The 55208-nt window shown below is 65.9% G+C and carries 60 protein-coding genes and 2 tRNA genes (1 of these 62 running past the window's edge); 38 read left to right on the top strand and 24 right to left on the bottom strand.

Features of this window, described 5'->3' with window-relative positions; genetic code table 11:
* The 3 genes from olsA to EG885_RS02250 all read right to left on the bottom strand — a co-directional run.
* Positions 1-149, bottom strand: the beginning of a protein-coding gene (olsA, locus tag EG885_RS02260) for a lyso-ornithine lipid O-acyltransferase (protein WP_242679467.1). The gene continues 688 nt to the left of window position 1, outside the view; only the first 149 of its 837 coding nucleotides appear in the window; its start codon is at positions 147-149; its stop codon lies off the left edge, out of view.
* Positions 150-156: 7 nt separating this feature from the next.
* Positions 157-942 (bottom strand): L-ornithine N(alpha)-acyltransferase, encoded by a 786-nt coding sequence (gene olsB / locus EG885_RS02255; RefSeq protein ID WP_462931709.1) that lies wholly within the window; start codon positions 940-942, stop codon positions 157-159.
* 141 nt (positions 943-1083) lie between these two features.
* Entirely contained in the window at positions 1084-1263 is a 180-nt protein-coding gene (locus tag EG885_RS02250) for a DUF3553 domain-containing protein (RefSeq protein WP_131572850.1), read from the bottom strand.
* A 39-nt stretch (positions 1264-1302) separates the two neighbouring features.
* Between EG885_RS02250 and EG885_RS02245 the strand changes: the two genes are divergently transcribed.
* Positions 1303-1962, top strand: coding sequence for a histidine phosphotransferase family protein (locus EG885_RS02245; protein ID WP_131572849.1), 660 nt, complete (start codon positions 1303-1305; stop codon positions 1960-1962).
* 17 nt (positions 1963-1979) lie between these two features.
* On the opposite strand, the gene EG885_RS02240 is transcribed toward EG885_RS02245, so the two are convergent.
* The 5 genes from EG885_RS02240 to EG885_RS02220 form a co-directional block, all read right to left on the bottom strand.
* Positions 1980-3236 carry a glutamate-5-semialdehyde dehydrogenase gene (locus EG885_RS02240; protein WP_379107187.1) on the bottom strand — a complete coding sequence of 419 codons (1257 nt, stop codon included), beginning with the start codon at positions 3234-3236 and terminating at the stop codon, positions 1980-1982.
* 101 nt (positions 3237-3337) lie between these two features.
* Positions 3338-3414, bottom strand: a tRNA-Asp gene (locus tag EG885_RS02235).
* Between the two features lie 28 nt (positions 3415-3442).
* Positions 3443-3519 (bottom strand) — tRNA-Asp (locus EG885_RS02230).
* A gap of 185 nt (positions 3520-3704) precedes the next feature.
* On the bottom strand, positions 3705-4244 hold the full coding sequence (locus EG885_RS02225; RefSeq protein WP_165571005.1) for a PRC-barrel domain-containing protein: 540 nt from the start codon (positions 4242-4244) through the stop codon (positions 3705-3707).
* 117 nt (positions 4245-4361) lie between these two features.
* Positions 4362-5456, bottom strand: a complete 1095-nt coding sequence (locus EG885_RS02220; RefSeq protein ID WP_131572846.1) for an anhydro-N-acetylmuramic acid kinase — start codon at positions 5454-5456, stop codon at positions 4362-4364.
* Between the two features lie 57 nt (positions 5457-5513).
* On the opposite strand from EG885_RS02220, the gene tyrS reads away from it, so the two are divergent.
* Positions 5514-6755 carry a tyrosine--tRNA ligase gene (gene tyrS / locus EG885_RS02215; RefSeq protein ID WP_131572845.1) on the top strand — a complete coding sequence of 414 codons (1242 nt, stop codon included), beginning with the start codon at positions 5514-5516 and terminating at the stop codon, positions 6753-6755.
* A gap of 359 nt (positions 6756-7114) precedes the next feature.
* On the opposite strand, the gene EG885_RS02210 is transcribed toward tyrS, so the two are convergent.
* From EG885_RS02210 to EG885_RS02190, 5 genes are all read right to left on the bottom strand, one after another.
* Positions 7115-8230 carry a DUF475 domain-containing protein gene (locus EG885_RS02210; protein ID WP_131572844.1) on the bottom strand — a complete coding sequence of 372 codons (1116 nt, stop codon included), beginning with the start codon at positions 8228-8230 and terminating at the stop codon, positions 7115-7117.
* Between the two features lie 1190 nt (positions 8231-9420).
* Positions 9421-10935: a tripartite tricarboxylate transporter permease gene (locus EG885_RS02205; RefSeq protein WP_131572843.1), complete on the bottom strand. Its 1515-nt coding sequence runs from the start codon at positions 10933-10935 to the stop codon at positions 9421-9423.
* Between the two features lies 1 nt (position 10936).
* Positions 10937-11416, bottom strand: a complete 480-nt coding sequence (locus EG885_RS02200; RefSeq protein WP_131572842.1) for a tripartite tricarboxylate transporter TctB family protein — start codon at positions 11414-11416, stop codon at positions 10937-10939.
* A gap of 57 nt (positions 11417-11473) precedes the next feature.
* Entirely contained in the window at positions 11474-12472 is a 999-nt protein-coding gene (locus tag EG885_RS02195; RefSeq protein WP_131572841.1) for a Bug family tripartite tricarboxylate transporter substrate binding protein, read from the bottom strand.
* A gap of 43 nt (positions 12473-12515) precedes the next feature.
* Positions 12516-13451 carry a dihydrodipicolinate synthase family protein gene (locus tag EG885_RS02190; RefSeq protein ID WP_131572840.1) on the bottom strand — a complete coding sequence of 312 codons (936 nt, stop codon included), beginning with the start codon at positions 13449-13451 and terminating at the stop codon, positions 12516-12518.
* A 114-nt stretch (positions 13452-13565) separates the two neighbouring features.
* Between EG885_RS02190 and EG885_RS02185 the strand changes: the two genes are divergently transcribed.
* Together EG885_RS02185 and EG885_RS02180 are read left to right on the top strand one after the other, a co-directional pair.
* Entirely contained in the window at positions 13566-14561 is a 996-nt protein-coding gene (locus EG885_RS02185) for a Gfo/Idh/MocA family protein (protein ID WP_131572839.1), read from the top strand.
* 17 nt (positions 14562-14578) lie between these two features.
* Positions 14579-15283, top strand: a complete 705-nt coding sequence (locus tag EG885_RS02180; RefSeq protein ID WP_131572838.1) for a FadR/GntR family transcriptional regulator — start codon at positions 14579-14581, stop codon at positions 15281-15283.
* 336 nt (positions 15284-15619) lie between these two features.
* Here EG885_RS02180 and EG885_RS02175 read toward each other — a convergent pair whose 3' ends face one another.
* A complete protein-coding gene (locus EG885_RS02175; protein ID WP_131572837.1) occupies positions 15620-15934 on the bottom strand; it encodes an ArsR/SmtB family transcription factor in 315 nt (104 codons plus the stop codon).
* 89 nt (positions 15935-16023) lie between these two features.
* On the opposite strand from EG885_RS02175, the gene EG885_RS02170 reads away from it, so the two are divergent.
* The 5 genes from EG885_RS02170 to EG885_RS02150 are packed head-to-tail and all read left to right on the top strand — an operon-like array spanning position 16024 to position 19974.
* Positions 16024-16482: a YeeE/YedE family protein gene (locus EG885_RS02170; protein WP_131572836.1), complete on the top strand. Its 459-nt coding sequence runs from the start codon at positions 16024-16026 to the stop codon at positions 16480-16482.
* Positions 16482-16922 (top strand): DUF6691 family protein, encoded by a 441-nt coding sequence (locus tag EG885_RS02165; RefSeq protein WP_131572835.1) that lies wholly within the window; start codon positions 16482-16484, stop codon positions 16920-16922. Before EG885_RS02170 ends, EG885_RS02165 begins: the two co-directional genes overlap by 1 nt.
* A complete protein-coding gene (locus EG885_RS02160) occupies positions 16919-17836 on the top strand; it encodes an MBL fold metallo-hydrolase (protein ID WP_131572834.1) in 918 nt (305 codons plus the stop codon). Before EG885_RS02165 ends, EG885_RS02160 begins: the two co-directional genes overlap by 4 nt.
* An 11-nt stretch (positions 17837-17847) precedes the next feature.
* On the top strand, positions 17848-18231 hold the full coding sequence (locus tag EG885_RS02155) for a rhodanese-like domain-containing protein (RefSeq protein WP_207392180.1): 384 nt from the start codon (positions 17848-17850) through the stop codon (positions 18229-18231).
* Positions 18232-18234: 3 nt separating this feature from the next.
* A complete protein-coding gene (locus tag EG885_RS02150; protein WP_131572833.1) occupies positions 18235-19974 on the top strand; it encodes a SulP family inorganic anion transporter in 1740 nt (579 codons plus the stop codon).
* Between the two features lie 344 nt (positions 19975-20318).
* On the opposite strand, the gene EG885_RS02145 is transcribed toward EG885_RS02150, so the two are convergent.
* Positions 20319-21050 (bottom strand): Crp/Fnr family transcriptional regulator, encoded by a 732-nt coding sequence (locus EG885_RS02145; RefSeq protein WP_131572832.1) that lies wholly within the window; start codon positions 21048-21050, stop codon positions 20319-20321.
* A gap of 195 nt (positions 21051-21245) precedes the next feature.
* Here EG885_RS02145 and EG885_RS02140 point away from each other — a divergent pair, with 195 nt between their 5' ends.
* The 10 genes from EG885_RS02140 (at position 21246) to EG885_RS02095 (ending at position 31071) form a co-directional block, all read left to right on the top strand.
* On the top strand, positions 21246-21482 hold the full coding sequence (locus tag EG885_RS02140; RefSeq protein WP_131572831.1) for a hypothetical protein: 237 nt from the start codon (positions 21246-21248) through the stop codon (positions 21480-21482).
* Between the two features lie 313 nt (positions 21483-21795).
* Positions 21796-22899, top strand: a complete 1104-nt coding sequence (locus EG885_RS02135; RefSeq protein ID WP_131572830.1) for an ABC transporter permease — start codon at positions 21796-21798, stop codon at positions 22897-22899.
* Positions 22896-23663 (top strand): ABC transporter ATP-binding protein, encoded by a 768-nt coding sequence (locus EG885_RS02130; protein ID WP_131572829.1) that lies wholly within the window; start codon positions 22896-22898, stop codon positions 23661-23663. Before EG885_RS02135 ends, EG885_RS02130 begins: the two co-directional genes overlap by 4 nt.
* Positions 23664-23667: 4 nt before the next feature.
* Entirely contained in the window at positions 23668-24915 is a 1248-nt protein-coding gene (locus EG885_RS02125) for an MlaD family protein (protein ID WP_131572828.1), read from the top strand.
* Positions 24916-24923: 8 nt separating this feature from the next.
* Positions 24924-25547, top strand: a complete 624-nt coding sequence (locus tag EG885_RS02120) for an ABC-type transport auxiliary lipoprotein family protein (protein ID WP_131572827.1) — start codon at positions 24924-24926, stop codon at positions 25545-25547.
* Between the two features lie 264 nt (positions 25548-25811).
* A complete protein-coding gene (locus EG885_RS02115; RefSeq protein WP_131572826.1) occupies positions 25812-27596 on the top strand; it encodes an acetate/propionate family kinase in 1785 nt (594 codons plus the stop codon).
* Positions 27597-27835: 239 nt separating this feature from the next.
* Positions 27836-28018, top strand: coding sequence for a hypothetical protein (locus EG885_RS02110; RefSeq protein ID WP_131572825.1), 183 nt, complete (start codon positions 27836-27838; stop codon positions 28016-28018).
* A 63-nt stretch (positions 28019-28081) separates the two neighbouring features.
* Entirely contained in the window at positions 28082-28396 is a 315-nt protein-coding gene (locus tag EG885_RS02105) for a hypothetical protein (RefSeq protein WP_131572824.1), read from the top strand.
* 182 nt (positions 28397-28578) lie between these two features.
* Positions 28579-29961, top strand: coding sequence for an NAD-dependent succinate-semialdehyde dehydrogenase (locus EG885_RS02100; RefSeq protein ID WP_131572823.1), 1383 nt, complete (start codon positions 28579-28581; stop codon positions 29959-29961).
* 69 nt (positions 29962-30030) lie between these two features.
* On the top strand, positions 30031-31071 hold the full coding sequence (locus tag EG885_RS02095) for a zinc-dependent alcohol dehydrogenase (RefSeq protein WP_131572822.1): 1041 nt from the start codon (positions 30031-30033) through the stop codon (positions 31069-31071).
* On the opposite strand, the gene EG885_RS02090 is transcribed toward EG885_RS02095, so the two are convergent.
* The 6 genes from EG885_RS02090 to EG885_RS02070 form a co-directional block, all read right to left on the bottom strand.
* On the bottom strand, positions 31064-31333 hold the full coding sequence (locus tag EG885_RS02090; protein WP_131572821.1) for a P-loop NTPase family protein: 270 nt from the start codon (positions 31331-31333) through the stop codon (positions 31064-31066). The two genes, EG885_RS02095 and EG885_RS02090, sit on opposite strands and share 8 nt — an antisense overlap.
* Before the next feature lie 53 nt (positions 31334-31386).
* Positions 31387-32280 carry a cation diffusion facilitator family transporter gene (locus EG885_RS02085; protein WP_131572820.1) on the bottom strand — a complete coding sequence of 298 codons (894 nt, stop codon included), beginning with the start codon at positions 32278-32280 and terminating at the stop codon, positions 31387-31389.
* A gap of 3 nt (positions 32281-32283) precedes the next feature.
* A complete protein-coding gene (locus tag EG885_RS22595) occupies positions 32284-32577 on the bottom strand; it encodes an OsmC family peroxiredoxin (RefSeq protein ID WP_165571004.1) in 294 nt (97 codons plus the stop codon).
* A 108-nt stretch (positions 32578-32685) separates the two neighbouring features.
* Positions 32686-32913, bottom strand: a complete 228-nt coding sequence (locus EG885_RS02080; RefSeq protein WP_131572819.1) for a thioredoxin family protein — start codon at positions 32911-32913, stop codon at positions 32686-32688.
* An 11-nt stretch (positions 32914-32924) separates the two neighbouring features.
* Positions 32925-33923 carry a permease gene (locus tag EG885_RS02075; RefSeq protein WP_131572818.1) on the bottom strand — a complete coding sequence of 333 codons (999 nt, stop codon included), beginning with the start codon at positions 33921-33923 and terminating at the stop codon, positions 32925-32927.
* 269 nt (positions 33924-34192) lie between these two features.
* Complete coding sequence (locus tag EG885_RS02070) at positions 34193-36097, bottom strand: heavy metal translocating P-type ATPase (protein ID WP_242679466.1); 1905 nt, start codon at positions 36095-36097, stop codon at positions 34193-34195.
* Between the two features lie 1168 nt (positions 36098-37265).
* On the opposite strand from EG885_RS02070, the gene EG885_RS02065 reads away from it, so the two are divergent.
* The 8 genes from EG885_RS02065 to EG885_RS02030 all read left to right on the top strand — a co-directional run bounded on the left by EG885_RS02065 (position 37266) and on the right by EG885_RS02030 (position 42587).
* Complete coding sequence (locus tag EG885_RS02065) at positions 37266-38024, top strand: bacteriorhodopsin-like (RefSeq protein ID WP_242679465.1); 759 nt, start codon at positions 37266-37268, stop codon at positions 38022-38024.
* Positions 38025-38047: 23 nt separating this feature from the next.
* Complete coding sequence (locus EG885_RS02060; RefSeq protein WP_165571003.1) at positions 38048-38941, top strand: Brp/Blh family beta-carotene 15,15'-dioxygenase; 894 nt, start codon at positions 38048-38050, stop codon at positions 38939-38941.
* Between the two features lie 205 nt (positions 38942-39146).
* Entirely contained in the window at positions 39147-39377 is a 231-nt protein-coding gene (locus EG885_RS02055) for a hypothetical protein (RefSeq protein ID WP_131572815.1), read from the top strand.
* A gap of 26 nt (positions 39378-39403) precedes the next feature.
* Positions 39404-40105 (top strand): VIT1/CCC1 transporter family protein, encoded by a 702-nt coding sequence (locus tag EG885_RS02050; protein WP_131572814.1) that lies wholly within the window; start codon positions 39404-39406, stop codon positions 40103-40105.
* Between the two features lie 195 nt (positions 40106-40300).
* Positions 40301-41011 carry a YoaK family protein gene (locus tag EG885_RS02045; RefSeq protein ID WP_165571002.1) on the top strand — a complete coding sequence of 237 codons (711 nt, stop codon included), beginning with the start codon at positions 40301-40303 and terminating at the stop codon, positions 41009-41011.
* Positions 41012-41073: 62 nt separating this feature from the next.
* The gene (locus tag EG885_RS02040) at positions 41074-41331 is read left to right on the top strand and encodes a PepSY domain-containing protein (RefSeq protein ID WP_131572812.1); all 258 of its coding nucleotides are present in this window, start codon (positions 41074-41076) and stop codon (positions 41329-41331) included.
* Positions 41324-41863, top strand: coding sequence for a cytochrome b/b6 domain-containing protein (locus tag EG885_RS02035; protein ID WP_131572811.1), 540 nt, complete (start codon positions 41324-41326; stop codon positions 41861-41863). The genes EG885_RS02040 and EG885_RS02035 overlap by 8 nt, the downstream gene beginning before the upstream one ends.
* Before the next feature lie 97 nt (positions 41864-41960).
* On the top strand, positions 41961-42587 hold the full coding sequence (locus EG885_RS02030; RefSeq protein WP_131572810.1) for a methyltransferase family protein: 627 nt from the start codon (positions 41961-41963) through the stop codon (positions 42585-42587).
* Between the two features lie 34 nt (positions 42588-42621).
* Here the strand turns inward: EG885_RS02030 and EG885_RS02025 are convergent, their stop codons facing one another.
* A complete protein-coding gene (locus EG885_RS02025; protein WP_131572809.1) occupies positions 42622-43860 on the bottom strand; it encodes a histidine kinase dimerization/phospho-acceptor domain-containing protein in 1239 nt (412 codons plus the stop codon).
* A complete protein-coding gene (locus tag EG885_RS02020; protein ID WP_131572808.1) occupies positions 43857-44510 on the bottom strand; it encodes a response regulator transcription factor in 654 nt (217 codons plus the stop codon). Before EG885_RS02020 ends, EG885_RS02025 begins: the two co-directional genes overlap by 4 nt.
* 160 nt (positions 44511-44670) lie before the next feature.
* On the opposite strand from EG885_RS02020, the gene EG885_RS02015 reads away from it, so the two are divergent.
* From EG885_RS02015 to EG885_RS01985, 7 genes are all read left to right on the top strand, one after another.
* Positions 44671-45288: a thermostable hemolysin gene (locus EG885_RS02015; protein ID WP_131572807.1), complete on the top strand. Its 618-nt coding sequence runs from the start codon at positions 44671-44673 to the stop codon at positions 45286-45288.
* Complete coding sequence (locus EG885_RS02010) at positions 45285-46652, top strand: class I adenylate-forming enzyme family protein (RefSeq protein ID WP_131572806.1); 1368 nt, start codon at positions 45285-45287, stop codon at positions 46650-46652. The genes EG885_RS02015 and EG885_RS02010 overlap by 4 nt, the downstream gene beginning before the upstream one ends.
* Entirely contained in the window at positions 46649-47431 is a 783-nt protein-coding gene (locus EG885_RS02005) for an SDR family NAD(P)-dependent oxidoreductase (RefSeq protein WP_131572805.1), read from the top strand. Before EG885_RS02010 ends, EG885_RS02005 begins: the two co-directional genes overlap by 4 nt.
* A 15-nt stretch (positions 47432-47446) precedes the next feature.
* Complete coding sequence (locus EG885_RS02000; RefSeq protein WP_131572804.1) at positions 47447-48310, top strand: TauD/TfdA family dioxygenase; 864 nt, start codon at positions 47447-47449, stop codon at positions 48308-48310.
* Between the two features lie 13 nt (positions 48311-48323).
* A complete protein-coding gene (locus tag EG885_RS01995) occupies positions 48324-48929 on the top strand; it encodes a DUF6134 family protein (protein ID WP_131572803.1) in 606 nt (201 codons plus the stop codon).
* A gap of 162 nt (positions 48930-49091) precedes the next feature.
* Positions 49092-50156 (top strand): type III polyketide synthase, encoded by a 1065-nt coding sequence (locus EG885_RS01990; protein WP_131572802.1) that lies wholly within the window; start codon positions 49092-49094, stop codon positions 50154-50156.
* On the top strand, positions 50149-50646 hold the full coding sequence (locus EG885_RS01985; protein ID WP_131572801.1) for an isoprenylcysteine carboxyl methyltransferase family protein: 498 nt from the start codon (positions 50149-50151) through the stop codon (positions 50644-50646). Before EG885_RS01990 ends, EG885_RS01985 begins: the two co-directional genes overlap by 8 nt.
* A 386-nt stretch (positions 50647-51032) precedes the next feature.
* On the opposite strand, the gene EG885_RS01980 is transcribed toward EG885_RS01985, so the two are convergent.
* Positions 51033-51272 carry an ATP-binding protein gene (locus tag EG885_RS01980; protein WP_131572800.1) on the bottom strand — a complete coding sequence of 80 codons (240 nt, stop codon included), beginning with the start codon at positions 51270-51272 and terminating at the stop codon, positions 51033-51035.
* A 229-nt stretch (positions 51273-51501) separates the two neighbouring features.
* Here EG885_RS01980 and ccoN point away from each other — a divergent pair, with 229 nt between their 5' ends.
* The 4 genes from ccoN to ccoP are packed head-to-tail and all read left to right on the top strand — an operon-like array spanning position 51502 to position 55097.
* Positions 51502-53106 carry a cytochrome-c oxidase, cbb3-type subunit I gene (gene ccoN, locus EG885_RS01975; protein WP_131572799.1) on the top strand — a complete coding sequence of 535 codons (1605 nt, stop codon included), beginning with the start codon at positions 51502-51504 and terminating at the stop codon, positions 53104-53106.
* 12 nt (positions 53107-53118) lie between these two features.
* Positions 53119-53844 carry a cytochrome-c oxidase, cbb3-type subunit II gene (gene ccoO / locus EG885_RS01970; RefSeq protein ID WP_131572798.1) on the top strand — a complete coding sequence of 242 codons (726 nt, stop codon included), beginning with the start codon at positions 53119-53121 and terminating at the stop codon, positions 53842-53844.
* A 12-nt stretch (positions 53845-53856) separates the two neighbouring features.
* Entirely contained in the window at positions 53857-54042 is a 186-nt protein-coding gene (locus EG885_RS01965; RefSeq protein ID WP_131572797.1) for a cbb3-type cytochrome c oxidase subunit 3, read from the top strand.
* Entirely contained in the window at positions 54039-55097 is a 1059-nt protein-coding gene (gene ccoP, locus EG885_RS01960) for a cytochrome-c oxidase, cbb3-type subunit III (RefSeq protein WP_131572796.1), read from the top strand. Before EG885_RS01965 ends, ccoP begins: the two co-directional genes overlap by 4 nt.
* Positions 55098-55208: the final 111 nt, after the last annotated feature.

The following is a 55208-nucleotide window of genomic DNA, read 5'->3' as shown; positions in this document are numbered from 1 at the left end:
ACCCCGCGCAGGGGCAGGATCAGGGTCACGCCCAGCAACAGGACCAGCACGGCAGGCAGCCCGCGCCGGATCACCCGCAGCCAGTCGGCCAGTCCCTGCGGTCCCGGCAGCGGCGGAGGGGCGCCCGCGCGCCATGTCGGGTCTAGCACCGCGCGCTCATGTCGGTTGCCAGCGGCTTTCATAGAACTGCCGGTGCTTGGCCGACATCGCTGCCGTGTCCATCAACAGGAACACATCCGTGGTGTTGAAGGCCCGGTCGATATAGGCGCCCTGTCCCACCTGCCCGCCAAGCCGCAGATAGGCCTTGATCAGCGCGGGCATGGCCACCATCGCCTCGCGCCGGTCCAGCCGGTCGGGGGCGATCAGGTCCATCGACTGAAATCCGGCCTCGCGGGCGCGGGGGCGCAGATCGTCGGGCGCCAGATGATGATGATGCAGCCATGACAAGGACGGCGCCAGCATCGCGATATCGGTGCCGTGAAAGCTGGCCACCCCGAACAGGATCTGGACGTCATGGTCCAGAACGTAATCGGCCAGCGCGTTCCACATCAGAAACATCGCCGCCCCGCCGCGCTGGTCGGGGTCCACGCAGGACCGCCCCAGTTCCAGCAAAGGCCGCCCGCTGGCCCGCAGCGGCGTCAGGTCATATTCGCTGTCGCAATAGAACCGCCCGAAGGTCGCCGCCACATCGCTGCGCAGCAGGCGATAGACGCCCACGACATGATCCAGCGCCGCCGGGTCGCGGCGCGTGTCGATCAGGCACAGATGATCGACGACCGGATCGAACTCGTCCCGCTCCAGCCGCGCCTCGTGATCGACCATCGGACCGGTGCCGCCCAGCTCTTCGACAAACACGCGATAGCGCAGGCGCTGCGCGGCCATCAGGTCGTGCGGGCCGGTCGCAAGGCGCGTCTGGTAAAAGGCGGGGTCGGCTCGGTTCACGGGGCCTCGGGGGGATGGGGGCGCGGTTGGGACTGTCTAGGAAAGCCTGCGCGCCATTGCAACCAGCCATGCCCGGACCGGCAGGTTCCGCTTGCGCAATGCAACCCAAGGTTGCATAATGACACAAGTGAAATCAGGAGTTTACATGCCGTTGAACCGCAGGATCTGCAGGCTGACCCGACGTCCGTCGATGACTTGTTTGCCCACCTCGGGGAATGTCACGGTGATGCGGTCGCCGATGCGGGACTGCACCTGCCCCTCGCCCCATTCCGGCGCGCCGGGATGGCGCACGATCATGCCGGGTTCCAGGATCTCGTTCACCGCATATCCTCCTGTGTTTGCGCGTCAGGGTAACCGCAGATGACGGCTGATACAACGCGGGCCGACACAACGCGGGCCGGTCCGGGCATGGCGCAGATCCCGCCCGGCGACCTGACCGGGCTTCTGGCAGCGCGGCTGTGCCATGATCTGGTCTCGCCCCTTGGCGCCATCGGCAACGGCGTCGAACTGCTGGAGATGTCGGCCGACTTTCCCGGCTTGTCCAAATCCCCCGAAATGCGCCTGATCGCCGAGGCGGTGGCTGCAGCGCGGTCGCGCATCCAAGGCTATCGTATGGCATTCGGCAGCGCCACCGGCGACCAGCGCGTCGGGCGCAGCGATCTGGCTCGCCTGCTGGACGGGGTTGCCACCCATGGCCGGTTGCAGATCACCCTGTCGGCCGAGGGCGATTTTCCCCGGACCGAGGTTCGGATGGTCCTGCTGGCGCTGATGTGTGTGGAAACCGCCCTGCCCTGGGGGGGCCGGGTCACCATCCAGCATCAGGCGCCGGGATGGGCCGTGGCGGCCACGTTCGATCGTTGCCGCCATGATCCCGACCTGTGGGGTTGGCTGGACGGCTGCCCCGCCCGCAACCCCGCCCCGGCCGAGGTGCATTTCGCCCTGCTGGCCGAGGCCGCGATGGCCCGCAACCGACCCCTGCAGCATCAGATCACCGGGACCGAGATCCGCATCGGTTTCTGACGCCTTGGGGCGCGGCCTCAGGGACGGATGGTGCCGTCCCCGGTGACCAGATATTTGAAGCTGGTCAGTTGTTCGGCCCCTACCGGACCACGGGCATGCATCTTTCCGGTGGCGATGCCGATTTCCGCGCCCATGCCGAATTCGCCCCCATCCGCGAACTGGGTCGAGGCGTTGCGCATCAGAATTGCGCTGTCCAGACCCGCAAAGAACCGTGCGGCGGTGGCATCATCCTCGGTCAGGATCGATTCCGTGTGCTGGCTGCCATAGTGGCGGATATGGGCGATCGCCTCATCCACCCCATCAACCAGCTTGGCGGCGATGATCATGTCCATGAATTCGCAGCCGAAATCATCACGACGGGCCGGGGTGGTGCCGGGGATCCGGGCCAGATCGCCATCGGCGCGCACCTCGACGCCCGCCTCCAGCAGGTCGCGGATCAACACATCGCCATGGGCCGCAAAGAACGCCCGGTCGATCAGCAGGCATTCCGCCGCACCGCAGACCCCGGTGCGCCGGGTCTTGGCGTTCAGGACCACGCGGCGGGCCTTGTCCAGATCGGCGGCGCCATCGGCATAGATGTGGCAGATCCCCTCAAGATGGGCAAAGACCGGCACCCGCGCCTCGGACTGGACCAGCGCGACCAGCCCTTTGCCACCGCGCGGGATGATCACGTCGATCAGCCCCTGGGCTGTGAGCATGGCGCTGACGGCGGCGCGGTCGCGGTTGGGAACCATCTGGATTGCGGTTTCGGGCAGCCCGGCGGCGCGCAGGCCCGCGACCATGCAGGCATGGATCGCCGCACTGGAATGCAGGCTTTCCGAGCCGCCGCGCAAAATCACCGCATTGCCCGATTTCAGGGCCAGGGCGCCTGCATCGGCGGTGACATTGGGGCGGCTTTCATAGATGACGCCGATCACCCCGATGGGCGTGCGCACGCGCTGGATATGCAGGCCCGAGGGGCGATCCCATTCCGCGATCACCTGACCGACGGGATCGGGCTGATCGGCAACCTCGCGCAGGGCCTGCGCGATGCCCTGCAGCCGTGCCTCGTCCAGACGCAGGCGGTCCAGCATCGCATCCGACAGACCCTTGGCACGGGCGAAATCCAGATCGCGGGCATTGGCGGCCAGAATCGCGGGCGTGTCACGGATGACGGCATCGGCGGCGGTGATCAGCGCCAGACGCTTGGCTGGTGCCGGGGCCTGCGCCAGTTCGACCGCAGCCGCGCGGGCCGCCGTGCCAAGAGCGTCGATCAAATCCCGGGCCTGAACCATGTCGGTCATCACATCCTCCGAAAGCGCAAATCGCGCCCGTCTTAGCGGCATTCCGCCATCAGGGGAATGCCTTGCCGTCATCGGATGAGAAAGGGAAGAAATGGCGCGGTTGACGGGGCTCGAACCCGCGACCCCCGGCGTGACAGGCCGGTACTCTAACCAACTGAGCTACAACCGCGCATTTCCTTCGGGCGAATGATGAGTTGTGGCGCGGTTGACGGGGCTCGAACCCGCGACCCCCGGCGTGACAGGCCGGTACTCTAACCAACTGAGCTACAACCGCCCAACTCATCCCCCGGACGATCGCCCGCCGGAGTAGGCCGGGGTTTACGCAGACCGCCGCGCGGCGTCAAGGGCGGCTGACACAAATTCGACGACAAAGCGCATGATCGTCGAAAACCCCGTTGTTTCATGCAAAAGGGGCGCCCGACGGGCGCCCCTTTCATGGTCTGGCTGGGCCAGATCAGATCAGTCCATGATCGTGTCGGTGTCGAACTCGGGCAGGGCCTCAAGCTCTTCCTGGCTGTAGTTGGTCGCCAGGACGGTGTCATCGCCGAACTGCGCCATGTTCAGGGCATCATTGTCCAGCAGGACGGTATGCGTGCCCATCCCCAGGAAGCCGCCGATATCGGCGATATAGCCCATGACCTGCCCGTCGGGCGACATCACGATATCCGAGACGGTCGCGATCTCGTTCCATTCGCCCGGGATCGCGTCGCCGGTGGCGTCGGTCCATTCGGTGGTCGAGGGTTCGTTGGTGGTATAGATCGCGCGGCCCTGCAGCCAGTTTGCGGTCAGGCCCGGGTTTTCGGCCGACAGCGTCACTTCCATGTCGCTCATGTCGGCGGGTGCCGTTTCGGTGGCCATCGTGCCATCTGCCGGCATGGTTTCGGCTGGCATGGTTTCTGCGGGCATCGTCTCGGCGGGCATCGCGTCGGTGGCGGGCGGGGTCGTTGCGTCCTGCGCCATCATCGGGGTTGCAAAAGCCACGGCTGCGACAGTCATCATAAGGGTTTTCATTCTAGCTCTCCGCATCAATTCTTTGTTTCGACAGCGTCTTTCGCCATCATCATCCAAACAACGCGGCCCCCGGACAGACGTTCCTTAAACCTTTGTGTACTGCGATCACGGATGGCTGATGCGCCCGCCGCAGACCGGTTCCGGCACCCCCGTCGTCATCGGACCCGAGATCGGCAGCCCCTTCAACACCCGCACGGCCAGCCAGCCAAAGGCCTGCGCCTCCAGCATGTCGCCGTCCAGACCGATCGTCTCGACCGCCGCCACGGGCATGGGCAGGGCATCGGCCAGCGCCTGCATGATCGCGGTGTTGTGACGCCCGCCGCCGCAGACCAGCAGCTGCGCAGGCAGCGCGGGCAGCCAGCGCATCCCCGCCGCCACCGATCCGGCCAGCGCCGCGACCAGTGTCGCCGCCGCGTCGGCGTCCGACAAGCCCGCCAGCGCGCGGGACAGGTCCGCGAACTGGTCGCGATCCAGCGATTTGGGCGCCGGGCGGCGGAACCACGGATCGTCCAGAAACTGCGCCAGCACGCCCGCATCCGCCTGCCCGCTGGCCGCCAGCGCGCCGCCCTCGTCGCGTGACTGTCGGCGCCGGGCGCGCATCAGATCGTTCAGGGGCGCATTCGCCGGGCCGGTGTCGAAGGCCAGACAGGCGCCGGGCGCCTCGGGGGCCGTCGCGGTCGGATCGACCCAGCTGATATTGCCGACGCCGCCAAGGTTCAGGAAGGCCACCGGCGCGGGCGGCAGGGCGCCCTGCCCCACAGCCCATTCAGCGCAGGCCCAGTGAAAGAACGGCACCAGAGGCGCGCCCTCGCCGCCCCGGCGCACATCTTCCGACCGGAAATCCCATACCACCGGGCGTCCGGTCGCCCGCGCCACCGCCGCCCCATCGCCCGCCTGATGAGTGCCCCGTCCGCGCGGATCATGGGCCAGCGTCTGGCCGTGAAACCCGATCAGCTGCGCATCGGGGAAACGCTGCGCCAGATCAGCATGCGCGGCCTCGACCAGCTGCGCCAGATCGGGGATGGCGGGCGCATCGGGCCACAGCCCCAGACCGCCATGCAGCACCGCCGATTCGTTGTCCGAAAACGCCCGAAAGGCTGATGCGCCAAACCCGCCGATGCGGATACCGTCGGTGTCGATCATCGCCGCGTCCACCCCGTCCAGCGAGGTACCCGACATCATTCCCAAAGCCCGGATCATCGCTTTTCCTTTATGGCGCCCGCCTGTATATCGCGACCCATCAGAAGGATGAACCCCATGACCTATCAGCCCAAGTCCGACTTCCTGCACATCATGGCCGAACGCGGCTATCTGGCCGATTGCACGGATTATGCGGGCTTGGATCAGGCGCTGCTGGCGGGGCCGGTCACGGCCTATATCGGCTATGACGCGACGGCGGCCAGCCTGCATGTGGGCCATCTGCTGAACATCATGATGCTGCGCTGGTTCCAGAAGACCGGCAACCGTCCGCTGACCCTGATGGGCGGCGGCACCACCAAGGTGGGCGATCCGTCCTTTCGCAGCGACGAACGCCCGCTGCTGGACGATGCCGCGATTCAGGCCAATATCGACGCGATGGGGCAGGTCTTTGCCCGCTATCTGGATTACGGCCCCGGTCAGGCCACCATGCTGAACAATGCCGAATGGCTGGACGATCTGAACTATCTGACCTTTCTGCGCGATATCGGGCGGCATTTCAGCGTCAACCGGATGCTGTCCTTTGAATCGGTGAAATCCCGGCTGGATCGCGAACAATCGCTGAGTTTCCTCGAATTCAACTACATGATCCTGCAGGCCTATGATTTTCTGGAGCTGAACCGCCGCCACGGCTGTCAGCTGCAGATGGGCGGGTCGGATCAATGGGGCAATATCGTCAACGGGATCGACCTGACGCGGCGGGTCGATGACCGACAGGTCTGGGGGCTGACCTCGCCTCTGCTGACGACCAGCGACGGGCGCAAGATGGGCAAATCGGCGGGCGGGGCCACCTGGCTGTCGGCCGACATGCTGTCGCCCTACGAGTTCTGGCAGTTCTGGCGCAACTCGACCGACGCCGATGTGGGCCGGTTCCTGAAACTGTACACCGAATTGCCGGTCGATGAATGCAACCGCATGGGCGCGCTGCAAGGGGCCGAGATCAACGAGGCCAAGGTGCGGCTGGCCAATGAGGTGACCACCCTGCTGCACGGCGCGGATGCCGCCGCCAGCGCCGCGGCGACCGCGCGCGAGGTCTTTGAGGAAGGCGGCGCGGGTGGCGATCTGGAAATCGCCCGCCTGCCCGCCGCCATGGCCGATGGCATCACCATCGCGCAGGCGCTGGTCCAGTCGGGCATCGTCGCCAGCGGCAAAGAGGTCAAGCGCCTGATCGCCGAGGGCGGCCTGCGCGCCGACAATGCCGCCGTCACCGACCCGCAGATGGTGCTGGACCGGGCGGCGCTGGACCGGGGCATCAAGATCTCGGTCGGCAAGAAAAAGCACCGGATGCTGCAGCTCGACTGACTTGTCCGGAATGCATGGCTGCCCTGCAACCGCCCTGACCTTACGTCGGGGCGGTTTTATTTTGACCAATCAATCAATATCTGAAGCCCGTGGGAGGGAAATGACCCGAACCCGGAGAACTGAAATGTCGACTGCAAACACAAAACCACTGAGCATCGCCGAACGCAAACGAAGCATGGACGCGGATTCCGCGCTGGACCAGATGTATAGCTATTTCACCCGGGACGAGATGCCGCGCCCGGTCATCAGCGAATTGGACGCCCGCCGCGCCGCCTGATCGGCCCGGCCAGAACGCCACCGGATGAACACCACCGGATCAAGGGGCCCCGCAGGGCCCCTTTGCATGTCGGCCCGGCCCGTCAGGGCATGGCGACAGCGTCGATGTCCTGCAGCGCCTCTTTCCGGTTCCACAGGATCGACGACCACAGAGAGATCCCGATCAGGGTCGCGCCGCCAAGCCCGGTGATCACCTCGGGGATATGCACCAGCGCCTGAACGAACATCACCACCGACAGCGCCACGATCGCATAAAAAGCGCCATGTTCCAGAAACCGGTATTCCGACAGGGTGCTGTTTTCGACCAGCATGATGGTCATCGACCGCACATACATCGCCCCGATGCCCAGACCGATCGCGATCACGAACAGGTTCTGGCTGAGCGCGAAGGCTCCGATCACCCCGTCGAAGCTGAACGAGGCATCCAGCACCTCAAGATACAGGAACGCCCCAAGGCCACCCTTGGCCGCGCCGTGCAGGGTTTCCTGCGTGCTGTCCAGCAGACCGCCCAGAACCTCGACCAGCAGAAAGGTCATCAGCCCCCAGATGGCGGCGCTGAAAAAGGTGGCACGGTCGGCCCCCTCCAGCAGATGCGAAAAGCTCAGCACGATCAGCAGCACGACGGCGATCTCGATGCCGCGGATGCTGGCATATTTGGCCATGTTGCGTTCGACCCAACCGACCCAGTGCACATCCTTTTCCTGATCAAAGAAAAAGCTCAGCCCGACCATCATCAGGAAGGTGCCGCCAAAGGCCGCGATCGGCAGATGCGCCTCGTGCATGATGCGGGCATATTCCTCGGGCTGGCTGGCGGCCAGAACCAGCGCCTGCCACGGGCCGATCCCGGCGGCGATGACCACGATCAGCAGCGGAAAGACGATCCGCATCCCAAAGACCGCGATCAGGATGCCCCAGGTCAGAAAGCGCCGCTGCCATTCCGGGCGCATGTCTTTCAGCTTGTTGGCGTTCACGATGGCATTGTCGAACGACAATGAGATTTCCAGCACCGCCAGAACCGCGACGATGAACAGGATCGACAGCATCCCGCCAAGCGTCCCGGTCGTTTGCCAGCCCAGAACCGCGCCCAGAATCAGGCCCAGCACGGTAACGATGATCGCCCATTTCAGATAGGAAAGCACCGCGCGCTTGGGCGCCGTGCCGGAGGCGCCCGAAATCGGCGCAAAATTGTCCTGTGTCATGTCACGAAAGTCCAGGCGGTGGACCATAAAACAGGTGCCGACATCACGAAAGCGCCGCCACTTTCGTCAGAGGGGCCCGGACACCGCTCGACCGCGCCAAGGCGCAGGAAACCCTGCGGCGTCCGGCCCCGTTCGGCAAGCCCCCGCACACAGCCATCGGCGGATTTCCGGCCCGTGCCGTCTGGAGAACGGTCATGGCCGGACAGGCCGCAATGAGAGCCTGCGTGAACGGATCGCGTGATGAGCATTCGCATGAAATGGCCAAGACATATCTGCGCAGTCGCGAAATCACCCGACCGCTGACTGCTGCCCCACGCGTTGCGCCATGCCGGCGATGATCGCGCGAGTCGAGGTCAGCGCGGACATCGCCACCTATGAGTAAACCAGCGGGTCAGGTTTGTATCAATGTGCCACGGCTTTTCCCAGAGCAGGTCGAGATGATCGTCGCCCTGCGCGCCGACCCCGGCGGACCCGAGGCGATCCATCAACGGGGCGACGCGTTTCAGCACGTCGGCTTGTCGCCCTCCACATCAGGCAGCCGGGAAAGGCCTTTCCGTTGGGCTTGATCTTATGGCGCCGGAACGGCTTATCGCCGCAGGCACTGATGCAGTTCTGAACGCGTCAGTTGCAGCATGGATGGCTGCAGGGCATGCAGCCGTTCTGCGCCAGAAACGATCCCCCGGATCGTTTGCTGCATGCTTGAACTCCGACGGCAGCAGCATGTGCCGCCGGACCGCCATAACCATTGCCCCGTCGGCCTCGGTTAAAACGGTGGAATGCGGGTCCGTCAGCCCGGTTTTGGGATCCTCGACCGTCTGCCCCTGTCGCCAATGTGCGACGATCTTCGGACTGATCGCCAGATCCCGGCTCGGCGTCGCGAGCGACGCTTGCGATCATTCGGACAGGCCCCCGGACCAATGACGGGCCAGCCCTCATGATAGCAACCCTGACGGCCTGCGTTGGTCGTCTCGCTTCCGGAACGGACACAACCCGTGATGCGTCCTTGCATTCCCGAGAAAGAGTCGCAGCATCAACTGTACTATAGAAAATTGGGGGCGATGACATGACCCGCGCCCTCAATTCTCCAAGACCAACGCGGGGATGTCTGTCGGCGGATCAGCCGCGCCCGGTCCAGACATGCCTGGCAGTGATCAGACTTGCGCCATAGGGGTGGATCGACTTCGCTCCGATCAATCAGCATGGCGAGCGGGACGCCCCCGAACCATCCGGCGCAGGGCGCCAAGGATTGCCGCCCCCCAGATCAGCAGCACGCAGACGCCCAGCATCGCCGCGATCGGACGGTCGAAGAACGCACCCAGATCGCCGCCCGACTTGATCATTGAGGTCATGAACATCCGTTCGAACATGCCGCCCAGCACAAGGCCCAGAATGATCGGCGCGACGGGAAATCCGTTTTCCTCCAACAGCCAGCCCAGCAGGCCAAGCGCCAGCATGATGACGATGCCAAAGACCGAATTGGTCATCGCAAAGGCGCCCACGATGCAAAAGGCCAGAACGATGGGCAGCAGCACGCGTGACGGCACCCGCAGCGCCTGACGCGCAACCTTGACGGCCACCCAGCCAAGCGGGACCATCATCAGCGTTGTCAGGATAAAGATCATGAACACGGCATAGATCAGCTGCGGGTTCTGCAAGAACACCGTCGGGCCGGGGTTCATCCCCTTCATGTACAAAACGCCGATGACGATGGCGGTCACGCTGTCGCCCGGAATGCCGAAGACCAGCGCCGGGATCCACGCCCCGCCCACGGCGGCATTGTTGGCAGCCGAGGCATCGACCAGCCCCTCGACATGGCCGGTGCCGTATTTCGCGGGGGTTTTCGAGAAACGCTTGGACACGGCATAGGCCATCCATGCGGCGATATCGGCCCCTGCACCGGGCAGCGCCCCGATCAGCGTGCCCATCAGCGACCCGCGGACGATGTTTTTGGGATGACGGCGGATGACGCCGCCGACGCCCTTGAACAGCGCGCCCTCGCCCTGCGGCATGGTCACGGGCGGGGCCTTGTGGTTCAGGCGGATCACGCCGCGCATGACCTCGGCCAGCGCGAACAGACCGATCATCGCCGGGATGAACTCGACACCCGCCAGCAGGTTGACCTGCCCGAAGGTAAAGCGCGGCACGCCGGTCGTCGGGTCAAGGCCGACCGTGGCCATCGCCAGACCGATCAGCAGCGCCACCCCCGCCTTCAGCGGATCGGCCGAGGCGATGAAGATCGCGCAGGACAGCCCAAGGGCCGCCAGCCAGAAATATTCGTACGAGGTGAAGCGCAGCGCGAATTCGGCGAGCCAGGGGGCGGCGGCGATCAGCACGAACACCCCCACCAGCCCACCGATGCACGACACCAGCAGGTTGGTGCCAAGCGCCATGTTGATCTGACCCTTCATCGCCAGACGATAGCTGTCCTCGACATAGGCGGCGGATGCCGGGGTGCCGGGGATGCGCAGCAGTGCGCCGGGAATGTCGCCCGCAAAGATCGCCATGCCGCTGGCCGCGACGATGGCCGCCAGCGCCGGAATCGGGTCCATGAAGAAGGTCATCGGCACCAGCAGCGCCACCGCCATCGTCGCGGTCAGGCCGGGCATGGCGCCCACGAACATGCCAAAGGCGCCCGCCAGCAGGGCGGTGATCAGGACGCGCGGATCGAAGACCAGAAGGGCGGCCTGCCAAAGGATGTCGGCCATGCTATAAAATCCCATCCAGCAGACCGCGCGGCAGCGGCACGCGCAACAGCCCCGCAAACAGCCACCAGCAGGCAAGGCTGGTTCCCACCGCCAGCGTCAGCGCCACCCACAGGCGCAGGCGCAGCACGACAAACAGCACCGCCAGCCCCATGATCGCGACGGGCAGATAACCCAGCTGCGGCGCCAGCCAGATCTGCGCCAACACATTGCCCAGCACCGCCAGCCCCGCGGCCATGCCGGTGCCCTGACGCAGGTCGGGGATCAGCGCCACCCAGGGGCCCGCCGGGGCATGGCGCCGGACCAGCAGGTCGCGCGCGACCAGCAGCCCGCCCGCCGCAAGAAATCCCACGGCCAGAATCGAGGGCAGCAGCGCGGCCCCATAGGGCTGCCCGCCAAAGGACGGGAACTGCGCAGCCTGCCACAGCATGAACAGCCCCAGCCCCATCAGCAGCAGGCCCGATATGGCATCGGTGATCTTCATGGCCCCCTCCCCAGGTTGCGCATGGACGGCAGAGGGTTCTGCCGTCCGGTCTTTGGATCAGTCCTGAACCAGCCCGGCGGCGGCCATGGTGCCGGCCATCTGCGCATCGGCCTCGGCCATCATGGCGCCATGGGCGGCGGGGTCCAGATAGGCGATGGCAAAGCCCCGGCTGTCCATGAATTCGGTGAATTCGGGATCCACCGCGATCTCGGCCAAAGCTGCCGAGATCCTGTCGGCGATATCCTGCGGCAGATCGCGCGGCCCGGCGACGCCACGCCATGTGGCCAGCGCGAAATCGCCGCCGCCGGCCTCGGACAGGGTCGGCAGGTCGGGATGGCTGGCGGCGCGTTCGCTGCCCATCAGCGCCAGATTGACGGCGCGGCCCGCATCGACCATCGCCTTGGTCTCGGCCAGCGAGACGGTGACGATGTCGACCCCGCCCGCGATCAGATCCTGCATCGCCGGGGCCGATCCTTCGGACGGCACCCAGGTCACATGATCGGGCGCCAGTCCCAGTTCCTGCAGCCAGCCGACCAGCGCCAGATGCCAGATCCCCCCCTGCGAGGTGCCCGAGGCGGTGAAGGTGCCCGGTTCGGACGCGCGGATCGCCTCGGTCAGGGCGGCAATGTCGGCATAGCCGCTGGCGGTGCCCACCGTGACCGCCGGGCTGTCGGCATTCATCAGCCCAAGCGGCGTGTAATCGGCATGGGTCAGCGGCGTCAGGCCCATATGGTGCATCATCGCGATTTCCACCGTGACAAGGCCAAGGGTGTATCCATCGGCATCCGCCGTGGCGATGGCCGAATGGCCGATGACCCCGGCCCCGCCGGTGCGATTGACCACGGTGACCGGCTGACCCAGCCTGCGTTCCAGCAGCGCGCCGATCATGCGCGCGGTCGCATCCGTGCCGCCGCCTGCCCCCCAAGGCACGACCAGCGTGATCGGGCGGGTCGGGTAATCGGCAGCCCATGCCGCACCCGGCACAAGGCCAAGGGCGGATATGGCCGCTGCTCCCATCAGCAGGCCACGGCGGGTCGGGTTGGTGAAATCGGTCATCTTATCCTCCCAGATGATGACGCCCGGATCGCGGGCGGCGAAGTCAGGCGGCTTGCGCCGCCCGGAATTCCAGTTCGGCAGCCAGCAGGCCCCGCGCGGCGGCCTCGATGGCGTTGCGATGGGCCGGGTCGGCATGGGTCATCGGCAACAGGACCGGCCCCGTATCGGCCAGCCCCGACAGGGCCAGCGAATCATGCAGCACCCGGATTTCACCATGCGCGCCGCGCAAATCCTCCAGCGGCTGCATCGGGACCAGCAGACGCTGCGCGCTTTCCCCATCACCGCGACGCAACGCCGCCATCAGCGCCATGGACAGCGCCGGCGCGATGCAGACGCAGCCTGCGGTAAAGCCGGCCAACCCGTCGCGCAGCATATGCGCAATCGCCGGAGGCTCTCCGAACCCGGAAATCACCCGGTTCGCGCCGATGGCCGCCACGATGTCGCGCAGATAGGGGTCCGCCTCGCCCGCGCTGCGGGGCACGGCGTATTTGACGCCGAAGACCACGCCCTCGGCCAGCAGATCGCCCAGCAGGGCGGCGGGGATATAGCCGTCGGTCTTGATATAGACCAGCAGCTGCACCCCGCAGGCCGCGTGGAACCGGCGCAGCGCCTGCCCCATCCCCTCATGCGTCAGCGGCGCGCCCATCGGCACCAGCAGGGCGACCGGATAGCGCCGCGTCTTCAGCACCGCCGCCTGATCCATCATCTTGCCCGCATCGGGCCCGACCGAGGGCAGCAGCCATGTGTCGTCCGAGGCCATCGCCTGCAGCCGGTCCAGCCAGTCGGCATAGACCCCCATCGGCCAGTGCTGGGCCAGCGCATTGCCGCCATACAGCACCGTCGTCACCCCGCCCGCCCGCAGGTGATCCAGAACCGCCCGGTTCGCCGTATCCGAGAATGCCCCATCGGCGGTCAGCGCCAAAGGCGGAACAGCCATCACCGAGGCGGCCAGATCCTGGGGGGTAATGTCGTGGCGCATGGCATCTGTCCTTCTTCGCTTGGTCAGAAGCAGTAACTCTGACCGCAGAATGAGTCAATAGTTGTATTTTCTGTGCAAAGAAGCTAAGCCCCGGGCCAGAGACAGGAGGCAACCATGCAGCATCTGACCATCGCCATCGCGGGCGCAGGCGCGATCAGTGAATTTCATCTGAAGGGCTGGCAGGCGCAGGAAGGCGTGACCCTTGCTGCGATCTGCGATCCCGACCGCGCACGCGCACAGGCGCGGGCCGACCGCTTTGGCATTCCCCGCGTCTTCGACGACATGGGCGCCATGCTGGGGGCGGTCACCCCGGACGCGGTCGACATCATCACGCCGGTGGGCAGCCACGCGACCCTTGTCCGGCAGGCGGCGGATCTGGGCGTGCATGTGATGTGCCAGAAACCCATGACCCCCACGGTCGCCGAAGCCGAATCGCTGATCGCCGATGTGAGCGAGCGGGTGCGCTTCATGGTGCATGAAAATTACCGTTTTCGCCCCCATTACGCCGAACTGGCCCGTCGCGTGGCCGAAGGCCAGCTGGGGCGTCTGCGCCATGCGCGGCTGACGGTGCGGGCCTCCAGCCTGCTGGACTATCCGGGTCGGGTGCCGTTCCTGCTGGGCCGCCAGCCCTATCTGGCCGATTTCCCCCGCCTGCTGGTCTTCGAGGTGCTGATCCATCATCTGGACGCCCTGCGAGCCATTCTGGGCGAGATGACCGTGACCGCCGCCCGTCTGGACCGCATGAACCCCGCCCTGAAGGGCGAGGATGTGGCCCTGATCCAGCTGGAAAGCGCCGATGGGGCGCTGATCCAGATCGATGCCAATATCTCGGCCCCCGGCCATCCGCCCTTGCCCACCGACCGGCTGGAGCTGCTGGGCGAGGCCGACACCCTGATCTATGACCGCGACCGCATCACGCTGCTGTCACAGCCCGATGCGGTGTCGCTTCACGATCTGACGGCGAATTATCAGGCCTGCTTTACCGGCGCGGTCACCGATTTCGTCCACGGGCTGCGCAGCGGCCAACCGTTTCAGACCGACCGGCTGGACAACCTGCGGACCCTGCGGCTTATGGAACAGGTCTATCGCGCCGCTGGCGTGCCCGTCTGACCGACAGGAGAGTTCCCGTGTCCGAGCCCCCGCCCCCGTCGCTGGCCGATCAGGTCTATGACCGGCTGCTGACCCAGATCGTCGAAGAACAGTACCCGCTGCACAGCCGCCTGCCGCCCGAACAGATGCTGGCGGTCAGCTGCGGTGTGTCACGCCCGGTCCTGCGCGCGGCACTCGCGCGGCTGCGCGACGACGGGATCATCACCTCGCGCCGGGGGTCGGGCAATTATGTGGCCCGCCGTCCGACGCGGCAGGTCATGAGCTTTGTTCCCTTGGGGTCGATCACCGATATCCAGCGCTGTTACGAATTCCGGATCGATATCGAGGGCGCGGCGGCGGGCTGGGCCGCGCGACGGCGCGACGAGGCCGATCTTGCCGCGCTGGACGTCGCCTATCAGCGGATGGATCAGACCTATCAGGAAAGGGCGCTTGGGGTCGATGCCGATCAGATGCTGCATCTGGCGATCGCAAGGGCCACAAAGAACGCGTTTTTCCAGACGGTGCTGGAATCTCTGGCCCAGCAGATCGGCTTTGGCATGCGGCTGTCGCGGTCGCTAACCCTGCTGGCCGATCCCGATCGCCAGGCGCTGGTGCAAAGCGAACATTGGCGCGTGATCAAAGCCATTCGCGACCAAAAGCCCGACGCTGCTGCAGACGCGATGCGCGCCCATATCGCCGCCGCGCGAGACCGCATGTTCGAAGGCGCGGCCAAGCAATCCTGACTGTCAGGCGGCCAACGGTTCCACGTCCTGACGGATCATGACGTCGGCCTGATCGCGATCGGTGCTGATACCGGCTGCATGACGAAGCGGTTTTGCGATGATCGTCCCATGGGTCCAGACCCGGGCAATCCCTTGGGGACCGATGCGATGTCTCTGTTCTGACCCGCGCATCTAATCCAAGGCGCCCCTGCCCCGCGCAGGATCGGTCGCCTGTCTTCGGTCCGACGCATCGGTCTTGACAACGAGGCAATCGAAAGGCTGTTCGGCCTCTGTTCCGTTGACATTCAGGTCCGGATCACCGGATTGAGCGCCAGAAAACCGGCCCGCCCTGCTGCGTCAGATATCCTTGCAGAAAGCCTCGTAAAGGGCAGCCATCAGGACGGTGAGGTCGGGATCGCTGATCCGGTAATGGATCGTCTGGCTCTCGCGGCGGGTGTCGACCATGCCCGCCTCGCGCAGCTTGGCCAGATGCTGGCTCAGTGCCGACTGGCTCAGACCGACCGCCTGCTGAAGCGCCCCGACCGAACGCTCTCCCTTGGCCAGCTCGCACAGGATTAACAGGCGCTTGGCATTGGCGACCAGCGCCAGCCGCCCGGCAACGTAATCGGCCCGTTCCTGCAGAGCCTGCGAGGCCTGATCGTCCAAATTCATTATATTAGCCTTGACTGATTTAGTGACTATTAATATATAGCGATGCAGGAGCGGCGAGGCAAGTGTCGCCGCCAGTATGGAGAGCCGGAATGGAGATGGACATTGAAACCGCATTCACACCATGGGCCTCTCTGGGCGGCGGTGTGCTGATCGGGCTGAGCGCGGTGATGGTCATGGGGTTCTTCGGACGCATTGCCGGGATCGCCGGGATCACCCAAGGCGCCCTTGGTGGGATGGTGGCCCTGCGCGAAGCGCCCAGGGACCGGGACTGGCGGTGGGCCTTTCTGCTGGGATTGCTGGCGGCACCGGTGGTTATCATGGCGGCGGGCGGAGCCGTGACGCAGACGGTCCCGCAGAACCTGTTCGCGATGGCGATGGCCGGGCTTCTGGTCGGTACAGGCACCGCGCTTGGCTCGGGCTGCACCTCGGGCCATGGTGTCTGCGGATTGGCACGGCTGTCGAGCCGTTCACTGGTGGCGGTCGCGACCTTCATGACGGCAGGCGTCGTCACCGTCTTCCTGCTTCGCCATGGTCTGGGAGGGGTGTGATGCGCATTCTATGGGGCTTTCTCAGCGGGCTGGTCTTTGGGCTGGGGCTGGTGATTTCCGGCATGGCCGACCCGGCAAAGGTTCTGAACTTTCTCGATCTGGCAGGCAGCTGGGATCCGAGCCTGGCCTTGGTCATGGGCGGAGCCACTGTCACAGCGTTCATTGGTTACCGCCTTGTCTGGCGGCGCCCTTCGCCGGTTCTTGACCAGACCTTCGACATTCCCAAAAGCCGCAGCATCGACAGGCCGCTGGTCACCGGGGCGGCGCTTTTCGGAATTGGTTGGGGGATCGGCGGCTTTTGTCCCGGTCCGGCCTGGACCGCACTTCCCCTGCTTGCGCCCGGCACCCTGATCTTCCTGCCGGCCATGCTTGTCGGGTTGTGGGGCGGCGCCCGGATCAAGTCATCGGGACTTCTTGACACAAAAGGAGCAGCAACATGACCACCTCGAAACTGCAGCAGCCGGTCGTGCGCCATTCGCCGTCTCAGGGGGCAAACAGCCCCGATGTCTGGGGCATCTATGAGCCGGACACCGGGTCGATCCAGTATATCTGCGCAGACCCGGCCACGAAGAAGGCGGCACTGATCGATGTTGTCTGGAACTTGGACCCGAAGAACTATCGCTTTTCGACCAAGAGCATGGATCAGGTTCTGGATCTGGTGCGGCAGAACGGTCTGAGCGTCGCGTGGGTTCTGGACACGCATCCGCACGCCGATCACGTCATGGCCTCGGCCCTTTTGAAAGAGCGCACGGGTGCGCCCACTGCCATCGGCGAAAGGGCCCCGGACATTGCCCGCATCTGGGCGGGCCTCTACAACCTTCCCGATGCGTTCGACCCGGCGCGCGACTTCGACCGGCTCTTTGCGGCCGGAGAGACGTTCCGGATCGGCGATCTGGACGTCCGGGTCATGCTGTCGCCCGGCCACACGCTCGGTTCGATCACCTATGTCTGCGGCGACGCGGCTTTCACCCATGACACGCTGATGCAGCCGGATGTCGGCACGTCGCGCGCCGATTTCCCGGGTGGGACCACCGAGGAATTGTGGGACTCGATTCAGGCCATTCTGGCGCTGCCCCAGAACACGCGCCTGTTTGTCGGCCATGACTATGGCACCGACAGGCGTGACGCGCCCGAATGGGAGGCGACGGTCGCCGAGCACCGTGCCAGCAACCGTCACGTCAAGGATCGCACAAAGCGCGAGGACTGGATCAAGCTGCGCAACGAGCGTGACGCGACCTTAGCGCTGCCGGACCGGATCCTGGCCGCGCTGCAGATCAACCTGCGCGGCGGGCGCCTGCCTGCGGTCCAAGACGACGGCCACAGCTATCTGAAAATCCCCGTCAACCGCTTCTGAGGAGACTGCATATGACCATGACCATGAAAGAGCTTGTCGCGGACGCCCGCAGCCGCGTGACGGCGGTCTCGCCCGCTGACGCCGCACGGGCAGCCCGACAGGGTGATCTTGTTCTCGACCTGCGCGAACCGGCGGAACTGGAAACGGATGGGCGGGTACCGGGCGCGCTGCATGTGCCGCGCGGCATCCTTGAAACGCGCGCGGATGCCACCGCCGCAACCGCTGTGCCGCAATTGACCAACATGCGCGGCATGGGCCGGGTGCATGTCCTGTGTGCCGCGGGTGGGCGTGCGGCGCTGGCCGCCGACACGCTGCGGACCATGGGGTATGATGCCGACCTGATCGAAGGCGGGCTGACAGCCTGGAAGGCCAACGGCCTTCCCGTCGAGGGCTAGGACATGGCCGGGCCGACGCGCTTCCTGCCGATCCTGGACTGGGGGCGTGCCTATGACCGGCACGACTTCCTCGGCGATGGGATGGCCGCGGTGATCGTGACGATCATGCTGATCCCTCAGTCGTTGGCCTATGCCATGCTCGCCGGTCTGCCGCCGGTCATCGGCCTCTATGCCTCGATCCTGCCGCTGCTCGTCTACGCCCTTTTCGGCAGCAGTCGCACCCTGTCGGTGGGGCCTGTGGCGGTCGTCTCGCTGCTGACAGCCGCGGCTGCCAGCAGCGTCGCCTCGCCCGGCAGCCCGGAATATATCGCGGCAGCGCTGGCGCTGGCGCTGCTGTCCGGTCTGATCCTGCTGGCGATGGGGATCTTCCGTCTTGGCTTTGTCGCAAACCTGCTGTCGCATCCTGTCATTTCCGGTTTCATCACCGCGTCCAGCCTGCTGATTGCGGCCGGTCAGCTGAAGCACATCCTTGGCACCGAGGCCCAAGGGCAAACCCTGACCAGGATGGTGCCGTCCCTGATCGAAAATCTGGGTGACACGCATCTGCCGACGCTGGCGATCGGGGCAACGGCGACGGCTTTCCTGTTCTGGTCGCGCAAGTCGCTCAAGCCAACGCTGCGGGCCCTGCACGTCCCCGAGGGTATCGCCGTTCTTTTATCGCGAACAGGTCCGGTGATGGTCGTCATCGCCTCGATCCTGTTCGTCGTCGGGTTGGATCTCGACGCAAAAGGGGTGGCCGTGGTTGGGGACGTCCCCCAAGGCTTGCCCCCCCTGTCAGTGCCGGCTCTGGATCTGTCGCTCTGGATCACGCTGTTACCGGCTGCCACGCTGATCGCCCTGATCGGCTTCGTCGAATCGGTGTCGGTGGCGCAGACCCTGGCCGCCAAGCGACGCCAGTCCATCAGTCCGGATCAGGAGCTGATCGGACTTGGCATGGCCAGCCTGGCCGCGGCTTTTTCGTCGGGCTATCCGGTCACGGGCGGCTTTGCGCGTTCGGTGGTCAATTTCGATGCGGGCGCCCGGACCCCGGCGGCGGGTGCCTTTACAGCCATCGGCATTGCCCTGGCCTCGCTGTACCTGACGCCACTGCTGTTTCACCTGCCCATCGCAGTTCTCGCCGCCACCATCATCGTGGCCGTGCTGAGCCTGGCCGATTTCGGCGCGCTGGTCCGAACCTGGAAATATTCACGATCAGATTTTGCCGCGCTGGCCACCACGCTGCTGGTGACCCTGGGTGGCGGCGTCGAGAATGGCATCATCGCCGGTGTGGCGGTCTCGGTCCTGCTGCATCTCTGGGCGACATCGCGCCCGCATATCGCGGTGATCGGCCAGGTGCCCGGCACGCAGCATTTTCGCAATGTCCTGCGGCACGATGTCGTCTGCACGCCAGAGGTTCTTGGCCTTCGCATCGACGAAAGCCTGTTTTTCGCCAATGCCCGCGCCATCGAGAATGTCATCCAGCAACAGGTCGCAGAGCGTCCCGACCTGCGCCACGTGGTGCTTAACTGCGCAGCCGTGAACAGCATCGACGCAAGCGCCCTCGAAAGTCTGGAACTGGTCATGCATCGTCTGGAAGACGCTGGCATCAGCCTGCACCTGTCCGAGGTCAAGGGCCCGGTCATGGACCGCCTGAAGCGCAGCGACTTCCTTCAGCATCTGACGGGAGAGGTGTTTCTGTCGCACTATCAGGCTCTGGAAGCTCTCGCTCCCGACATGAGGCACAGGTCTCAGGCGATGGGGTGACCGTGCAGCCCCTGAGGGCGAGATGATCAGGCCCTGCCAAATAGCTCCGATTAAAGCCGGTGTCTGGTGCTGCAATGCCAAGCGGTCACCAAAGCCCATAAAAGCAGCGGTGGGCTTATTGCCTCGGGCTCTCGCTGAGGGATGCGCTCGATCCATAATTTCAAGGTCATGATACGCCGCGCTTTTGCCGGGGAAATGCGTCGATCCGCCAGCCTGTGGCCGCGATGTTTCAGGCACTTTGCCTGTGGCTTCAGCACCGGGTTCGGGTGTGCGGTGGCAAGTGCGCAGCACCCGTCGTGGCGCGTGCCGCCCTTCCGCGACAACCGGTCTGCCTCGCATGAGGGTCACCTCAAAAGAGGGCCGTCATGGTCCAGATAGTGCAGGTCGAAATCAGCCAGCTTCACCAACCCCTTGAAGTCCTGAAAGGTGACCGCGCCGTGCTGGAACGTCATCAACCCAGCCTCGCGCAGTTCCCGCAGGACGCGGTTGACGTGAACGGCGCTGAGGCCAAGGGCATCGGCCAACAAGTATTGCGACAATGGACAGGCATACCCCTCGGTCGTCGCCAGACCCACAAGCTTCAGCCGCGCGCCCAGTTCCAGAAGGAAATGCGCCGTGCGCTCGCGTGCATCGCGCCGCCCGATGCCGACCAGATGCTCGACCACCATCGCCTCGTCTCGTGATGCGGCCCACAACACGGCCGCCGCCAGCCGGGGCGTGGTGTTGAACGCGTCCAGCAGTTCCGGGGCCAGAACCTCGGACGCCTCGATCCGGGTGATCGGTTCGATGCTGTGATCGGCCGTGCGAAACAGGACAGAGCGCAGACCCAGGAAATCGCCGGGGATCTGAAAATCGACGATCTGACGAGAGCCGCCGGGCAACAGCTTGTAAGAACAGACCCAGCCAGAGGCCAGAATATAGGCCGCGTGGTTCGTCTGCCCCTCGTGCATGATATCAAGCCCGGCGGGGAAAACCCGCCTGCGGCTGTGCAATTGGTCAAGAACAGCAAGTTCTTTGGCCGACAAGGCGACAAACGCTCCCAATTTGCGCGCGAGCGGAGTGTGCAGTGCCGTCAATGCCGTCGTTCCTTTCCGGTGTCGTGTCGCGCCTGTCGCGACCAGACCGGGGCCCTGAACAGTCCTTACCAGCGCAAGCCGCGCTTTCACTGATCTGCGTTAGTCTGTCCTAGCACAGATCTGCCACAATGCGCAGGGACCGACGGTAAAGGGCATTTTGCCCGGCGTCCGAATGGACTCATGGAAGGTCTGCGAATGCCCCACGTCACCGACGTTGCCGGAACTGCCGCTCTTGCGATCTGCGAATCGCTGCTTTTGGCGCTGAACGACCATAAAATTCTGCCCGAACGAGAGATTGTGGGAATATTGCAGGATGCTTCCGCCGCCCATGCCAATGATCCCGGCATTGATGGAAAATCCGAGCTGCATCTTGCTGTGGCGCAGATGATCGACGGCATTCTGGCGGGCGGGAACTCGGTGCGACGACCATAGCGGAGGATTCGTCAGCGGGCTGGCAGCCCGTGTTTCCTGATTTTACGAACGATCCGCTTTGACAAGAACGATCCGCGTCGGTTTCAGAGGTTGATATGTTCGTGCTGTCGCGAAGAGGGGCCATCTCTCCATGCACCCAAGGTTCGCGCTTGCCAACCGCGCCAGCCCCCGTCATGGACAAAGGCCTCCGATCAATGCGTAGATAGGCCTTCCCGGCATCGGTCAGACAACCGGGCACACCGGCAGGTCGCAGACGTCAACTGCTCATCATCCTGCCTCGTTCTGCGAGATTGACGGAAAGATATGACAGCATATGCAAGCGGCTAACGCATCCGGCAGCATTCTACGGTCCAATCTGTCCGTCGTGATCGAGGACGAGCGGATGCGCCTTTCCGGCGATCTGGTCGTCTGGACCCTTGGCGCATTCGAAGCCGGGCCCACGGCCCGGCAGATAGACCTTTCCGGCGTGACCCGGATGGACACGGCGGGCGCATGGGCGCTGGCGCAGCACAAGGCAGCCGGGGCCACGCTTTGCGGGCTGTCCGACCACCATTCCGGGCTTCTGGCGACGGTGACAAAGGCACTGCCGGTGCCGGACGAACTGGCCGCTCCCCCTGCCCTGTGGCGCCGCATTCTTCAGGCGACCGGCCAGCGGATCGTCGGGATGGGCACCTATCTGGCCGAGCTGGCGGAATATCTGGGCCGCACGCTGGCAGCCTTTGGCCGCGCCCTGCGCCATCCCACGCGATTTCCCGCGACCGCGCTGATCCATCACTGCCAGGAAACCGGGCTGAAGGCCGTGCCCATCGTGGCAGTGATGTCGTTCCTGATCGGGGTGGTGCTGGCCTTTCAGGGGTCGGACCAGCTGCGCCAGTTCGGGGCCGAGGTGTTCGTCGTCGATCTGATCGCGATCTCGATTCTGCGGGAACTGGGCATTCTGCTGACGGCCATCGTCGTGGCGGGGCGCACGGCCTCGGCGCTGACGGCGTCGATCGGGTCGATGAAGATGCGTCAGGAAATCGACGCGATGCGGACCCTGGGCCTTGATCCCGATCTGGTGCTGGTCCTGCCGCGCGTGTTGGCGTTGGTCCTGATGCTGCCGATTCTTGGACTGGTCTCGGCGGTGATGGGTCTTTTGGGCGGCGCGGTCATGTCCTGGATCGAGCTGGGTATCTCGCCCGCCGTGTTTCTGGCGCGGCTGGCCGATGTCAGCGTGACCCATGTCATTGTCGGGGTCGTCAAGGCGCCGGTCTTTGCACTCATCATCGGGGTGATCGGCTGCCATGCCGGAATGCAGGTCGGCAAGGATGCGGAATCGCTTGGGCAGATGACCTCATCCGCGGTGGTCAGCGCGATCTTTGCGGTGATCATCGCCGATGCCGCCTTTTCGGTCTTTTTCGCGCAGGTGGGACTATGAGCGACGATCCCGTCGTTCGGGTGCGGGGCCTGCGCACCCAGTTCGGCAGCCATGTGGTGCATGACGGTCTGGATCTGGACCTGAAGCGCGGCGAGATTCTGGGCGTGGTCGGCGGTTCGGGCACCGGGAAATCGGTGCTGCTGCGTGCCATCGTCGGGCTGGAGGCCGTTCAGGCGGGCACCATCGACGTGTTGGGCCAGCGCATCGGCACCCTGTCGGGCGCCGAGCGGCGCGCGCTGGAACAACGATGGGGCGTGATGTTTCAGGACGGCGCGCTGTTTTCATCCCTGACCGTGCGCGAAAATGTCGAGGTGCCGCTGAACGCCGTGCCCGGCCTGACCCCCGAACAGCGGCGCGGTCTGGCGGAACTCAAGGTCAGCATGGCGGGGCTGCCGTGGAAGGCCAACGGCAATGTCCCCTCGGATCTGTCGGGCGGGATGCGCAAGCGCGCCGGTCTGGCCCGCGCGCTGGCGCTGGATCCCGAGATCCTGTTTCTGGACGAACCCACCGCCGGGCTGGACCCGATCGGCGCCACCGCCTTTGACACCCTGATCGTGACCCTGCGCGATGCGCTGAACCTGTCGGTCTTTCTGGTGACCCATGATCTGGACACGCTGCATGCCTGCTGCGACCGGGTCGCGGTGCTGGCCGAACGGCGGGTTCTGACCACCGGAACCATGGCCGAGATGCTGCAGGTCGATCACCCCTGGGTGCACGAATATTTTCACGGGCCGCGCGCGCGTGCCGCCGTGACAAAGGATTAAGCGCATGGAAACCAAAGCCAATTACATGCTGATCGGCGCCTTCACCATTGCCGGGTTTCTGGGAATCCTCGGCTTTGTCCTGTGGTTCGCCCGGTTGGAGCTGGACCGGCAGTTCGCCTATTACGACGTCTATTTCCCCGAGGTTTCGGGCCTTGGCCCCTCGTCCGAGGTGCGCTTTGCGGGCCTGCCGGTGGGGCGCGTCATCGACATGGCTTTGGCGCCGGGCAATCCGCTGCCCGTTCGCGTGCGGCTGGAGGTGACCGAGGACACCCCCATCCGCGCCGACAGCAGCGCCGCGCTGGAGGTGCAGGGCGTGACCGGCGTGGCGCTGGTCGCGATCAGCGCGGGGTCCGAACGCGCGCCGCTGCTGCGCGATGCCGATGGCAGTGACGTGCCGGTCATCGCCTCCAGCCGTTCGGCCCTGCAGACGCTGACGGACGAGGGGCCGCAGATCATCGAACGCCTTGGCCTTGTGGCCGAACAGCTGGCGCAGATCCTGGGGCCTGACAATCAGGGGCGGGTGGCCTCGATTCTGGACAATGTCGAACGCTCCAGCGGGCATCTGGATCAGGCACTGGACGATGTGGCCGCAGCCACCGACGCGATCCGGGTCGCGGCCACCGGGATCGCCGCCTTTGGCGAACAGATGGAGGGGCTGAGCCAAAGCGCGGGCGTGACGCTGGATCGCTTTGCCAGTGCCGCCGAACAGGCCGACACGACGCTGACAGCTGCCACCGCCACGCTGGACCGGGTCGATACCTATGTCGCGGGCGATCTGACGACGCTGACGCAGCAACTGGAACGCAGCGCCGCCGGGCTGACCACCCTGACCGAACGGGGCGAGGCCAGCCTTGACGGGCTGGATACGGCGCTGGCCTCGGGAACCCGGGCCTTTGATGCGGCGGACACGGTCATCAGCCGCGACATCGCCCCGGTGGCGGGCGATTTGCGCAGCACGCTGGCCGCGCTGAACACCGCGCTGGCCAGCCTGCCCGACGATCTGCCGCAGATCAGTGCCAGCCTGCGTCAGGCGGCCGATGCCGCAGCCAGCGCCTTCACCTCGCTCAACGGGGTGATGCAGGGCGCGCAGGGCCCGGTACAATCCTTCGCGGGCCAGACGCTGCCGCAGATCTCCCGCCTGTCGCAGGATCTGCGCGCGCTGGTCGAGAATATGAACCAGCTTGTATCCACCCTGCGCCGCAATCCGGGCCAGCTGCTGTCCGGTCCCAACACCCCCGAGTTTCGCCGATGAGGTTTCCCATGCGCCTGCCCGCCGCCCTGATGATCGCTGCCCTTGGCACCCTGCCCGGCTGCGGCGCCCTGTCTGCCCTGCAGGGCGAACCCGAACGCGACCTGTTCGAACTGCGCCCGCCCCCCGCCCGCAGCTGCGGGCAGGCCCGCATCGCCGAACTGGTGATCGAGCCGCCGAAGACCCGCGGCACGCTGGACAGCGACCGGATCATGATCCGCCCCTCGGCCTTGCAGACGCAATACCTGCCCGATGCGCAATGGGGTGAAACCGTGCCCGCGATGGTCCAGCGCCTGCTGGTCGAAAGCCTTGGCGCGACGGGCAGCTATGCCCATGTCGGCCGCGCGCCTCTGGGCCTGTCGGGCGATTACGCCCTGATCAGCGAGATCGGCGATTTCAACGCCGAACTGACCCCCGAAGGCGTGGTCGTCCGCCTGTCGGTCGATGCGCAGATGGTCAGCGAGATGGAGGCCGATGTCGTGTCGCGCAGCCGCTTCAGCGCTACGGTCCCGGCGGCCAGCACCCGCAGCGCCGACCTGATCCCGGCCTTTGACGCAGGCGCCCGGCAGGTGGTGGGTCAGATGACGGACTGGGCGCTGACGGCTTCCGGGGTGAACCCGGCAAGCTGCCAGTGACGCATCGTCAAGAAAGGCGTCGAGCCCCCACCCGGGATAGGCGACGCGCTGGCCCCGGCCTGCCCCCCCCCGGCCTGCCCATCGGCCGGTATCCTGCCGATGACCGGCACAGGGTGATCGATGTCACCCTTGCCGGGTCTTTTACCGGGTGCGCTGGCAGACCCCTGCCTTGCTGTGCGCAGGCGGGGGCCAGTTTCATCACCGGCAGCTCTCATCTGATCGATGGCGGCTATACTGCGCCCTGACACTGGCTGGAGCCGAACCATGCGTATTCTTGTCTTCAATGCAGGCAGTTCAAGCCTGAAATTCGGTGTGTTCGATGGGGACCTGCAGATCCTCAAGGGCAGTTTCGACAGGTTTGGCAACGATGGCTGCGACCAAAGCCTCGCTGTTGGAAATGCGGCACCGGAGCGGGTGCGGGCAACGCATTCAGATATCGGCACCGCGATTGCCGCGGTCCCCGGCTTGCTGGCCGAAAAAGCAGTGGCGGGTCTTCAGGCTGTGGGGCACCGCCTGGCCCATGGCGGAACTGAGTTCACCGGCCCGGCGCTGATCGATGATGCGGTCCTGGCCCGGATCGAGGCGCTGACGCCCCTAGCACCGCTGCACAATCCAGCGATGATCCGGGCGCTTCAGCTGGCGCGCGATCTCTGGCCGGACCTGCCACAGGTCGCGGTCTTCGACACCAGCTTTCATCTGAGCAATCCGGCCCGAGCCACGACCTATGCTGTCCCATCTGCGTGGCGGGCGGTAGGGTTGCGCCGCTTCGGGTTTCACGGCACCTCGCACCGATATGTCGCACAGCGCGCGGCCGAGGCGCTTGGACGGCCCCTGGTCGAGTTGCGGATCATCAGCATGCATCTGGGCAACGGTGCCAGCGCCTGCGCGGTGCAATACGGGGCCAGCATCGACAGTTCGATGGGAATGACTCCGCTCGAGGGGCTGGTGATGGGCACGCGGTCGGGTGACATCGACCCGGGCGCCTTTGGGTTCCTGCATCGCGAACTGGGACTGGACATCCCGGCTATCGAAGCCGCGCTTTACGGTGAAAGCGGGCTGAAGGCACTGGCCGGCAGCGCAGACATGCGCGATGTCGAGGCGCAGGCCGCCGACGGAAATACCGAGGCGCAACTGGCGATCACGCTTTATGCATACCGGGCGCGCAAGTATCTCGGCGCCTATGCCGCCGCGATGGGCGGCGTCGATGCCATCGTCTTCACCGGTGGGATCGGTGAAAACTCGGCGTCGATGCGCAGACGCATCTGCGACGGGTTGCAGTTCATGGGCCTGATGCTGGACGAAGATCTGAACCGGTCTCCGGACCTTTCGGACCGCGCTGCGCCGCGCATTCACGCCCAGAACAGCCGCGTCGCGGTCATGGTCACCGAGACCGCCGAACAGTTGATGATCGCCCGCGACGTCGAAGCCCTGCTTGGACGCCGGACCGTCACAGCGCTTGCGATCCCGATCTCGGTGTCCGGCCGCCATGTCCACCTTTCGCAGCAGAGTGTCGAGGCTTTGTTCGGCCCAGGCTATCGATTGACCGAGGGCGCGCCGCTGCGTCAGCCCGGCAACTGGGTCGCCGAGGAGCGTGTCACGCTGCAGGGGCCCAAAGGATGCCTGCATCACGTCGCCATTCTGGGCCCTCTGCGTCCGCGCACTCAGATCGAAGTCTCGCGTACGGACAGCTTTGCGCTTGGAATCGACGCGCCCGTCAGGAACAGCGGCCAATTGGACAACACGCCCCCGGTGCGCCTGATCGGACCGCACGGCCATGAAGACAGCACCGGTCTGATCATCGCTGCGCGCCATGTTCACACCAATCCGACCGATGCTGCGGTGATGGGGCTTGTCGATGGTGACATGGTGGCGATCGCCGTCAAGAGCGACGATGGGCGTGGCCTGACGTTTGGCGGCACATTGATCCGTGTCGCCCCCGGCGCATTGACCGAAATGCATCTCGACACGGACGAGGCCAACGCCGCGGGCATCGATCGTCGTGCGGACGGGACGCTGGCGGCGAACGTTCACGCAACGCCCCTGCCCTGACGTGCAGTGGCGTCGGGTCTTTCCTGGAAGGCGGCCGTTCCCGCATTGCGTGTTCAGCGCCACCTGCGGCATATACCGATGCGCTGATCGGCGCATGGATGCAGGATGGGCTGGAGGCTCGGGGCGCGACCATCGATAGCGTCGTGCGCCATGCGCAGGGCCGATGGCGCGCCTTGACTGTGACGCGGCGCATTATCATCATCGTTTTTCGCGGTTTGGCGGCCACCGACTAGAATAATATGTTCGAGGATGTCAGCCTTGTCGAGGCGCGTCTGCGTCAGCATCCCGGCCATGCGGTTACGGATTTCGCCAGCCGCGACCTCTATCGCAGCGCGGTCGATGATCTTGCCCGTGGCTGTCCGCAGCCCACCATCGCACTGGCGGGAATGGCGGTCGAGCTGGCCAGCGGCGCGGTTTCTTAGCCCGATCAACCCCCCTGTCCTGACCCCTGACCCCTGCCGCCGCCCGGCACCGGTTCAAGCTCTATGTCATGGCGGCGTCTATTCCGTGCCCCCCATGAAACCAGGGGCGGCTGGAGCTGGCATACCGGCTCTGCCGCTTGGAAGTCGCGTGCGGCGGTCGAGGGCATTCCGGGCCTGCGCCGCGGGGGCGGCTATCTGGTGATCACGCCCCGTCTGCCAGACAGCTGGCCCGGCTTTACCGCCCGGCTGAGTGTCGAGGCCACGGATAACGCGGTCTCGGTTCAGCGGGGCGACGACAGGACATCCCGCGCGTCTTCGGCCTGCGCCTTGGTTCCGCTGGATGGAGCCGGACATGAGGTGGTCGTCATGCTGACGTGATCAAGGCAGCCAGTCGGCGAATATTTCGCGCAACACAGATCTGGATCAGTATTAGGCCCTTTGGCGGGGTCCATGCTGATCCCAGCCCGCTGCACCTCAGGCCCGGTGCATGTCCGGTCGACGTCCGAACCCTTCGACACGAAGTGACGGGATCGTCGGCATTTTGCGGCAAGGAGACCTCAATGACCTATCAAAGCGTCAATCCGGCCACGGGAATTTTGCTGGCGCGCTTTGCCCCGCTGACCGATGCCCAGCTGGAGGAACGGCTCGCCACGGCGGACGGCTGCTTTTCCCGTTGGAAGCACAGCTCATTCGCAGACCGCGCGGTGATCATCGACCGGGCGGCGGCGCTGCTGGTCGAGCGGACCGAGGATCTGGCCCGGATCATGACGATGGAGATGGGCAAACGCATCGCCGAGGCGCGGGCCGAGGTGGCGTTTTCCGCCCGGATCATGACCTATTATGCCCGCAATGCCGAACGCTTTCTGGCGGATGTTCCGCTGCATCCCGAAGAGGGCGAAGGTCATATGGAAAGCCGCCCGATTGGCGTCATCTTCGGGGTCGAGCCGTGGAATTTCCCCTATTATCAACTGGCCCGCGTCGCCGGACCGCATCTGATGGCGGGCAATGCGCTGGTGATCAAGCACTCCGCCTGCGTGCCGCAATGCGCCATGGCTTTTGAAAAGGTCATGACCGATGCGGGCGCGCCTGCGGGTCTTTATACCAACCTGATGATCAGCCACGGCCAGTCCGATGCGGTCATCGCCGATCCCCGGATCAAGGGCGTCGCCCTGACCGGCAGCGTGCCTGCCGGGCGCAGCATTGCCGCCGCGGCCGGTCGGGCGCTGAAGCCCTCGTCCATGGAGCTGGGCGGCGCGGATGCGTTCATCGTTCTGGCCGATGCGGATATGGACCATGCGCAGACATGGGCAGTCTGGGGCCGGATGTTCAACACCGGCCAGACCTGTTGTGCGGCCAAGCGTTTCATCATCATCGACAGCGTGGCCGACCGGTTCATGGCCGGGTTCAGGGGCGCCCTGGGCGCGCTTGTCGTGGGCGATCCGCTGGACCCCGCGACGACGCTTGGGCCCTTGTCCAGCGAAGAGGCGCTGGTCGGGTTGCTGGAACAGGTGGATGTCGCCGTCAGACATGGCGCCACGCTGGTCATGGGCGGTCAGCGCCTGAACCGGGCGGGCAGCTATATGCAGCCGACGATCCTGACCGATGTCGCCCCCGACAACCCGGCCTTCCGGGACGAGTTCTTTGGCCCTGTCGCCATGGTGTTCCGGGTCGCGGACGAAGACGCTGCGATCGCCTTGGCCAATGACAGCGATTTCGGTCTGGGCGGGTCCGTCTTCACCAGCGATCCGGCCGCAGGCAGGCGCGTGGCCAGCGCTGTCGAGACCGGCATGATGTTCATCAACAATATCAGCTGGTCGGATGCCGAACTGCCGTTCGGCGGGATCAAGAATTCAGGCTATGGCCGAGAGCTGGGCGACATGGGCATCCAGCAATTCGTCAACAAGAAGCTGGTGCGCTTGGTCAAGGCCTGCGCCCCGGCCTGAAGCCACCCGGACCCTCGCGCCGCAGCCGGACCGGACCGACGCGCCCCCTTATTCAGGAAAGCCACCCAGATGACCACACAGATGCACGCAGCCTTGGTAACCGGTTTTGGCAAGCCGCTGGAATTCCGACAGATGGCCATCCCGACCCCCGGCCCCGGCCAGATCCTTGTCAAGACAGAGGCCTGCGGGGTCTGCCATACCGACCTGCACGCCGCGCGGGGCGACTGGCCGGTCAAGCCGGTCCCGCCCTTCATCCCCGGTCACGAGGGGATCGGCCGCGTCGTGGCCCTTGGCGCGGGCGTGACCCGGGTGAAAGAGGGCGACAGGGTCGGTGTGCCATGGCTCTATTCTGCCTGCGGCCATTGCGAGCATTGCCTGTCGGCATGGGAAACCGTCTGCGGCGAGGCCGAGTTCGGCGGTTATACGAAGAATGGCGGTTTCGCCGAATATATTCTGGCCGATCCGAACTATGTCGCGCATGTTCCGCCGGGCCTGTCGCCGCAGCAGGCCGCCCCGCTGATCTGTGCGGGCGTCACCACCTACAAGGGGCTGAAGGTCACCGATGCCAAACCCGGGGACTGGGTGCTTGTCTCGGGCGCCGGCGGGCTGGGGCATCTGGCCATCCAATACGCCAAGGCGATGGGGTTTCAGGTCTGCGCCGTCGATATCGACGACGAAAAGCTGACCCATGCCACGGCGCTTGGCGCCGATCTGGTCGTGAATGCCAAATCCGAAGACGCCATCGAGGCGGTGCGCAACGGCACCGACGGCGGCGCGCATGGTGTGTTGATCACCGCGCCGTCGCTGACCGCGTTTCATCAGGGTATCGCAATGACCCGCAAACGCGGCACCTGTGCGCTGGTGGGCCTGCCTGCGGGCGAGTTTCCCGTGCCGCTGTTCGATGTGGTGGCCAATTGCATCACCATCCGCGGATCGTTCGTGGGCACAAGGCAGGACATGGCCGAAGCGCTGGCTTTCGCGGCCGATGGCAAGGTCAAAGCCAATGTCGAGTTGCAACCGCTCAGCGCCATCAATGAGGTGTTCGACCGGCTGGAGCATGGCAAGGTCGCCGCGCGGGTCGTATTGGATTTCGAAGGCGACGCTAGGTAACGCCACCCCCCGTTGAAGCGCCTCGGCCCGTGACCAGCCCGCCGCCGACAACGATCCGGCGGCGGAACAGGGATGCAATCTTGTCATCATGGGTCAAGAACAGGAACGTCATGCCCTCGGCACCATTGACCTGGACGATCAGCCCTGTGACCTGCGCCGCCGGGACAGGGTCCGGATTGCTGGTGGACCCAGGCGTCAGCAACAGGTCGGGGCGGTTCATCAGCGCCCGGGCCATGGCCAGCGTGATGCGCAGAATTGCCAAGCAGCCTTGGCGGTTCACGCATGGCGCATCGTCGCAGCCGCTGCAGAGGAAGCCTAGGCAATCTGCGGCGATCCGGCGCGATGACAGGGGCGGCGTTCCAGCTGCAGCGTGACATCCGAGATGGCATGATGATCGGCCAGTGCGTCTGTGACATGGTCAAGGAAGGCGTCCGGATCCGGGCCATCCCATACCAGATGCACCGCCAGCGCTGTCCGGGTCGTCGACAGCGGCCAGATCCGCAGATCGTGCAGGCTTTCCACGCCCGGCTGTTCCAGCAGCCAGGATGCGACCGAGGGCTGGTCGATCTGGAACGGCACCCCGTCCAGACTGAGATGCAGCGCCTCGCGCAGCAGCCCGGCCGCCGTCACGGCAATCAACAGGCTGACGGCAATGGCCACCGCCGGGTCCAGCCAATCCCATCCTGTCAGCAGGATACCTGCCGCCGCCAGCACGACCGCCCCCGACACGGCGGCATCCGCGGCCATATGCAGGAATGCCCCGCGTGCATTCAGATCGCCCTTGCGGGCCGACAGGAACAGCAGGGCCGAGCCGGTGTTGACCGCAATACCGATCAAGGCAACCAGCATCACCGTCAGTCCCGGCACCGCAACCGGATCGGACAAACGGTGCACGGCCGTTAATGTCACTGCCCCGACACCGACCAGAATGGCGATAGCGTTGAACAGCGCCGCCAGAATGGTCGCGCGTCCCAGACCCCAGCTGTGCCGCGCCGTGACGGCGCGCCCGGCCAATATGGCCGCGCCCCAGGCAACCAGCAAGCCTGCCACATCCGTCAGATTATGGGCTGCATCCGCCAGCAAGGCCAGAGAGCCGGTCATCCATCCCGCCACAGCCTCGACGATGACATAGGCTGTGTTCAGCCCAACCGCCCATCGGAAGGCGGGGCCAAGATCGGGCGGCGGGCTGTGATGATGATCGTGCGGCATGGGTCAGACCTTTCGGGCCAGCATCCTCTCCAGCGGCAATGCCGAGGACAGGGTCGTCGGGATGGTTCCGACTTTCAGCACATCGCGATGCAGAGGATCCAGACGCTGATCCGTCTCGGGACTGTCCACGACGGTCTGATATCGGATCACTTTCACTCTGGGTGGCGCGTCCTGAGGCGGTGTCGTCAACAGGACGTCCGCAGCGTCCGGACAAAAATGCAGCATCGGCGTGAGCCGCGCAATCCCCCTGTCCAGGGCGGCGCCAAGGGCCGCCTCCTGCAATTCGACCGGGATCATGGCGTCATGGCCGCCGCCAAGGCCGGTGTCCGGGACGACCTGCGCATCCCTTGGCCTCGGCAAGGCTGCCGCGGCTGTCGATCCGCCGCGCCACGCACCGGCAGAGGGTCACAGCAGGCGACTGATTTCCTCGGCGCTCAGCACTTTGCCGGCTGACAGAACCTTGCCATCCACGACCAGACCGGGCGTGGACATGACACCATAGGCGGCGATTTTGGCAAAGTCGGTGACCTTCACGATCTGGGCCGTCTTGCCGGCAGCCTCTGCTGCCGCCTTGGCATTCTCGCCCAAAGTGACGCATTTCTTGCAGCCGGTGCCCAGAATCTCGATGATCATGACGGTTCCTTTCAGATGAACAGATGGGTGATTGCATTGAAGGTGAAGCCGATCGTCAGGATGCCAACGGTCACCACGGCCACGAATGTTGCCAGCAGCGGCACCCTGACCACGCGCTTGAGCATGATCAGCGAGGGCAGCGACAGCGCGGTGACCGCCATCATGAAGGCCAGCACGGTGCCCAAGCCCACGCCCTTGGCGACCAGCGCCTCGGCGATCGGCAAGGTGCCGAAGATGTCGGCATAGATCGGGATGCCCACCAGCGTGGCCACCGGCACCGCCCACCATTTGTCCTGCCCCAGCAATGCGCCGATGGTGGACGCCGGGACCCAGTTGTGGATGGCCGCGCCGATGCCCACCCCGATCAGCACATAGGGCCAGACCTTGCGCACGATCCCGGTCACCTGCTCGCGCGCATAGGCCACGCGCTCGGGGCGGGTCAGGATCTGGTCGGTGTCGATGACGGGGACGTCTCGGACGAAACCCGCGACCTGATCCTCCATCCCAAGCCTGCCGATCAGCGTGCCGCCCAGGATCGCCACCAGCAGGCCGACCCCCACATAGGCCAGCGCGATCGGCCAGTTGAAGACCGAGGCCAGAAGGATCACCGAGGCCATGTCCACCAGCGGCGACGAGATCAGGAACGCGAATGTCACGCCCAGAGGCAGGCCCGCCGCCGTGAACCCGATGAACAGCGGGATCGAAGAGCAAGAGCAGAAGGGCGTGATCGTGCCCAGCAGCGCGGCCATGGTGCTGGCCCCGATCCCGGACCGCCCCCCCAGGATCCGTCGCGTCCGTTCGGGCGGAAAATAGCTTTGCACGTAGGAAATCGTGAAGATCAGCACCGAGAGCAGGATAAAGATCTTGATCACGTCATAGACGAAGAAGTGCACCGACCCGCCGATCCGCGAGGCCGGGTCCAGCCCTGTGGCCCGCACCACCGCCGTCACCAGATCCGACAGCCACTGCATCCGCAGCACTTGATCGTTCAGCCAGCCCGGAATGGTCATGTCAGCGCCTCTGCGACAGCCGATGGGAAAGGACATCGCATCATGCACCGCGACAAACCACACCCTGATCGGAAGATGTGCCCAAGCATCACGATAGAAGAGTGGTCAAGACAGTGCCTTGATCCAGATCAGTCTTTGCAATCCGCTTTCTTGAAGGACGCCGTCTTGGTGGGCAACGGCGCAGGGCGCGTTCCGGATCAGCGCCATCGTCCGCTGGCAGCCTGCCGGCCCCCAGATGCGGCGATGCCTGTCCGCAGTGCCACGGGCGGTCACCTTGTCAGATGTCCCTGAGGGTCAGAGGATTGGGCAGCGATCCCCTGCAGCCCTGTGTTTGGGACGGTTTTATCAGGCACGATCCGCAAGGCGCGCAACGCATTCAGGATCACCGCCACGTCGATCAGCTCTTGCAGGATGGCGCCCTGCACCGGGGACAGATATCCGAATGCGGCGGCGACCATGCCCAGAACCGACAGGCCGATCCCGGCCACGACGCTTTGCAGGGCAATCCGGCGGGCACGCTGCGCGATCTCGATGCCGGGCAGCAGGTTGTCCAGCCGGTCGACCAGCAGCACGACATCCGCCGCCTCGGCCGATGCCGCCGCCCCGCGTGCGCCCATCGCGACCCCGATATCGGCGGCGGCCAGCGCGGGCGCGTCATTCACCCCATCGCCGACCATCATCACGGCGCCGGACGCGCGCTCGGACAGGACCAGCTGCACTTTTTGGTCCGGGGTCAACCCGGCGTGGAGACCGTCCAGCCCAAGCCCCGCCGTCACCGCCAATGCGACGGCCAGCCGGTCGCCCGTGGCCAGAAGGATGCGCCCGATGCCGCGTTTGCGCAACGCCGCCAGCAGCGCCACCGTGCCGGGGCGCACGGCGTCCGCCAGAACCAGATGCCCCGCCAGAAGGCCGTCCACGCCCACAGACACGACCACCGCGCCCTCGTCGCGCAGGGGCACATCGGCCCCTGTCAGGCCCAGCTGGGCCATCACGAAATCGGTGCCCCCCACGACGACCCGATGGCCCTCCACAAGGCCGGTGACGCCTTCCCCGTCGGTCTCCTTGATGGCACCGGGCATGGGCAGGGCGATGCCCCTGACCGCCGCAACGATCGCCTGCGCGATCGGATGGCCAGAGGCCTGATCAAGCGCCGCTGCATAGCGGATGATCTGATCGCGGCTCAGATCGCCCGCGACCTGCACCGCCACGATCTGCGGGCGCCCTTCGGTCAGGGTGCCGGTCTTGTCCAGGATCAGCGTGCGGATGCCGGCCAGCGCCTCCAGCGGTTTCGCCCCCTTGATCAGCACGCCGTAATGCGCCGCCCGCGACAGCCCTGCGACCAGCGCCACCGGCACGGCGAGGATCAGTGGACAGGGCGTGGCCACAACCAGAACCGCCACCGCGCGGATCGGATCGCCGGTGAATCCCCATGCGAAGGTCGCCAGCGTGACCGTCACCGCCAGAAACAGCAACGAATACCGGTCGGCCAGCCGCGCCATCGGCGCCTTGGAGGCCTGCGCGCTTTCCACCAGACGCACGATCCCCGCATAGGTGCTGTCGGCGGCGCGGTGGGTGGCGCGCAGATCGAAGGCATCGCCGGCATTGGTCGATCCGCTCATCACCTCGTGACCCTGCTGCCGCCGCACCGGCATGGATTCCCCTGTCAGCGCCGATTGGTCCAGCAAGGCGCCCGGACTGGCGACAGTACCGTCCACCGGTGCGATGGCGCCCCGCCGGATCAGCAGCAGATCACCGGGCACGATCGCGTCCAGCGCAACCTCGGTCAGGGTGTCGCCCTGATGACGGGTGGCGGTTCGCGGGACACGGGACAGCAGGTCGGTCATCTCGCGCCGCGCCCGTCCGGCGGCAAAGCTCTCCAGAAAGGTGCCGCCGGAATACATCAGCGCCACGACTGCCGCGGCCAGCGTCTCGCCAAAGATCAGCGCCGCGAACATCGACAGGGCCGCGACGATGTCCAGCCCGACCTCGCGGCGCGCAAGGCTGTGCAGGATCTCGACCACCAGCGCCGCCAGAACCGGGATGACCCCGGCGCTGAAGGCCAGCGTGGCAGGACCGGGCCAACCCATGGCCATGAGTCCCAGCCCGGTCAGCAGGCCCAGCAGGGCCACGGTCAGAAGCGCCAGATTCGCGCGATCAGCAAGCATGGCTTTCATCGAAGAACTATCCTGTCGCCGCAGCGCGTGGGGGCTGTCTTTGGAAAACTGATCGAGGCTTGTCGGTCCGGCGGGCGATCACCGGATCGCTACGCGCCCCGGGTCTGTCGAAGACCGTCACCGTCAGTAAGGATGACGGTTATGCCGAAAAATCAAATGGCAAATAGGCTGCACGGCTGAGGTCCGCGCGCATGCCATGCGGATGGTGTCGGAGCATTGAGTCTCCTGCAAGGCACAAGCCGGGGCCATCACATCCAAGATCGGCTGCAATCCGCAGATCTTGCGCGAATGCGTCAAGCAGGCCGAAAAAGACAACGGTATGACGACAGCGGACCGGGATCGGATCAAGGCGTTGGAACGCGGGAGCCCGGAATTCCGCCAGACCAGTAAGATCCTGCGCCAGGGTCAGCCGGTGCAGGCGCCATTGCTTCCAGCCCATTGGCGGACGACTTCACCTGCGTATCGACATGCCAGAGGTTTGCTTCTGTGGCCCGTTGGCGTGGTCAACAGAATCGATGGCGTTTCCATGGCTCGATCAGTCTCTGCATGATCGACGGACTGCTCAGAAGGGCGGATGCGTTCGCCCGTTTGACCGTCGCGCAGTCTGGGCGCCGTCGATCTCCGGCGGACGAGGCCTTGCCACGTCAGGTCCGTCGTCCGGTCAAGGCGCGGCATGCGTCCTGGTATCCCAGAGGCCGCGGCTCCGATCAGGGCGTTCATTCCACGGGAAGGCCGGACTAGGGCCGCTCAACAGGCCAACCCGGCGGCTGCGAGCCAAGGGCCGACACTATGTCGCAGGGTTGTGCCCCAAAAGATGTCGCAGGCCAGCGTCACCGGAATCCGGGACAGATCGTCACAGATCCGTGAGCCTTCACTGGCGCATGATTCGTTGGCGCTTCGTTTTAAACGATCCGGTTTCGCGCGCTTTGTCGGTCATGCCTGTGCCCCCGGGACTTTCGCTGGACTGGCATCGGAAGCGTTCGGTTCACGACCACGCTGCGCCCGATCGACGCAGCTTGCCTGCGACAACGAAAGATTTGTTCAAATGCCCGGATCGGCAGCACCCTGATCCGGCATATCGAGCGGCGTCATTGATCTCCGTTCGTCATGCCGCACATCGAGGAGAGACGTGATGGAAGCTGTTGCCACTGAAGTTGTCCCGGAGGCCATGAGCGCCTTCCAATACCTGCTTGTTTACAACTCGATCTCATTCACCTTCGCGGCCATGGCGGCCGCCACAATCTTTCTGTGGTTCGGCCGGTCCGAGGTTGCGCCCCCCTATCGAACCGCGTTGGTCATTTCGGGACTGGTGACGGCCATTGCCGCCTATCATTATTTCCGCATCTTCCAAAGCTGGGAAGCCGCCTTTCTGTTCGAGAACGGCGTCGTGTCCAACACCGGATACGCGTTCAACGATGCCTATCGCTATGTCGACTGGCTTCTGACGGTGCCGCTGCTGCTGATCGAGCTGGTGCTGGTCATGCGCCTGTCGCGCGACGAGACGGTCAGCAAGGCCACAAGACTGGGGGTTGCCGCAGCGCTGATGGTCATTCTGGGCTATCCGGGCGAGATCGCCGACAGCAACGGCACCCGGGCGCTGTGGGGGTTCCTGTCCACGATCCCCTTCGCCTATATCGTGTACGAGCTGTTCAGCGGTCTCAGCCGCGCGATCGAGACGCAGCCGCCGCAGGTGCGCTCGCTGCTGAAGCAGGCCCGCCTGCTGACCTTTGCGTCCTGGGGCTTTTATCCCATCGTCTACATGGCACCCTTTGCCGGGCTGGACGGGCCGACCGCGAACACCACCATCCAGATCGGCTATACCGTTGCCGACCTTGTGGCCAAGGTGGGTCTGGGCATCCTGATCTACATCATCGCGATCCGCAAATCCGAGATCGAGATGACCAAGACCACGCCCGTTCAGGCATGAGCCGGTCCCCCGGGATGATCGTCATGACCCATTCCGATCCGTCTGCCGCAGGTTCCGGGGGCGCCGCGCTTGCGGCCTTCTGGACCGCCATCGCGATGCTGCTGGCGGTCCGCTTTCTTGGCGTGGATCTGGGCGGCCAGCTGAGCACGCTGGCCGCGACCGCCATCTTCCTGTTCGGAGGTCTGCCGCATGGCGCCTATGACATCAGCCTGCTGGCCCGGGTGTCGGGCGGCAACCGAAAGCGGCTGGCGGGCATCACCGCGATCTATATCGCCATCGTTCTGACCATGGTGCTTGCATGGCGGCTGCGCCCCGATGCGACGCTGGTCTTCTTTCTGATCGCCGCCGCCTATCATTTCGGCGAGGACTGGGACCGGATCGAGGATGCCCTGTTGCGGGTGATCTGCGGCGCCTCGGTCGCGGCGGCCCCCGCGCTGGCGCATCCCGATCAGGTTTCCGCGATCTTTTCCGACATGACCGGTGGTCGCGGCGGCGCTGATGTGGCAACGGGCCTGTTCCTGATCGCCCCCATGGTGCTGGTCGTCACCGCAGTGTGCTGCCTGATCGTCTGGCAGCGCGGCGACCGCAGGGGCGCGATCAGCATGGCCGCTGCGATGGCGGCCCTGCTGCTGTTTCCGCCGGTCATCGGCTTTGCGCTGTTTTTCGTCTGCCTGCATTCGCCCCGCCATCTGGCCCATGCCCAGCTGACACTGGCTGATCTGTCATGGCGATGGCGCGCCGCGACGGCGATCGCCCTGCCGGTCGCGGCAGCCGTGATATGGATCATGGCGACGCGGATGACAGGCGGCGCGATCACGCCGGACGTGACAGCGCAGGCCTTCCAGCTGCTGGCGGCGCTGACCATTCCGCATCTGGTCGTTTCCTCTTGGCTGGAACGCGCCCGACCCGGCGACTGAAGCCCGGATCGGTGAGGCGGTCTGGCCCGCTTGGTCCCCCACGGCGAGGGCCGTTTTCTGCGCCTCGATGATGCCCCGACCCTTTGTGCCAAGGCACAGATTGCCGCAAACGCCCGTCCGCGCGACAGATGTCAGGCGAAAGCCCCGTCAGAGGATGCGGCGGTTATCCGCGAATGTCCTGAGGGGCGCCGGATTGCGCTGCAGGATGCGTCGGGGCGCAGGGCTGCGTCGGCACATCCTGCCGATGCAGCCGGGCGATGTCGCGGCCACCGCGTCGGACACCACCCTGCTGCAACCGCTGACTGGCGCGCGGCGCCACATTCCGGTCGCCAATGGTTTGGGGCGATACGGCGACCGGTTCCACGGCTATTGTGACATCCGGCACCCCGATGCCCGGCAGGCCCGCCCCCTGTCGCATCACCGGGGTGCCGCATGACCGAACCGATCCAAAGGACAACCGACATGCCATCCCATATCCGCCCCGAGGCCCATCTGATCCACCGCGTCGGCTGGCTGCGTGCCGCCGTCATGGGGGCCAATGACGGCATCGTCTCGACCGCCAGCCTGATCGTCGGCGTGGCCGCCGCCAGTCCCGACCGCGCGCAAATCATGGTCGCGGGGCTGGCCGGGCTGGCGGCAGGGGCCATGTCGATGGCGGCAGGGGAATACGTCTCGGTCAGTTCTCAATCCGATACGGAACGCGCCGACATCGCGCGCGAGCGCGCAGAGCTGTCTTCCGACCCTGCAGGAGAGCTGAATGAACTGACCCAGATCTATGTCGACCGGGGGCTGGACCGACCGCTGGCCTTGCAGGTGGCGCAGCAACTGACGCACCACGATGCCCTGGGCAGCCATCTGCGCGACGAACTGAACCTGTCCGAGGCGATTACCGCCGCACCGGTCCAGGCGGCTGTGGTCTCTGCCGCGACTTTCGCCACCGGCGCGGCGCTGCCCCTGGCCGCCGCCGCGATGGCCCCGGACGGAGCGATTTCGGTCTGGGTCACGGCGGTGACGCTGCTGACCCTGGCGGGGCTGGGGGCGGTCGGAGCACGGGCCGGGGGTGCGGGCATCGGGCGCGGCACGCTGCGGGTGCTGGTCTGGGGGGCGCTGGCCATGGCAGCGACCGCCGCAGTCGGACATCTGTTCGGCGTCGTGACCGGCTGATGTGCCGGGTCCGGTTTCCGGTGGCAGCGACCGGACCCGTCCAGCGTTCCCGTTCCTGCATTCAGGCGGTACAATGTTTTTCGAAAAAGCAGGGACATCGATGACAATGACAAGGCAGATCGGATGGTCATCGATTGACCGCTGGCCGACGTGAAGACCCGACGACGACTGCTCAATCCGTCCCGGTCCGCACGCGTGCTGGTTGCACCGTCCAGATCACCGGGCAGCGATGCGGTTCTGGCGACCATTCTGGCCGCGATCGCGGGCGCCGCGAATGCCGGGGGGTTCTTTGCGCTTGGTCAGTACACCTCGCACATGACCGGCTATCTGGCCGCGCTGGCCGACAATATCGCCATTGCAAACCTGTGGATCGCCGTGATCAGCGCGCTGGCCGTCTCGGCCTTCGTTGCCGGGGCGGGGTTCAGCGCGATCCTGATCAACTGGGCGCGCGGATATGCCGTCCGGCAGCAATATGCCCTGCCAATGGTGGTTCAGGGCGCCCTGCTGGCCTGCTTTTCCATGGGCGGCCTGCTGACCGGAGAGGTCGGGCGCATCTTTTCGCTGGCTTGCCTGTGCTTCATCATGGGGATGCAGAACGCCACCATCACCAAGATCTCCGGGGCGCGCATCCGCACCACCCACGCGACCGGCATGCTGACCGATATCGGGATCGAGATGGGCCGCGCAGCCTATGGCAGGCTTCGGCCCGGCTGCGGCGTCGCGTGCGACCGGCACAAGATGCGCATCCTGCTGCAACTTGTGGGCGCCTTCCTGCTGGGCGGAATTTTCGGGGCCATCGGGTTCGGTCTGGTCGGGTTTCTGTTCTCGATCCCGCTGGCCGCGGCGCTGATCGCCCTGGGTCTGCCGGACCTGCTGAAGTTATCTGCAATCCCGCGCTGGTCGTAAGGTTGCTGCAAGCTTTGCCGCGCATGGATGACCGCATCGAAACCCCGATGACGGAGACCCCCATGCGGACCCCCCTTTTTGCTCTGATCCTGGCCGGACTGGCCTTTCCTGCCCTTGCCGCCGAACGCTGCGACGTGCCGCAGGCCGACTGGCGCCCGGTCGAAGAACTGACTGCGGATCTGACCGCCAAAGGGTGGACCGTCAGCAACGTCAAGACCGAGGATGGCTGCTACGAGGTCTATGGCCATGACCAGACCGGCGCGCGGGTCGAGACGTTGTTCGACCCCGCAACCTTCGAGGCGGTGGGCAGCGATGACTGACAGGGTCCGCGTGTGGGACGGCTTCGTGCGGCTGTTCCACTGGTCCCTGGTCGCGCTGATCGCAGGCGTCTGGCTGACCGCCGAAGGGCCCAGGCTGCTGCACGAGCGGTTGGGCTATGCCATCGCGATCCTGATCGCGGCGCGGCTGGTCTGGGGGCTGATCGGCCCCCGCCACGCCCGGTTTGCGGATTTCATCCGCAGGCCCCGCACCGTGCTGGCCTATCTGCGCGATCTGCGGGCCGGGCGGGAACGCCGCTATCTGGGCCACAATCCAGCGGGCGGCGCGATGATCGCGGCGCTGCTGCTGGCCGTCACCGGCACCGCGCTGACCGGCTGGCTGCAGACGACCGATGCCTTCTGGGGGTCGTCCGCGATGGAGGAGGTTCACGAGGTTCTGGCCACCCTGATCCTGGTGCTTGCGGCCCTGCATGTGACGGGGGTGCTGGTGGAAAGCCTGCGTCACCGGGAAAATCTGATCCTGTCGATGCTGACCGGCACCAAGCGGGCGCTGTCGGACAAGGACCGCCGATAAGGCCCCCGCCACCCCCCCGCCCCCGCCCCCGCCCCCGACCCATGACCCATGACACGATCAGGGACCGTTCCCGGCCCGGACAACGACAGGCATTGCGATGACCGCCACCGACTTCACCGCCCGATCCATCCCTCCGGCCGATCAGCGGCGCCGGATCAATGTCCTGCGCGGGCTGTTTCTGGCGGCCCTGCCGCTGGTGCTGACCGGCCACCCGCTGTGGTCGGCCCTGCCGGCGGCGGCGCTGCATGTCACCGGCACGATCCTGATCTTTGTCGCGATCCTGGGGCGGTTCTGGGCGACGCTGTATATCGGCGGGCACAAGAACGACCGCCTGTTGCAGGACGGGCCCTATTCAATCTGCCGCCATCCGCTGTATCTGTTTTCGATCATCGGCATCGCGGGCTTTGGGCTGGCTCTGGAAAGCCTGATGCTGGCGGGGCTGTTCGGGCTGGCGGGCGCCGTCGTGCTGCATGGCATCGCCATGCGCGAGGAACGGTTTCTGCGGGCCCGGTTCGGGGCCGCCCATGACGCCTATCGCGCCCGCGTGCCGATGATCCGCCCGCGCCTGGCGGGCTTTCACAGCGCTGCGCAGGTTCAGGTGCGCCCGCATCTGCTGTGGCGCAACGGGCGCGATGCGCTGGTCTTTCTGTCGGCTTTGCCTTTGGCCGAGGCGGTCGATCTGGCCCATCGCGCCGGGCATCTGACCCTGCTGGGGCTGTGGTAGGGAAAGGATCAGGGGCCCAACCCTCGGGCGGGCCTCAGAACCGCAGCACGACAACCGCCCGGCCCGCCGCCATGACGTGATCCACCGCGATCCCCTGTGCGCCCGCCAGCTGCGCCACGATCGAAAGCCCCAGCCCGGCGCCCTGCGAGAGCGCCGATTTGTCAAAGGTCGCATGGCGGAACGCCGCCCCAGATCCTACCGCGTTCGAGATGCGCAGCACCGCACCTTGATCCGGCCCCTCAACCGCCCCCTCATCCGGCCCCGCATCCAGCACCACCCGGATATCGCCGGTCCCATGGGCTGCCGCATTGGCCAGCAGGTTGCGCAGGATCATCGCCAGCGCATCGGGATCGACGGCGACAGGCATGCGCGCCTGTTCGCCATCGTCAAAGATCGCCGCAATGCCGGTTTCCGCCATCACCAGCCGCACCACCCGCACCAGATCGCAGGGGCCAGTGCCGGTCATCCCGGCCTCGGCCCGCGACAGCTGCAACAGACGCTCGACCAGATGACCCATCCGGCCAAGGGCGCCCGCCAGCCGGCCCGCAGCCTTGGGATCGGCCAGCCCTGCGGCGATCAGCTGCGCCTGCGCCGAGGCTGCGGCCAGCGGCGTGCGCAATTCATGCGCGGCATTGGTGGCGAATTGCCGTTCCGCGTCGATCCGGGTGCAGATGATGTCCAGATAGCCGTTCAGCGCCTGCGGGATCGGCGCCAGCTCGACGGGCAGATCGGGGGCGGCGACCGGCGACAGATCCTGCGCCGAACGCCCGCGCAGTGCGGTTGCGAACCCCGTGGCCGGGCGCAGGGCCGTTGCCACCGCCCCCCGCACCGCGATCAGCGCCGCCAGCAGCACCGGCAGCATCAGCGCCACCAGCCAACCCAAGGTTTCGACCAGCTCGTCACGCCGCCATGCGCCGCTTTGGCCGACCTCGACCGTGACCGGGCCGTCGGTCAGGCGAAAGACCCGCCAGCCGCCGCTATCCTGCCCGCCATCCCCCGTCAGGGCCGGCCAGGGCGCATCCGCGATCAGCCGCCCCGCATCCGACAGGCGGATCGCCACCTCGTCGCCCGGCGTCACCGGACCGATCTGCCCCGCCCCCTGATAAAGCGCCAGCGACAGCCGCGCGGCGCCCGCAAGGCTGTCATCCATCAGCTCGGACATCTCATGCGCGATCACCGTTGCGGCCAGCGCGACCCCCGCCAGCCAGGCCAGACAGGCGCCCGTGACCACCCGGCGCACCAGCCGGCCGCGCAGCGACCAAGGCGCCGTCATGGGATCAGGTATCCCAATCCGCGCCGGGTCTGGATCGCCTCCGCCCCCAGTTTGCCCCGCAGGCGCGAGACATAGACCTCGACCGCATTCCCCTCGATCGCGTCGTCAAAGGCATAAAGCCGCTCTTCCAGCACCTGTTTCGACAGCACCCGACCCCGCGCCGACAGCAGCGCATCGAACAACGCCCATTCGCGCGAGGTCAGCCGGATCTCGGCCTCGCCGCGATAGAGGCGCGCGCCCGCCCGGTCGATCCGCAACCCGCCCAGATGGCTTTCCGTCGCCGGATCGCCCGAGGCGCGGCGGGCATGGGCGCGCAGCCGCGCCTCGATCTCGGCCAGATCATAGGGCTTCACGACATAATCATCCGCCCCCGCATCCAGCCCCGCGATGCGTTCGGATATCTGGTCGCGCGCCGTGGCGATGATCACCGGCACCCGGTTGCCCCCCCGCCGCAGATCGCGCAGCAGCGACAGCCCCGACCCGTCCGGCAGCGCCAGATCCAGCAGGATCGTGTCGAACACCGCCACATCCAGCGCCGCCCGCGCGCTGTCCAGATCGGGCGCATGATCGACCGCATGACCCTGCGCCCGCAGGAACCGCGCCAGCGCGTCGGCAATGTCGGCCTCGTCCTCGATCAGCAGAATGCGCATGGCGGTTTCCTTGACATGTCGCCCACAGATGCAGGGGCCTGCCGGTCCGATCAATGGAAATCATGCCGCCCGGACAGAAACGTGGCGCGGGGGCGATCTGTAAGCCTGCTGCAAGGTTCGCCCGTCACAGGGGGTTCACGAACCACGCAAAGGCATCGCCATGCAAGCACTGCGCCATTCCCCGGACCATGCCATGCGTCTGGATATCCTGTCGCCGCCCGATGCCGGATGGCAGGACGCCGCCACGCTGATCCGGACGCATTTTCGCGACATCTATCAGGCCACCATCACCCTGCCAGCGATCCCGCTGGCCGTGACGCGCGCCGCGTCCGGCGCCGTTCTGGGGGCCGCCGGTCTGCGGGATGCGGCGGATGGATTTTTCTCGCAGGTCTATCTGGACCGGCCCGTGGCGCAGATCCTGACGCAACGCAGCGGGCGGACGGTCCATGACGGCGACATTCTGGAGGTCGTGTCGATGGCCTGCCCGCGCCCCATCGCGACCCTGCCGCTGATCGAGGCGATCGCCGCCGAGGCACGCCTGCGTGACAAAAGCTGGGGCCTGTTCACCGCCACCGCCGCGCTGGTCACGCTGTTGCAGCGGACCGGCGTGCCGTTGCTGGCGCTGGCGCCCGCCCGGCCCGACTGCCTGCCCGGGGCGGTTTCGTGGGGTCGATATTATGACACCGACCCCTGGGTCTGCGCCTTGCAGGAGCAGGCCGAGCCATTGCGGTTCATGCCCCGCCCCTCCCGCATGTCCCAGAAGGGCTTTGTACGATGATCCCGGTCTTTGACGCTTTGTCCCGCCATGCCCGTCAGCGCCCCGACGCCACGGCCTTTCGTGATGCCGACCGTCGGATCAGCTGGGCCGGTCTGGCGGATGCGGTCGGTCACGCGGCGGCGGGCTTTGCCGCAGGCCCGCGCAGGGTCGGCCTGCATCTGACCGGTCTGGATTATGTGATCGGCGATCTGGCCGCGACGCTGGCCGGATGCCGGGTCGTGCCTGTGCCGGGGTTCTTTTCAACCGGGCAGATCGCGCATCTGCTGGCAGATTCGGGCGCCAGCCTGATCGAGCGGCTGCCGCATGGCGACGCCGCGCTGCCCCTGAGCTATGCTGGCGGGGCCGACCGGGTGATCTATACCTCGGGGACGACGGGGCGGCCCAAAGGGGTGGTGCTGGGCGACCGGCAACTGAACGCCCAGACCCGCGCACTGGCGGCGGCCATCGGGGCCGTGCCCGGCGACCGCTATCTGTCGGTGCTGCCGCAGGCGCAGCTGCTGGAACAGATCTGCGGCATCTTCGTGCCGGTCCTGACCGGGGCGGAAACCATCATCGCCGCCGAAGGCCCGGCCTGCCTGTTCAGCGGTGACGGCACCGCGCTGGCCCGCCTGGCCGATGCCTGCCGACCGACCGTGACCGTGCTGGCGCCGCGCCAGCTGACCCTGTGGGTGGCGGCCCTGCGTCAGGGCGCCCGCGCGCCGGACAGCCTGCGATACATCGCCGTCGGCGGCGCCCCGGTTGCGCCCGCCCTGCTGGCCGAGGCGCGCAGCCTTGGCCTGCCCGTGGCCGAGGGTTATGGCCTGTCCGAAGCATCCTCGGTCGTGGCCATGACCCCTGCGGGGGGCACCGGGATGGTGGCCCTGGACGGCACCGATCTGTGGATCGAGGATGGAGAGATCGTGGTGGACGGCCCCGCCGTCATGGCCGGATATCTGGGCCATGCGCCCCATTCCGGGCCGTGGCGGACCGGCGATCTGGGGCGGCTGAGCGATGGGCGGCTGACCGTTCTGGGGCGGCGCGACGGCATGATCCTGCGCGCCTCGGGGCGCAATATCGCGCCGGAATGGGTCGAGGCTGCGGCCTTGGCCGACCCGGCCATCCCGGCTGCGGCCCTGATCCTGACAGGCGACGACCGGCTGGTTCTGGTGTTGGCCGCCACCGCCAGCCCCGACATGGTGGCCCTTGCCGCACGGCTGGCCGATCTGCCCGACTATGCCCGCCCCGAGGCGCTGATCTTTGCCGATCCGCGGCAGGCGGGCCTGATCCGCCCGTCGGGGACCGCCGACCGTCAGGTGGCGGCGCGGATGGCGCAGGCCCCCGGCGCCCAGTTGATCCCGTTGCCCGCGCAGCCGGTGCCCGCATGACCGGGCTGCGCGTTCTGATCACCGGGGCCGGATCCGGCATCGGTCGCGCGCTGGCGATCGAAGCAGACCGCCACGGTCACCGCGTCATTCTGGTCGGTCGCCGTGCCGGACCCCTGACGCGGACGGCCGAGGGGATGCGTGATGCGTGGGTTCTGCCCGCCGACGTAACCACCCCCGATGGCCGCGCGTCGATCGCGCGGGCGGTCGCGGAAACCGGCCTCGATATCCTGATCAACAATGCGGGTGTCGTGCCGTCAGGCGCGGCGGATGCCAGCGACGACGCGCAGATCGCCGCGACGCTGGCGCTGAACATCGCGGCCCCCATCGCGCTGACCCGCGATCTGCTGGGCGCGCTGACCGCCAGCCGGGGGCAGGTCGTCAATGTCGGCTCGGTCTTCGGCGATATCGGTTTTCCATACTTCAGCCTGTATTCGGCGTCGAAATTCGCGCTGCGCGGCTATTCCGATGCGCTGCGGCGCGAGCTGGCTCCGCGCGGGATCGCCGTCACCTATCTGGCCCCGCGTGCGACGCGCACCGATGCGGCGCAGGGGTTCGCGCGGCTCATCGGGCCGATGGCGATGACGCTGGACAGCCCGCAAATCGTCGCTGGCCATGCCTGGCGGGCCATTGCCGCCCGCAAGCGCGAACAGATGCCCGCCTCGCGAGAGCGGCTGTTCGTGGCCCTGCAACGCCTGCGCCCCGGTCTGATCGACCGCGCGCTGATCCGCCTGGCCCGCGACCCGGCCGTCATCGACGCCGCCCGCGACCTTTCTTCCTGACCATCCGAGGATATCATGACCTATAACATCCTGCGCCACCGCGACCATCCGGGCGGGCTGACCGATCCCGGCCTGCTGGCCACCATCCGCGATGATCTGGCCCGCGACGGCTGGACCCTGCTGCGCGGCTTCGATGCCGACATGGACGGTTTCTCGGGGCTGGTGACGACGCTGTGCCGCCGCGTGACCTTTGATCCGGCGCGCAACCACACGACCGACACGACACAGATGGTCGATGCCGGCCTTGGTCCCATCGGCCTGCATATCGAGAACGGCAACACGCCCCGCTGCCCCGACATCGTGACCTTTTTCGCGCAAACCGCGGCCTTCGAGGGATCGCAAACCACGATCTGCGACGGGCGTGCGGTCTGGGACCGCTTCGACGACGCGCAACAGGCCCGCTGGTCGCAGCGCATGACCGTCGAACGCGTCCTGCCCGAGGCGTTGTGGAAGCGCTATCTGGCCAACGAACACCCCGCCATCTCGGACCCGTCTCAGGTGACGATGGATCATGTGCTGCAGTTCAAGGCCGCGATCCCAGATCAGGATTTCGCGCTGCATCCCGACGGATCGCTGACCTATCGCCTGACGCTGGACCCGGTGCGGCCCTCGGCGTTTGGCGGCGAGACACGCGGCTTTGCCAATGCCGTTCTGGGGCCATCGCATAATTACCAGCCGCCCCGCTATGCCATGGCCGACGGCACCGAGGTCACGCCGGATGAGATCGAGCAGATCCGCGCTTTGGCCGAAGAGGTCACGCATGAGATCAACTGGCAGGACGGCGATATCGCCATTCTGGACAATACCCGCGTCATGCATGGCCGTCGTGCCATCGCTGACGCCAATCGCAACCTGTTCATCGGCATGGGCACGATCTGACATGGAGACCGCAATGACCCGCATCCTTTCCCTTGTGACCGCATTGGCCCTGACGGCCCTGGCCCCCGCCGCCATCGCCGCGCCCGGCGCCAGCGTGCCCGCATCGGGCCGGCTGGCCTTCGACGTGATCCGCAAGGACCGCGACATCGGCGACTATGTCGTCACCTTCCGCGGCGCGGGCGACGATCTGACCGTGGACATCGCCACCGATGTCCGCGTCAAGGTTCCGGTGATCGGCGTCAGCGCCTATCGCTTTGCGCAGACCAGCACCGAGACATGGCGCGGGGGACAGCTGGCCGGGCTGACATCGCGCACCGACGACAATGGCACGGCCCATGACATCCGGGTGGGCGCGACCTCTCTGATCCCGGCCAGCCTGTGGAACGCCGATCTTGTGCGCGCCCGCGCGGTGCTGAACACCATCGATGGCAGCACCGATGCGATCACCGTCAGCAATCTGGGAATGGACAGCGTCGCGACCGGTCAGGGCCCCGTCGAGGCCACCCATTACGCCCTGCGCGGTGGATTGGATCGCGACCTGTGGTATGCAGGCGCCACGCTGGTTCATGTCCGCTTCGCCGCCGAGGACGGGTCGCAGATCGACTACGTCCTGAAATAGGCCGGGCCGTCGAAAATGCCCTGTCCGCTGCGACAGTGTCGCGGGTCGGGCACCATTGGCGCAGCAGGGGCGTTCGGCAGCACCATGGCGTGCGCAGGCGCGCCATCCACGGCGCGCCTGTCCGTTTCGGTCGTGCCCCCAGACACAGGTGACAGGCGATCCATGGCCCCTCAGGACGACGACAGACCCCGGCTGCTGTCCATTGCCACGGCGATCCCGCCGCATCTGCTGCGTCAAGACGATATCCTGACGGAATCGCGGGCGCTGCTGCAATCACGGTTTTCCCAGTTCGACCGGCTTGCCCCGGCCTTCCTGAATGCCGGGATCGACACCCGTCATTCGGTCGTGCCTTTGGACTGGTTCCGCCAGCCCCACGGTTGGGTGGACCGCACGCAGGCTTATGCGGACGGGGCCGTGCGGCTGTTTTGCGATGCAGCGGCTAAGGCGTTGGATCAGGCGGGGCTGCGCGCGGATCAGGTCGATGTGATCGTCACCGTCTCCTCGACCGGGATCGTCACGCCCACGCTGGAGGCGCTGAGCGCAAAGCAGATGGGGTTTCGACCCGATACGATGCGCGTGCCGGTCTTTGGTCTGGGCTGCGCGGGCGGCGTGTCGGGTCTGGCGATCGCCGCCGATCTGGCGATGGCGCGCCCCGCCGCCGTCGTGCTGATGGTCGCGGTCGAGACCTGCACCGTCCTCTTCCGACTGGACCGGCTGGCCAAGGCCGACATCATCGCTACAGCTCTGTTCGGTGATGGCGCAGCCGCCGTCGTCCTGCGTGCCGGGGTTAGGGCCGACGATCCCCGCCCCCGGATCGGGCAGGGACGCCAGCACATGTGGCCCGACACCCTGAGCATCATGGGCTGGACGGTCGAGGAAACCGGGCTGGGCGTGATCTTCGACCGCTCGATCCCCGCCTTTGCCGAGGCCGAATTGCGCACCGCGCTGGACAGCCTGATCCCGGATCATCCCGTGGATCGCCATGTGTGCCATCCGGGCGGTGCCAAGGTCATCACGGCGCTGGAATCCACGCTGTCGCTGGCCGATGGAGCGCTGGACGCGGAACGACAGGTTCTTGCCCGCAACGGCAACATGTCGGCCCCGACCGTCCTGTTCGTGCTGGATCAGGTGTTGAAAGATGGCGCCACCGGATCGCTGCTGGCGCTGGCGCTTGGTCCCGGATTCACGTTGTCGGTTCTGCCGATCACGGTCGCCAGCCATGACTGAACACGCGCTGTCCGTCAGCTTCATCGCCTTTCTGCTGCTGCAACGGGGTGGAGAACTGCTGCTGGCCCGTCGCAATACCCGTCGCCTGCTGGCACGGGGTGCTGTCGAACATGGCGCCGGACACTATCCCCTGATCGTCACGATGCATGCCGCATGGCTGTTGGCGATCTGTGTCTGGGGCTGGTCGAACCCGGTCAGTCCGGGCTGGCTGGCTCTGTTCGTCGTCCTGCAGATCCTGCGCATCTGGGTTCTGGCCAGTTTGGGGTCGCGCTGGACCACGCGCATCATCGTCCTGAACGAACCTCTGGTCGTCAGGGGGCCATATCGCTTTCTGACCCATCCGAACTACGCGGTCGTTATCGCCGAAATCATCGTCGCGCCGATGGTTCTGGGCCTTTGGCCGGTTGCGATTGTCTTTACCCTTCTGAATGCAGTGCTCCTGACAATACGTATCCGCTCCGAAACAGGTGCGCTCTTAACATTAAGATAATGCTAGATAAAAAGTGTGCTGAGTGCGATAAATTGTCCTAGACACCTTCGCGTCTCGTTATCTACCGCCGCTTGAAATCGGCGGGCGATAGCATCCCGTTTTACTAGTGCTTGCCCGTCGGGTCTTGGAACATCTCACTGTAATCGAACACGCCCTGCTTTGCTTTTTTGCGGGTCCGCGATGTCCTGCGGCTGATCCGTAATGCTCCCGGCGACCGCATTCCCTTTTGCGCAGAGGGCGGCGTTCAGCGCCAGGTTCTTCGACGCAGCCGGGATGAGAGCTTGGCGCCGCCTCCGGTCGTCATGCCGCCACAAAGCGTGTTCCGGGTTGGGCATCCTGCCATCGCGATCGCCCGCCAATCTGCTGACCAAGACCGGTGATCAGTGTCATACCAAGGCTGTCTGAATCCTCGGCATCGAAATTGGGGTCAGATCCCGTCCATTGTCGCTGACCGTCAGCCGAGGCTGTTCCGGTCCGGTCGGCTGGATCGCGATCCGCAGGTCACCGACCCCTCCCGGCCAGGCATATTTCCAGGCGTTCGTGATCAGCTCATTGGCGAGAAGGGCCAGCGGCACGGCCAGATGCGCATCAGGACGCCGCGCCAGCGTGACGGGATAGGCCAGCAACGGCCCTGCCCCGCCGCATCGGTCAGCAGCGTTTTATAGGCCATGATCAACCCTCCTTGAGGGGGGGCAGATCGCGATCTGCGCCCGGACCTGCCGCATCCCGTGCAAATTGCGCCAGGCAAAGCGGTGCGACCTTGATCTGGATCAAGGCGGCGATTGCGCGGGGAACGCATCAGTCGGTCGCAACGCCCCGCGCCTTTGATCGCGGGAACCGCCGAAGGGATGCTGCATGTGGGATGTATTGAAACTGGTGCTGCTGGGCAGCATCGCCGTGATGGCCGCCATCGCGGCTAATTTTGCCCGCGACGGGGCCTATCAGCTGCATGCCGTGATCATCATGATCGTCGCCGCCGGTCTGTTCCTGTGGGTCCTGCGCCGCATCGACGAACCGCCCGCCCTGCCCCAGACCGGCTATTTCGACAGCGTGATCCGCGCCGGCGTGATCGCCACCGCCTTCTGGGGGCTGGCGGGCTTTGCAGTGGGCACCTTCATCGCGTTCCAGCTGGCCTTTCCCGCGCTGAATTTCCACTGGGCCGAGGGTTACGCCAATTTCGGGCGGCTGAGACCGCTGCACACCTCGGCGGTGATCTTTGCCTTTGGCGGCAATGCGCTGATCTGCACGTCATTTTATGTCGTGCAGCGGACCAGCGCGGTGCGGCTGTGGGGCGGCAATCTGGGCTGGTTCGTGTTCTGGGGCTACAACCTGTTCATCGTGCTGGCGGCGACCGGCTATCTGCTGGGATCGACCCAGTCCAAGGAATATGCCGAGCCGGAATGGTATGCCGATCTGCTGCTGACGGTCGTCTGGCTGGCCTATCTGGCGATCTTTCTGGGCACGATCATCCGGCGGCGCGAACGCCATATCTATGTCGCCAACTGGTTCTATCTGGCCTTCATCGTGACGGTCGCGATGCTGCATGTCGTGAACAACCTGTCGATCCCCGTATCCGTCTTCGGGTCGAAATCGGTGCAGGTCTTTTCGGGCGTACAGGATGCGATGGTGCAATGGTGGTATGGCCACAATGCCGTCGGTTTCTTCCTGACGGCGGGCTTTCTGGGGATGATGTATTATTTCGTCCCCAAACAGGCCGACCGCCCGGTCTACAGCTATAAACTGTCGATCATCCACTTCTGGGCGTTGATCTTTCTGTATATCTGGGCGGGGCCGCATCACCTGCATTACACCGCCCTGCCCGATTGGGCGACGACGCTTGGGATGGTGTTCTCGATCATGCTGTGGATGCCCAGCTGGGGCGGCATGATCAACGGGCTGATGACCCTGTCGGGGGCCTGGGACAAGCTGCGCACCGATCCGGTGCTGCGGATGATGGCCGTGTCGATCGGGTTCTATGGCATGTCCACCTTCGAAGGTCCGGTCATGTCGATCCGCGCCGTCAACGCGCTGTCCCATTACACCGACTGGACCATCGGGCATGTGCATTCCGGCGCGCTTGGATGGAACGGGATGATCACGTTCGGCGCGCTGTATTTCCTTGTGCCGCGCCTTTGGAACCGTCCGCGCCTGTACAGCCTGGCGATGGTCAGCTGGCATTTCTGGTTGGCGACCATCGGCATCGTTCTTTACGCCAGCGCCATGTGGGTGTCGGGCATCATGGAGGGCCTGATGTGGCGCGAGGTCGATGCCCAAGGCTATCTGGTCAACGCCTTTGCCGACACGGTCACCGCCAAGTTCCCGATGTATGTGGTGCGCGCCTTGGGCGGGGTTTTGTACATGGCCGGGGCGATCATCATGTGCGTGAACCTGTGGCGGACCGTCACCTCTGTGGGGGCTGTGCAGGCCACCGCGCCCTCCAATGCCGTTCCGGCGGAATAAGGACATCGCGACATGGGCATTCTGGACCGCCACAAACGCATCGAAACCCACGCGACCCTGCTGCTGGTGCTCAGCTTTCTGGTCGTGACCATCGGGGGGATCGTGCAGATCGTGCCGCTGTTCTATCTGCAGAACACCATCGAATCCGTCGAAGGGGTGCGCCCCTATGCCCCGCTGGAGCTGGCGGGCCGCGACATCTATCTGCGCGAGGGCTGCTATAACTGCCATAGTCAGATGATCCGGCCCCTGCGCGACGAGGTCGAACGCTATGGCCATTACAGCCTGGCGGCGGAATCGAAATATGACCATCCGTTCCAATGGGGGTCCAAGCGTACAGGCCCCGATCTGGCGCGGGTGGGCGGGCGCTATTCCGATGCCTGGCATGTCGATCACCTGACCGATCCGCAATCGGTCGTGCCGGGGTCGGTGATGCCGCCTTATGGTTTTCTGATGAACCGCCCTCTGGACGGGCGGTGGATCGGCGACAGCATGCAGGCCCATCGCACCGTCGGCGTGCCCTATGACGCCGACATGCTGACCCATGCCCGCGCCGATTTCCGCGCGCAGGCCGATCCGCTGCTGAATCCCGACGGGCTGCAGGACCGCTATCCGGGCGCCGAGATCCGCAATTTCGACGGTCAGCCCGCCTTGACCGAGATGGACGCGCTGGTCGCCTATCTGCAGGTGCTGGGCACGATGGTCGATTTCTCGACCTATACCCCCGATCCGAACCGCTGAGGAAGGCCCGCCATGGAGATCTATTCCCGCCTGCGTGCCTTTGCCGACAGCTGGATGCTGCTGTTCCTGACGCTGTTTTTTGTGGGCGTCATCCTGTGGGCCTTTCGCCCCGGCGCCCGCGCGGCGCAGGCCGAGGCCGCCAGTTCCGTGTTCCGCAACGAAGACCGACCCGCCCCGGAAAAGGAGCAGCAGCCATGACCGGCAAGACCCCAGACCCCCGGCAGCCCGGCCAGACCCCCAAGCGCCCGGCGGCCGCCGATCATCATCCCGGCGATCATCGTGCGACCGGGGCCGTGCCCACCAGCGCTGTTCCCACGGATAACATCCCCGCTGATCCCGTCCCTGCCGATGCGGGCCCCGACGATCGGATCGGTCGCGCCCGCCACCGTCCCGAACCTGCCGCCCAGCTGAAGGCACGCGACATCGCGACCACCGGGCACAGCTGGGACGGGATCCAGGAATATGACAACCCGCTGCCGCGCTGGTGGCTGTGGACCTTTTACGCCTGCATTCTTTACGCGATCCTGTATTCCATCGCCTATCCCGCATGGCCGATGATCGACCGCGCGACGCGCGGCGTTCTGGGCTATTCCACCCGCGACGAGGTGCGGGCCGATATCGCGGCGGTCGAGGCCGCCAATGCGGGCATCAAGGAACGACTGGTCGACACCGATCTGGAACAGGTGCGCGGCGACCCCGAACTGCTGCGCTTTGCCGGATCTGCGGGCGCCTCGGTCTTTCGGACATGGTGCGCGCAATGCCACGGCGCGGGGGCGGCGGGCGGACCCGGCTATCCCAACCATCTGGACGATGACTGGCTGTGGGGCGGCGATCTGGGCGCGATCTATGCCAGCACCGCGCATGGCATCCGCAACACCACCGATCCCGACGCCCGCTGGTCCGAGATGCCGGCCTTTGGCGACATTCTTGACCGGGACCAGATCGGCGCCTTGGTCCAGCATGTCCGCGCCATCTCGGGGCAGGATCATGACGCGGCGCTGGCCGCGACCGGGGCCGGGATCTATGCCGACAATTGCGTGGCCTGTCATGGCGACGCGGGCACCGGCAACCGCGATCTGGGCGCGCCCGACCTGACCGACGCGATCTGGCTTTATGGCGGCGACGAGGCGGCCCTGACCGAAACGATCACCCAGTCGCGGTTCGGCGTCATGCCCGCCTTCAACACCCGCCTGTCCGAGGCCGATCTGCGCGCCGTCACCGTCTATGTCCACGGGCTGGGCGGCGGAGAATAGCGCCGCCTGCGCCGGGAAGGATGGCCCCGCGCTTGACATGGATCAAGGCGCCGCCCCCGCCCCGGCCCTAAGGCTTGCCACATCCGAACCGGAGAGATCCCCGTGCATGCC

Origin of the sequence: Paracoccus nototheniae (genome assembly GCF_004335005.1) — a bacterium.
Classification (GTDB): Bacteria; Pseudomonadota; Alphaproteobacteria; order Rhodobacterales; family Rhodobacteraceae; genus Paracoccus; species Paracoccus nototheniae.
This window is presented reverse-complemented; position numbering and strand designations above follow the sequence as displayed.

Coding starts and splice junctions, on each gene's coding strand:
- EG885_RS02220 (WP_131572846.1), bottom strand. CDS start 5,456: ATGATCCGGGCTTTGGGAATGATGTCGGGTACCTCGCTGGACGGGGTG.
- EG885_RS02245 (WP_131572849.1), top strand. CDS start 1,303: ATGACGGCTGATACAACGCGGGCCGACACAACGCGGGCCGGTCCGGGC.
- EG885_RS02135 (WP_131572830.1), top strand. CDS start 21,796: ATGCAAGCGGCTAACGCATCCGGCAGCATTCTACGGTCCAATCTGTCC.
- EG885_RS02150 (WP_131572833.1), top strand. CDS start 18,235: ATGGCCGGGCCGACGCGCTTCCTGCCGATCCTGGACTGGGGGCGTGCC.
- EG885_RS02140 (WP_131572831.1), top strand. CDS start 21,246: ATGCCCCACGTCACCGACGTTGCCGGAACTGCCGCTCTTGCGATCTGC.
- EG885_RS02050 (WP_131572814.1), top strand. CDS start 39,404: ATGCCATCCCATATCCGCCCCGAGGCCCATCTGATCCACCGCGTCGGC.
- EG885_RS02200 (WP_131572842.1), bottom strand. CDS start 11,416: ATGAAGATCACCGATGCCATATCGGGCCTGCTGCTGATGGGGCTGGGG.
- EG885_RS02195 (WP_131572841.1), bottom strand. CDS start 12,472: ATGACCGATTTCACCAACCCGACCCGCCGTGGCCTGCTGATGGGAGCA.
- tyrS (WP_131572845.1), top strand. CDS start 5,514: ATGACCTATCAGCCCAAGTCCGACTTCCTGCACATCATGGCCGAACGC.
- EG885_RS02000 (WP_131572804.1), top strand. CDS start 47,447: ATGACCTATAACATCCTGCGCCACCGCGACCATCCGGGCGGGCTGACC.
- EG885_RS02210 (WP_131572844.1), bottom strand. CDS start 8,230: ATGACACAGGACAATTTTGCGCCGATTTCGGGCGCCTCCGGCACGGCG.
- EG885_RS02125 (WP_131572828.1), top strand. CDS start 23,668: ATGGAAACCAAAGCCAATTACATGCTGATCGGCGCCTTCACCATTGCC.
- EG885_RS22595 (WP_165571004.1), bottom strand. CDS start 32,577: ATGATCCCGGTCGAATTGCAGGAGGCGGCCCTTGGCGCCGCCCTGGAC.
- EG885_RS02100 (WP_131572823.1), top strand. CDS start 28,579: ATGACCTATCAAAGCGTCAATCCGGCCACGGGAATTTTGCTGGCGCGC.
- EG885_RS02025 (WP_131572809.1), bottom strand. CDS start 43,860: ATGACGGCGCCTTGGTCGCTGCGCGGCCGGCTGGTGCGCCGGGTGGTC.
- EG885_RS02035 (WP_131572811.1), top strand. CDS start 41,324: ATGACTGACAGGGTCCGCGTGTGGGACGGCTTCGTGCGGCTGTTCCAC.
- EG885_RS02155 (WP_207392180.1), top strand. CDS start 17,848: ATGACCATGACCATGAAAGAGCTTGTCGCGGACGCCCGCAGCCGCGTG.
- EG885_RS02085 (WP_131572820.1), bottom strand. CDS start 32,280: ATGCCGCACGATCATCATCACAGCCCGCCGCCCGATCTTGGCCCCGCC.
- EG885_RS01965 (WP_131572797.1), top strand. CDS start 53,857: ATGGAGATCTATTCCCGCCTGCGTGCCTTTGCCGACAGCTGGATGCTG.
- EG885_RS02170 (WP_131572836.1), top strand. CDS start 16,024: ATGGAGATGGACATTGAAACCGCATTCACACCATGGGCCTCTCTGGGC.
- EG885_RS02175 (WP_131572837.1), bottom strand. CDS start 15,934: ATGAATTTGGACGATCAGGCCTCGCAGGCTCTGCAGGAACGGGCCGAT.
- EG885_RS02080 (WP_131572819.1), bottom strand. CDS start 32,913: ATGATCATCGAGATTCTGGGCACCGGCTGCAAGAAATGCGTCACTTTG.
- EG885_RS02030 (WP_131572810.1), top strand. CDS start 41,961: ATGACCGCCACCGACTTCACCGCCCGATCCATCCCTCCGGCCGATCAG.
- ccoN (WP_131572799.1), top strand. CDS start 51,502: ATGTGGGATGTATTGAAACTGGTGCTGCTGGGCAGCATCGCCGTGATG.
- EG885_RS02130 (WP_131572829.1), top strand. CDS start 22,896: ATGAGCGACGATCCCGTCGTTCGGGTGCGGGGCCTGCGCACCCAGTTC.
- EG885_RS02060 (WP_165571003.1), top strand. CDS start 38,048: ATGACCCATTCCGATCCGTCTGCCGCAGGTTCCGGGGGCGCCGCGCTT.
- EG885_RS02120 (WP_131572827.1), top strand. CDS start 24,924: ATGCGCCTGCCCGCCGCCCTGATGATCGCTGCCCTTGGCACCCTGCCC.
- EG885_RS01985 (WP_131572801.1), top strand. CDS start 50,149: ATGACTGAACACGCGCTGTCCGTCAGCTTCATCGCCTTTCTGCTGCTG.
- ccoP (WP_131572796.1), top strand. CDS start 54,039: ATGACCGGCAAGACCCCAGACCCCCGGCAGCCCGGCCAGACCCCCAAG.
- EG885_RS02240 (WP_379107187.1), bottom strand. CDS start 3,236: ATGGTTCAGGCCCGGGATTTGATCGACGCTCTTGGCACGGCGGCCCGC.
- EG885_RS01995 (WP_131572803.1), top strand. CDS start 48,324: ATGACCCGCATCCTTTCCCTTGTGACCGCATTGGCCCTGACGGCCCTG.
- EG885_RS02225 (WP_165571005.1), bottom strand. CDS start 4,244: ATGATGACTGTCGCAGCCGTGGCTTTTGCAACCCCGATGATGGCGCAG.
- EG885_RS02205 (WP_131572843.1), bottom strand. CDS start 10,935: ATGGCCGACATCCTTTGGCAGGCCGCCCTTCTGGTCTTCGATCCGCGC.
- EG885_RS02020 (WP_131572808.1), bottom strand. CDS start 44,510: ATGCGCATTCTGCTGATCGAGGACGAGGCCGACATTGCCGACGCGCTG.
- EG885_RS02110 (WP_131572825.1), top strand. CDS start 27,836: ATGTTCGAGGATGTCAGCCTTGTCGAGGCGCGTCTGCGTCAGCATCCC.
- EG885_RS02005 (WP_131572805.1), top strand. CDS start 46,649: ATGACCGGGCTGCGCGTTCTGATCACCGGGGCCGGATCCGGCATCGGT.
- EG885_RS02065 (WP_242679465.1), top strand. CDS start 37,266: ATGAGCGCCTTCCAATACCTGCTTGTTTACAACTCGATCTCATTCACC.
- EG885_RS02055 (WP_131572815.1), top strand. CDS start 39,147: ATGCGTCGGGGCGCAGGGCTGCGTCGGCACATCCTGCCGATGCAGCCG.
- EG885_RS02075 (WP_131572818.1), bottom strand. CDS start 33,923: ATGACCATTCCGGGCTGGCTGAACGATCAAGTGCTGCGGATGCAGTGG.
- EG885_RS01990 (WP_131572802.1), top strand. CDS start 49,092: ATGGCCCCTCAGGACGACGACAGACCCCGGCTGCTGTCCATTGCCACG.
- EG885_RS02010 (WP_131572806.1), top strand. CDS start 45,285: ATGATCCCGGTCTTTGACGCTTTGTCCCGCCATGCCCGTCAGCGCCCC.
- EG885_RS02190 (WP_131572840.1), bottom strand. CDS start 13,451: ATGCGCCACGACATTACCCCCCAGGATCTGGCCGCCTCGGTGATGGCT.
- EG885_RS02070 (WP_242679466.1), bottom strand. CDS start 36,097: ATGAAAGCCATGCTTGCTGATCGCGCGAATCTGGCGCTTCTGACCGTG.
- EG885_RS02185 (WP_131572839.1), top strand. CDS start 13,566: ATGCAGCATCTGACCATCGCCATCGCGGGCGCAGGCGCGATCAGTGAA.
- ccoO (WP_131572798.1), top strand. CDS start 53,119: ATGGGCATTCTGGACCGCCACAAACGCATCGAAACCCACGCGACCCTG.
- EG885_RS02160 (WP_131572834.1), top strand. CDS start 16,919: ATGACCACCTCGAAACTGCAGCAGCCGGTCGTGCGCCATTCGCCGTCT.
- EG885_RS02165 (WP_131572835.1), top strand. CDS start 16,482: ATGCGCATTCTATGGGGCTTTCTCAGCGGGCTGGTCTTTGGGCTGGGG.
- EG885_RS02040 (WP_131572812.1), top strand. CDS start 41,074: ATGCGGACCCCCCTTTTTGCTCTGATCCTGGCCGGACTGGCCTTTCCT.
- EG885_RS02095 (WP_131572822.1), top strand. CDS start 30,031: ATGACCACACAGATGCACGCAGCCTTGGTAACCGGTTTTGGCAAGCCG.
- EG885_RS02115 (WP_131572826.1), top strand. CDS start 25,812: ATGCGTATTCTTGTCTTCAATGCAGGCAGTTCAAGCCTGAAATTCGGT.
- EG885_RS02015 (WP_131572807.1), top strand. CDS start 44,671: ATGCAAGCACTGCGCCATTCCCCGGACCATGCCATGCGTCTGGATATC.
- EG885_RS02105 (WP_131572824.1), top strand. CDS start 28,082: ATGTCATGGCGGCGTCTATTCCGTGCCCCCCATGAAACCAGGGGCGGC.